Annotated in this window: 51 protein-coding genes (1 of these 51 cut by a window edge); 39 read left to right on the top strand and 12 right to left on the bottom strand. The window is 60.2% G+C overall.

The genetic code is table 11. The features are described from left to right. The 12 genes from ACM6J5_RS12205 to ACM6J5_RS12150 all read left to right on the top strand — a co-directional run. Positions 1–261 carry the 3' end of a protein-disulfide reductase DsbD gene (locus tag ACM6J5_RS12205; RefSeq protein WP_414928587.1) on the top strand. 1494 nt of this gene lie to the left of the window's left edge, so 261 of the gene's 1755 nt are visible here — the last part of the coding sequence; its start codon lies off the left edge, out of view; its stop codon occupies positions 259–261. Positions 262–393: 132 nt separating this feature from the next. Further along, positions 394–849 (top strand): type II 3-dehydroquinate dehydratase, encoded by a 456-nt coding sequence (gene aroQ / locus ACM6J5_RS12200; RefSeq protein ID WP_007971361.1) that lies wholly within the window; start codon positions 394–396, stop codon positions 847–849. Positions 850–873: 24 nt separating this feature from the next. Then, entirely contained in the window at positions 874–1338 is a 465-nt protein-coding gene (gene accB / locus ACM6J5_RS12195) for an acetyl-CoA carboxylase biotin carboxyl carrier protein (RefSeq protein ID WP_095944203.1), read from the top strand. Positions 1339–1355: 17 nt separating this feature from the next. Further along, the gene (accC, locus tag ACM6J5_RS12190; protein WP_056725293.1) at positions 1356–2714 is read left to right on the top strand and encodes an acetyl-CoA carboxylase biotin carboxylase subunit; all 1359 of its coding nucleotides are present in this window, start codon (positions 1356–1358) and stop codon (positions 2712–2714) included. A gap of 198 nt (positions 2715–2912) precedes the next feature. After that, entirely contained in the window at positions 2913–3791 is an 879-nt protein-coding gene (gene prmA / locus ACM6J5_RS12185) for a 50S ribosomal protein L11 methyltransferase (RefSeq protein WP_414928586.1), read from the top strand. A gap of 30 nt (positions 3792–3821) precedes the next feature. Continuing rightward, the gene (locus tag ACM6J5_RS12180) at positions 3822–5075 is read left to right on the top strand and encodes a DUF3426 domain-containing protein (RefSeq protein WP_414928585.1); all 1254 of its coding nucleotides are present in this window, start codon (positions 3822–3824) and stop codon (positions 5073–5075) included. Between the two features lie 184 nt (positions 5076–5259). Then, complete coding sequence (gene dusB / locus ACM6J5_RS12175) at positions 5260–6270, top strand: tRNA dihydrouridine synthase DusB (RefSeq protein WP_008016791.1); 1011 nt, start codon at positions 5260–5262, stop codon at positions 6268–6270. After that, positions 6267–6587, top strand: coding sequence for a DNA-binding transcriptional regulator Fis (gene fis, locus ACM6J5_RS12170; RefSeq protein WP_015093301.1), 321 nt, complete (start codon positions 6267–6269; stop codon positions 6585–6587). The genes dusB and fis overlap by 4 nt, the downstream gene beginning before the upstream one ends. Before the next feature lie 82 nt (positions 6588–6669). Continuing rightward, a complete protein-coding gene (gene purH / locus ACM6J5_RS12165; RefSeq protein WP_150673167.1) occupies positions 6670–8277 on the top strand; it encodes a bifunctional phosphoribosylaminoimidazolecarboxamide formyltransferase/IMP cyclohydrolase in 1608 nt (535 codons plus the stop codon). A gap of 189 nt (positions 8278–8466) precedes the next feature. After that, positions 8467–9762: a phosphoribosylamine--glycine ligase gene (gene purD, locus ACM6J5_RS12160; protein WP_414928584.1), complete on the top strand. Its 1296-nt coding sequence runs from the start codon at positions 8467–8469 to the stop codon at positions 9760–9762. A gap of 100 nt (positions 9763–9862) precedes the next feature. Then, positions 9863–12640 carry a response regulator gene (locus ACM6J5_RS12155; RefSeq protein WP_414928583.1) on the top strand — a complete coding sequence of 926 codons (2778 nt, stop codon included), beginning with the start codon at positions 9863–9865 and terminating at the stop codon, positions 12638–12640. A 65-nt stretch (positions 12641–12705) separates the two neighbouring features. Next, positions 12706–13302, top strand: coding sequence for a MarC family protein (locus tag ACM6J5_RS12150; protein ID WP_008053960.1), 597 nt, complete (start codon positions 12706–12708; stop codon positions 13300–13302). 185 nt (positions 13303–13487) lie between these two features. On the opposite strand, the gene ACM6J5_RS12145 is transcribed toward ACM6J5_RS12150, so the two are convergent. The 5 genes from ACM6J5_RS12145 to cobG form a co-directional block, all read right to left on the bottom strand. Next, positions 13488–14333: a hypothetical protein gene (locus ACM6J5_RS12145; RefSeq protein WP_414928582.1), complete on the bottom strand. Its 846-nt coding sequence runs from the start codon at positions 14331–14333 to the stop codon at positions 13488–13490. 184 nt (positions 14334–14517) lie between these two features. Further along, the gene (cobJ, locus tag ACM6J5_RS12140) at positions 14518–16227 is read right to left on the bottom strand and encodes a precorrin-3B C(17)-methyltransferase (protein ID WP_414928581.1); all 1710 of its coding nucleotides are present in this window, start codon (positions 16225–16227) and stop codon (positions 14518–14520) included. Continuing rightward, positions 16227–16958: a precorrin-2 C(20)-methyltransferase gene (locus ACM6J5_RS12135; RefSeq protein WP_095944240.1), complete on the bottom strand. Its 732-nt coding sequence runs from the start codon at positions 16956–16958 to the stop codon at positions 16227–16229. The genes cobJ and ACM6J5_RS12135 overlap by 1 nt, the downstream gene beginning before the upstream one ends. Continuing rightward, entirely contained in the window at positions 16958–17584 is a 627-nt protein-coding gene (locus tag ACM6J5_RS12130) for a precorrin-8X methylmutase (protein WP_095944211.1), read from the bottom strand. The genes ACM6J5_RS12135 and ACM6J5_RS12130 overlap by 1 nt, the downstream gene beginning before the upstream one ends. Further along, positions 17577–18884, bottom strand: a complete 1308-nt coding sequence (gene cobG / locus ACM6J5_RS12125) for a precorrin-3B synthase (RefSeq protein ID WP_414928600.1) — start codon at positions 18882–18884, stop codon at positions 17577–17579. Before cobG ends, ACM6J5_RS12130 begins: the two co-directional genes overlap by 8 nt. A gap of 300 nt (positions 18885–19184) precedes the next feature. Between cobG and ACM6J5_RS12120 the strand changes: the two genes are divergently transcribed. From ACM6J5_RS12120 to urtE, 18 genes are all read left to right on the top strand, one after another. Continuing rightward, positions 19185–19832, top strand: a complete 648-nt coding sequence (locus tag ACM6J5_RS12120) for a hypothetical protein (RefSeq protein ID WP_095944212.1) — start codon at positions 19185–19187, stop codon at positions 19830–19832. A gap of 137 nt (positions 19833–19969) precedes the next feature. Further along, positions 19970–21181, top strand: a complete 1212-nt coding sequence (gene cbiE / locus ACM6J5_RS12115) for a precorrin-6y C5,15-methyltransferase (decarboxylating) subunit CbiE (protein WP_150673170.1) — start codon at positions 19970–19972, stop codon at positions 21179–21181. Then, positions 21174–22271: a cobalt-precorrin-5B (C(1))-methyltransferase gene (locus ACM6J5_RS12110; protein ID WP_095944214.1), complete on the top strand. Its 1098-nt coding sequence runs from the start codon at positions 21174–21176 to the stop codon at positions 22269–22271. The genes cbiE and ACM6J5_RS12110 overlap by 8 nt, the downstream gene beginning before the upstream one ends. Continuing rightward, positions 22268–22990, top strand: a complete 723-nt coding sequence (locus ACM6J5_RS12105; RefSeq protein ID WP_414928580.1) for a cobalt-precorrin-6A reductase — start codon at positions 22268–22270, stop codon at positions 22988–22990. The genes ACM6J5_RS12110 and ACM6J5_RS12105 overlap by 4 nt, the downstream gene beginning before the upstream one ends. Before the next feature lie 404 nt (positions 22991–23394). Next, positions 23395–23793: a DUF2946 domain-containing protein gene (locus ACM6J5_RS12100; protein WP_414928579.1), complete on the top strand. Its 399-nt coding sequence runs from the start codon at positions 23395–23397 to the stop codon at positions 23791–23793. Positions 23794–23840: 47 nt separating this feature from the next. Then, the gene (locus ACM6J5_RS12095; protein ID WP_414928578.1) at positions 23841–24320 is read left to right on the top strand and encodes a copper chaperone PCu(A)C; all 480 of its coding nucleotides are present in this window, start codon (positions 23841–23843) and stop codon (positions 24318–24320) included. Between the two features lie 21 nt (positions 24321–24341). Further along, positions 24342–24833, top strand: a complete 492-nt coding sequence (locus tag ACM6J5_RS12090; protein ID WP_414928577.1) for a DUF2946 domain-containing protein — start codon at positions 24342–24344, stop codon at positions 24831–24833. Positions 24834–25025: 192 nt separating this feature from the next. Then, positions 25026–27140 carry a TonB-dependent copper receptor gene (locus ACM6J5_RS12085; RefSeq protein ID WP_414928576.1) on the top strand — a complete coding sequence of 705 codons (2115 nt, stop codon included), beginning with the start codon at positions 25026–25028 and terminating at the stop codon, positions 27138–27140. A 110-nt stretch (positions 27141–27250) separates the two neighbouring features. Further along, positions 27251–28630 (top strand): PepSY-associated TM helix domain-containing protein, encoded by a 1380-nt coding sequence (locus ACM6J5_RS12080; RefSeq protein WP_414928575.1) that lies wholly within the window; start codon positions 27251–27253, stop codon positions 28628–28630. A gap of 165 nt (positions 28631–28795) precedes the next feature. After that, a complete protein-coding gene (locus ACM6J5_RS12075) occupies positions 28796–29584 on the top strand; it encodes an ABC transporter ATP-binding protein (RefSeq protein WP_414928574.1) in 789 nt (262 codons plus the stop codon). Continuing rightward, complete coding sequence (locus ACM6J5_RS12070) at positions 29581–30540, top strand: ABC transporter substrate-binding protein (RefSeq protein WP_095944222.1); 960 nt, start codon at positions 29581–29583, stop codon at positions 30538–30540. The genes ACM6J5_RS12075 and ACM6J5_RS12070 overlap by 4 nt, the downstream gene beginning before the upstream one ends. After that, on the top strand, positions 30537–31547 hold the full coding sequence (locus ACM6J5_RS12065; protein ID WP_414928573.1) for a FecCD family ABC transporter permease: 1011 nt from the start codon (positions 30537–30539) through the stop codon (positions 31545–31547). Before ACM6J5_RS12070 ends, ACM6J5_RS12065 begins: the two co-directional genes overlap by 4 nt. 196 nt (positions 31548–31743) lie before the next feature. Further along, positions 31744–32166, top strand: a complete 423-nt coding sequence (locus ACM6J5_RS12060; protein ID WP_414928572.1) for a hypothetical protein — start codon at positions 31744–31746, stop codon at positions 32164–32166. A 267-nt stretch (positions 32167–32433) separates the two neighbouring features. After that, a complete protein-coding gene (gene urtA / locus ACM6J5_RS12055) occupies positions 32434–33699 on the top strand; it encodes an urea ABC transporter substrate-binding protein (RefSeq protein WP_090328640.1) in 1266 nt (421 codons plus the stop codon). Positions 33700–33857: 158 nt separating this feature from the next. Further along, on the top strand, positions 33858–35360 hold the full coding sequence (gene urtB, locus ACM6J5_RS12050; protein WP_414928571.1) for an urea ABC transporter permease subunit UrtB: 1503 nt from the start codon (positions 33858–33860) through the stop codon (positions 35358–35360). After that, positions 35360–36439, top strand: a complete 1080-nt coding sequence (gene urtC, locus ACM6J5_RS12045; protein WP_414928570.1) for an urea ABC transporter permease subunit UrtC — start codon at positions 35360–35362, stop codon at positions 36437–36439. Before urtB ends, urtC begins: the two co-directional genes overlap by 1 nt. Further along, the gene (gene urtD / locus ACM6J5_RS12040) at positions 36436–37305 is read left to right on the top strand and encodes an urea ABC transporter ATP-binding protein UrtD (protein WP_095944227.1); all 870 of its coding nucleotides are present in this window, start codon (positions 36436–36438) and stop codon (positions 37303–37305) included. Before urtC ends, urtD begins: the two co-directional genes overlap by 4 nt. Before the next feature lie 133 nt (positions 37306–37438). Beyond that, positions 37439–38137: an urea ABC transporter ATP-binding subunit UrtE gene (gene urtE / locus ACM6J5_RS12035; protein WP_414928569.1), complete on the top strand. Its 699-nt coding sequence runs from the start codon at positions 37439–37441 to the stop codon at positions 38135–38137. An 18-nt stretch (positions 38138–38155) separates the two neighbouring features. Here urtE and ACM6J5_RS12030 read toward each other — a convergent pair whose 3' ends face one another. Continuing rightward, on the bottom strand, positions 38156–39526 hold the full coding sequence (locus ACM6J5_RS12030; protein WP_414928568.1) for a DUF4329 domain-containing protein: 1371 nt from the start codon (positions 39524–39526) through the stop codon (positions 38156–38158). 249 nt (positions 39527–39775) lie between these two features. Here ACM6J5_RS12030 and ACM6J5_RS12025 point away from each other — a divergent pair, with 249 nt between their 5' ends. The 6 genes from ACM6J5_RS12025 (at position 39776) to ureC (ending at position 44213) form a co-directional block, all read left to right on the top strand. Beyond that, positions 39776–40615 carry an urease accessory protein UreD gene (locus ACM6J5_RS12025; RefSeq protein WP_150673183.1) on the top strand — a complete coding sequence of 280 codons (840 nt, stop codon included), beginning with the start codon at positions 39776–39778 and terminating at the stop codon, positions 40613–40615. 67 nt (positions 40616–40682) lie between these two features. Next, positions 40683–40985 (top strand): urease subunit gamma, encoded by a 303-nt coding sequence (locus ACM6J5_RS12020; RefSeq protein ID WP_095944230.1) that lies wholly within the window; start codon positions 40683–40685, stop codon positions 40983–40985. 9 nt (positions 40986–40994) lie between these two features. Next, positions 40995–41528 (top strand): GNAT family N-acetyltransferase, encoded by a 534-nt coding sequence (locus tag ACM6J5_RS12015; RefSeq protein WP_150673184.1) that lies wholly within the window; start codon positions 40995–40997, stop codon positions 41526–41528. A 6-nt stretch (positions 41529–41534) separates the two neighbouring features. Further along, positions 41535–42068: a GNAT family N-acetyltransferase gene (locus ACM6J5_RS12010; RefSeq protein WP_150673185.1), complete on the top strand. Its 534-nt coding sequence runs from the start codon at positions 41535–41537 to the stop codon at positions 42066–42068. Then, positions 42068–42373, top strand: coding sequence for an urease subunit beta (locus ACM6J5_RS12005; protein ID WP_102669228.1), 306 nt, complete (start codon positions 42068–42070; stop codon positions 42371–42373). Before ACM6J5_RS12010 ends, ACM6J5_RS12005 begins: the two co-directional genes overlap by 1 nt. A 139-nt stretch (positions 42374–42512) precedes the next feature. Further along, positions 42513–44213: an urease subunit alpha gene (gene ureC / locus ACM6J5_RS12000; RefSeq protein WP_095944234.1), complete on the top strand. Its 1701-nt coding sequence runs from the start codon at positions 42513–42515 to the stop codon at positions 44211–44213. Positions 44214–44279: 66 nt separating this feature from the next. Here ureC and ACM6J5_RS11995 read toward each other — a convergent pair whose 3' ends face one another. After that, positions 44280–49550 carry a dermonecrotic toxin domain-containing protein gene (locus tag ACM6J5_RS11995; protein WP_414928567.1) on the bottom strand — a complete coding sequence of 1757 codons (5271 nt, stop codon included), beginning with the start codon at positions 49548–49550 and terminating at the stop codon, positions 44280–44282. 246 nt (positions 49551–49796) lie between these two features. On the opposite strand from ACM6J5_RS11995, the gene ACM6J5_RS11990 reads away from it, so the two are divergent. After that, on the top strand, positions 49797–50924 hold the full coding sequence (locus ACM6J5_RS11990; protein ID WP_095944236.1) for a sensor histidine kinase: 1128 nt from the start codon (positions 49797–49799) through the stop codon (positions 50922–50924). A gap of 136 nt (positions 50925–51060) precedes the next feature. On the opposite strand, the gene ACM6J5_RS11985 is transcribed toward ACM6J5_RS11990, so the two are convergent. After that, positions 51061–51366: a chaperone modulator CbpM gene (locus ACM6J5_RS11985; RefSeq protein WP_414928566.1), complete on the bottom strand. Its 306-nt coding sequence runs from the start codon at positions 51364–51366 to the stop codon at positions 51061–51063. 27 nt (positions 51367–51393) lie between these two features. Continuing rightward, complete coding sequence (locus ACM6J5_RS11980; protein ID WP_095944238.1) at positions 51394–52344, bottom strand: DnaJ C-terminal domain-containing protein; 951 nt, start codon at positions 52342–52344, stop codon at positions 51394–51396. Positions 52345–52642: 298 nt separating this feature from the next. Here ACM6J5_RS11980 and ACM6J5_RS11975 point away from each other — a divergent pair, with 298 nt between their 5' ends. After that, the gene (locus ACM6J5_RS11975) at positions 52643–53917 is read left to right on the top strand and encodes an Hsp70 family protein (RefSeq protein ID WP_095944239.1); all 1275 of its coding nucleotides are present in this window, start codon (positions 52643–52645) and stop codon (positions 53915–53917) included. A 125-nt stretch (positions 53918–54042) separates the two neighbouring features. Here ACM6J5_RS11975 and ACM6J5_RS11970 read toward each other — a convergent pair whose 3' ends face one another. The 3 genes from ACM6J5_RS11970 to ACM6J5_RS11960 all read right to left on the bottom strand — a co-directional run bounded on the left by ACM6J5_RS11970 (position 54043) and on the right by ACM6J5_RS11960 (position 56460). Next, on the bottom strand, positions 54043–55056 hold the full coding sequence (locus ACM6J5_RS11970) for an AI-2E family transporter (protein WP_056725372.1): 1014 nt from the start codon (positions 55054–55056) through the stop codon (positions 54043–54045). Positions 55057–55292: 236 nt separating this feature from the next. Continuing rightward, positions 55293–55601, bottom strand: a complete 309-nt coding sequence (locus tag ACM6J5_RS11965) for a PsiF family protein (RefSeq protein WP_150673189.1) — start codon at positions 55599–55601, stop codon at positions 55293–55295. 64 nt (positions 55602–55665) lie between these two features. After that, positions 55666–56460 (bottom strand): AraC family transcriptional regulator, encoded by a 795-nt coding sequence (locus ACM6J5_RS11960; RefSeq protein ID WP_095944765.1) that lies wholly within the window; start codon positions 56458–56460, stop codon positions 55666–55668. 97 nt (positions 56461–56557) lie between these two features. On the opposite strand from ACM6J5_RS11960, the gene ACM6J5_RS11955 reads away from it, so the two are divergent. After that, complete coding sequence (locus tag ACM6J5_RS11955) at positions 56558–57445, top strand: DMT family transporter (protein WP_150673190.1); 888 nt, start codon at positions 56558–56560, stop codon at positions 57443–57445. Positions 57446–57499 lie beyond the last annotated feature (54 nt).

The raw sequence follows: 57499 nt of genomic DNA, 5'->3' as shown, positions 1-57499 counted from the left end.
AGCTGCAAAGTCATCGAACATGAGGTACTGGACGACCCTGTCGTTATCGAACGCCTCAAGGGTTACCGGTTGATCCGCTTCGATATCACCGCCAGCAATGCCGAGCAGCGCGCCCTGCTCGACCGTTACCAATTGTTCGGCCCCCCGGCCTTGATGTTTTTCGGCAAGGACGGTGTCGAACGCGCCGATGTGCGGGTGATTGGCGAGATCAATGCCAGGGACTTCGCCGAACGTGTTGCCAGGGCTAATGACCAAATTTAATCAAGCAGTCATATATTTCGCGCAAACATCGGTCATCGTGCTGGCTATTGCAGAGAACTGGACAGTCACAAAGGCTTTGCGGCATAGTCGCCGGGTTCTGACAACTGCTCACAGATAACATAGGAACCGCCGATGGCGACGTTACTCGTTCTGCACGGACCCAACCTGAACCTGCTCGGCACCCGTGAACCGGGCACCTACGGCGCCACGACGCTGGCGCAGATCAACCAGGACCTGGAACGCCGTGCCCGCGAAGCCGGTCACCATTTGCTGCACCTGCAAAGCAACGCCGAGTACGAATTGATCGACCGCATCCACGCTGCCCGCAGCGAAGGAGTGGACTTCATTTTGATCAACCCAGCAGCTTTTACACATACAAGTGTCGCATTACGTGACGCGCTGCTGGCGGTGAGCATCCCATTCATCGAAGTGCATTTGTCTAACGTGCACAAACGCGAACCTTTCCGCCATCACTCTTACTTCTCCGACGTAGCGGTGGGAGTGATCTGCGGCCTTGGCGCCAGCGGTTATCGACTGGCCCTGGAGGCCGCCCTGGAACAGCTTGAACAACAAGTTAACCGCCCCTGACCGACCCTTGGGAGTTGATGATTCATGGATATCCGTAAAGTTAAGAAACTGATCGAATTGCTGGAAGAGTCCGGCATCGACGAGCTCGAGATCAAGGAAGGCGAAGAGTCCGTACGCATCAGCCGCCATAGCAAGACCCCGGCTCAGCAGTACTACGCGCCGGCTCCAATGCATGCTCCGGCCCCCGCACCTGTCGCTGCCGCCGCTCCGGCTGCCGCTGCCGCACCTGCTGCCGCCGCCGCTCCGGCACTGAACGGCACCGTTGCCCGTTCGCCGATGGTCGGTACTTTCTATCGCAAATCTTCGCCAGCCTCGCCGTCCTTCGTGGAAGTCGGCCAGACCGTGAAGAAAGGCGACACCCTGTGCATCGTTGAAGCCATGAAGATGATGAACCACATCGAAGCTGAAACCAGCGGTGTGATCGAATCCATCCTCGTCGAAGACGGCCAGCCGGTTGAGTACGACCAACCGCTGTTCACCATCGTTTGAACCGCGGAGAGCCTTTGATGACTGCGAAGTTGGAAAAAGTTCTGATCGCCAACCGCGGTGAGATCGCCCTGCGGATCCTGCGCGCCTGCAAAGAAATGGGCATCAAGACCGTCGCCGTTTACTCCAAGGCTGACAAGGAACTGATGCACCTGGGGCTGGCAGACGAATCCGTCTGCATCGGTCCGGCATCGGCCGCCCACTCCTACCTGCACATTCCGGCAATCATTGCCGCAGCCGAAGTGACTGGCGCCACCGCCATTCACCCAGGTTACGGCTTCCTTGCGGAAAACGCCGACTTCGCCGAACAGGTCGAGAACTCCGGCTTCGCGTTCATTGGCCCGAAAGCTGAAACCATTCGCCTGATGGGCGACAAGGTATCGGCCAAGCACGCCATGATCGCGGCCGGCGTACCGACTGTACCGGGCTCTGACGGCCCGCTGCCGGAAGACGAAGAAACCGCTCTGCGCATTGGTCGCGAAGTCGGTTACCCGGTGATCATCAAGGCCGCTGGCGGCGGCGGTGGTCGCGGTATGCGCGTCGTGCATAAAGAAGAAGACCTGATCTCCTTCGCGAAACTGACCCGTACCGAAGCGGGCGCGGCCTTCGGCAACCCGATGGTCTATCTGGAAAAATTCCTGACCAACCCACGTCACGTGGAAGTCCAGGTACTTTCCGATGGCCAGGGCCAGGCTATCCATCTGGGCGACCGCGACTGCTCGCTGCAACGTCGTCACCAGAAGGTGCTTGAAGAAGCACCGGCACCGGGCATCGACGAGAACGCACGTGAGGAAGTACTCGCACGCTGCGTCAAGGCCTGCATCGACATCGGCTACCGTGGCGCGGGCACTTTCGAGTTCCTGTACGAAAACGGTCGTTTCTACTTCATCGAGATGAACACTCGTGTCCAGGTAGAGCACCCGGTTTCGGAAATGGTCACCGGTATCGACATCGTCAAGGAGATGCTCAGCATCGCCGCCGGCAACAAGCTGTCGTTCACCCAGGATGACGTGGTCATCCGCGGTCACGCGCTGGAGTGCCGGATCAACGCCGAAGACCCGAAAACCTTCATGCCGAGCCCGGGCACGGTCAAGCATTTCCATGCTCCAGGCGGCAACGGCGTTCGCGTCGACTCGCACCTGTACAGTGGTTATGCGGTTCCGCCGAACTACGATTCGTTGATCGGCAAGCTGATCACCTACGGCGCGACCCGCGACGAAGCCATGGCGCGCATGCGCAATGCGCTGGACGAGATCGTGGTCGACGGGATCAAGACCAACATCCCGCTGCACCGCGACCTGACCCGCGATGAAGGCTTCTGCAAAGGGGGCGTGAACATTCACTACCTCGAGCACAAGCTGGCTGGCGAGAAGCACTAAGCTTCGACCCCATCGACAAAGCCGCCTTCGGGCGGCTTTGTTGTATCTGGACATTTCATCTGACCGAACACCGCCCCCCCAGGGGCATGTACCGATGTACAGGGCAAGCCACTCCCACAAAACCTCTGCGCTCGCGTAAACTTGCGCCCTTCTCGCAGTCCGCCAGGCTGCAATCAATATTTTTCAAAGGTGCCCGCCATGCCTTGGCTGCAAGTACGCCTCGCCATCAGCCCAGAACAAGCCGAAACCTATGAAGACGCTTTCCTTGAAGTGGGCGCCGTATCGGTGACCTTCATGGACGCCGAAGATCAGCCGATCTTCGAGCCGGAACTCAACACCACGCCGCTGTGGTCCCACACGCACCTGCTGGCCCTGTTCGAAGGTGGCACCGAGCCAGGCCCGGTACTGGCCCATCTGGAACTGTTGACCGGCAGCCCGCTGCCCGAGCACCACAGCGAAGTGATTGAAGACCAGGACTGGGAACGCAGCTGGATGGACGGTTTCCGGCCAATGCAATTCGGCCAGCGCCTGTGGATCGTGCCAAGCTGGCACGCCGCACCGGAACCTGGCGCGGTGAATCTGCTGCTGGACCCGGGCCTGGCATTCGGCACCGGCACCCACCCGACCACCGCACTGTGCCTGGAATGGCTCGACGGTCAGGACCTGAAGGACTGCAACGTGCTGGACTTCGGTTGCGGCTCGGGGATTCTGGCAATTGCCGCCCTGCTGCTGGGCGCCAGGGAAGCCGTCGGTACCGATATCGACGTGCAGGCACTGGAAGCCTCCCGCGACAACGCCGGGCGCAACGGTATCGCCGATGAGCTGTTTCCACTGTATCTGCCGCAAGACCTGCCGCAGGTGCAGGCCGACGTGCTGGTGGCCAACATTCTCGCCGGCCCGCTGGTTTCCCTGGCGCCGCAATTGTCCGGTCTGGTCAAGTCGGGCGGTCGCCTGGCGCTGTCGGGCATCCTCGCCGAACAGGGTGACGAAGTCGCTGCCGCCTACGCCAAGGACTTCGATCTGGACCCGATCGCCAATCGCGATGGCTGGGTGCGCATCACAGGCCGTCGGCGTTAGAATGAGCGTCTGCATAATCCGGATCGCCGCATGACCGATAGCTTCGTCACCCAGTGCCCGCATTGCCAAACCAGCTTCCGCGTCAGCCATGCCCAGTTGAGCGTGGCTCGCGGGGTGGTTCGTTGCGGCTCCTGCCTGCAGGTGTTCAATGCCGCCAGGCAGCTGCTTGAGCAGGCAGGCAAGGAAGCACCGGTCGCGATGCCGCTCCCGCCTGCGCAGCCCGAGGAGCCCCTTGAACCAACACAGCCGCGCGCCATCAGCCAAAAGCAATGGAGCGCTACGGAGCTGGACCTGGACAGCCTCGACCTCGACGAAGAGCTCGCTCGGCTCGAACAGCGGGAAATCCAGCCGACCACCGAACTCGGTCGCCATCGCGAGGACTCGCTGAGCGCCCGTCGCGACAGCAACGAGCATGATGACAACGAGCCGTGGTCCGACAGCCTGTTCAGTGAGTCGGCGGCCGACCGTGCGCTACTCGACGAACCGCTCGACAGCCTTGAAACGCCAGAGCCGATGGACGAACTGAGCAAGGCCTCGCGCACTGAACCTTCGCTGTCCCTGGAGCCGGTTGATCTCGACGACGAACCGCAACCACCCCATTTGCGATTACACGACCCTCTCGATGCGCCACTGAACCACGAGCGCCTGTCGACCGCCGACGAGAGCGAAATCGACGACAACCTGCCCTCGATCGAACCCCTGCGCAAGCGACGCGAACGCAGCGAGCCGGGCGTGCGCGCCGAAATGTTGCAAGACCTGACCGACGACCCACTGCAACTGGACTGGCAAAAACGCCGCTCGCCCTGGGGCCGACGGCTGTTCTGGTTGCTGCTGGTGCTGATTGCCGCTGGCGCCCTCGCCGGCCAGTACATCGCCTACCATTTCGACGAGCTGGCGCGACAGGATCAATATCGCCCGTGGTTCCAGCAACTGTGCCCGCAAATCGGTTGCACCGTGCCCTCCAAAGTCGACATCGCGAAGATCAAAAGCAGCAACCTGGTGGTGCGCAGCCACCCCGAGTTCAATGGCGCCCTGGTGGTCGATGCGATCATCTATAACCGCGCGCCCTTCTCCCAGCCCTTCCCGTTGCTGGAACTGCGCTTCGCCGACCTCAATGGCCACCTGATCGCCAGCCGTCGCTTCAAGCCAGGCGAGTACCTCAATGGCGATCTCGAAGGTATGGCGGAGATGCCTCCGCAAACGCCGATCCACATCGCCCTGGACATTCTCGACCCAGGTGCCAAGGCCGTGAACTACAGTCTGAGCTTTCACTCTCCGGAGTGAAACGCTTCATTGCTCCCGGATTAACGTCGGCTTTCTGACTGCTCCTGGCCAACCAAACCACGAGTAATAACAGAATAACTGTTCAGAATTTGTTCAATTCAGCCTTTATCCAGTCATCGAGAGCGGGTATCATGCCAACCCTTTTTCGAACTCTCATGATCCGGCCCCACAACAGGGAAGTCCTATGTCGGCGGTACGCATCGGCCCATACACATTACATAACAGCTTGATTCTCGCCCCCATGGCGGGCGTCACCGACCAGCCCTTTCGTCAGCTGTGCAAGCGCTTGGGCGCGGGACTGGTCGTCTCGGAAATGGTCACCAGCGACATGAGTTTGTGGAACACCCGCAAGTCGCGCATGCGCATGATCCACGAAGGTGATCCCGAGCCACGCTCGGTACAGATCGCCGGTGGGGACGCGCAGATGCTGGCGGACGCCGCCCGTGCCAACGTTGAAATGGGCGCGCAGATCATTGATATCAACATGGGCTGTCCGGCAAAAAAAGTCTGCAACAAGGCTGCCGGTTCCGCACTGTTGAAGGATGAACCCCTGGTCACCGAGATCCTGCAGGCCGTCGTGGCTGCGGTCGATGTGCCGGTTACCCTGAAGATCCGGACCGGTTGGGACCGGGACAACAAGAATGGCCTTACGGTGGCGAAGATCGCCGAGCAGGCAGGCATAACGGCGTTGGCGGTGCATGGCCGCACCCGTGCCGACCTGTACACCGGTGAAGCCGAGTACGACACCATTGCCGCAATCAAGCAGGCTGTGTCGATTCCGGTCTTCGCCAATGGCGATATTGATTCGCCGGAAAAAGCCCGGTACGTGCTCGACGCGACCGGTGCCGATGGCCTGTTGATTGGCCGGGCTGCCCAAGGGCGGCCATGGATTTTTCGCGAGATCGACCATTTCCTGCGTACCGGCGAGAAACTCCCGGCGCTGGAACTGATCGAGGTGGAACGCATTCTGCTAGAGCATCTGGCCGCCCTGCACGCCTTCTATGGCGATGTCATGGGTGTGCGCATTGCTCGAAAGCATGTGGGCTGGTATCTCGCAACCCTGCCGGGCGCCAGGGAGTTTCGCGCCCACTTCAATCGTTTGGATGGTACGGATACACAATGCGCCAACGTTCGGGCGTTTTTCGCCGAGCGTTACAAGAGCCTGACAGGGGACGGAGAGTGGGTGGCCGCATGACGATGATGACCGAGACTTTAGTGAGTGGAACAACACCCGTGAGCGACAACGTGAATTTGAAACAGCACCTCAATACGCCAAGCGAAGAAGGCCAGACCCTTCGCGGGAGTGTCGAGAAGGCGCTGCACAATTATTTCGCCCACCTTGAGGGCGCTGCCGTCACGGATGTGTACAACCTGGTGCTCTCCGAAGTCGAGGCTCCCCTGCTCGAGTGCGTGATGAACTACGTCAAGGGCAACCAGACCAAGGCCAGCGAGATGCTCGGACTGAACCGGGGCACGCTGCGCAAGAAACTCAAGCAGTACGACTTGCTGTAAGCATTCAATCAAACCAGAAAGGCGCCCGCGTAAAACCGGTCGCCTTTTTTGCTGACTTCCTTTGCTTTTGATGGAAATTGAGATGACCGACCAGACTACCCGCCTGCCGATCCGCCGCGCCTTGATCAGCGTTTCCGACAAGACCGGGATCCTCGAATTCGCCAAGGAGCTTGAAGCCCTGGGCGTCGAGATCCTCTCCACCGGCGGGACGTTCAAGCTGCTGCGGGACAACGGCGTTGCCGCAGTGGAAGTCGCGGATTACACAGGTTTTGCCGAAATGATGGACGGCCGGGTGAAGACCCTGCACCCGAAAATCCACGGCGGGATCCTCGGTCGTCGCGGTATCGACGACGCTATCATGAACGAGCACGGCATCAAGCCGATCGACCTGGTAGCGGTCAACCTGTACCCGTTCGAAGCCACCATCAACAAGCCAGGCTGCGACCTCCCGACCGCCATCGAGAACATCGACATCGGCGGCCCGACCATGGTTCGTTCGGCAGCGAAAAACCATAAAGACGTAGCGATCGTGGTGAACGCCAGCGATTACGCCAACGTACTGGAAAACCTGAAAGCCGGCGGCCTGACCTACGCACAGCGTTTCGACCTGATGCTCAAGGCCTTCGAACACACTGCCGCCTACGACGGCATGATCGCCAACTACATGGGCACCGTGAACCAGGCTGCCGAGACACTGAGCACGGAAGGTCGCAGCGAGTTCCCGCGCACCTTCAACAGCCAGTTCATCAAGGCCCAGGAAATGCGCTACGGCGAGAACCCGCACCAGAGCGCGGCGTTCTACGTTGAGGCCAAGCCTGCTGAAGTCGGCATCGCCACCGCGACCCAACTGCAGGGCAAAGAACTGTCGTACAACAACGTGGCCGACACCGACGCTGCGCTGGAATGCGTGAAGAGCTTCGTCAAGCCTGCTTGCGTGATCGTCAAGCACGCCAACCCGTGCGGCGTGGCCGTCAGCCCTGATGCCGAAGGCGGTATCCGTCAGGCCTATGAACTGGCCTACGCTACCGACACCGAGTCGGCGTTCGGCGGCATCATCGCCTTCAACCGTGAACTGGATGCCGAGACCGCCAAGGCGATCGTCGAACGTCAGTTCGTTGAAGTGATCATCGCCCCAAGCGTGAGCGAAGAAGCCCGTGCCATCGTTGCGGCCAAAGCCAATGTGCGTCTGTTGGCGTGCGGCGAGTGGTCGGCTGACCGCGCTGCGGCCTGGGACTACAAGCGTGTCAACGGTGGCCTGCTGGTACAGAGCCGCGACATCGGCATGATCGGTGCCGATGACCTGAAGGTCGTGACCAAACGCGCTCCGACCGAACAGGAAATCCACGACCTGATCTTCGCCTGGAAAGTCGCCAAGTACGTGAAGTCCAACGCTATCGTCTACGCCAAGAACCGTCAGACCATCGGTGTCGGCGCCGGCCAGATGAGCCGCGTGAACTCCGCGCGTATCGCCGCGATCAAGGCCGAACATGCCGGCTTGCAGGTAGCCGGTTCGGTGATGGCTTCCGACGCTTTCTTCCCGTTCCGCGACGGTCTGGACAATGCGGCCAAGGCGGGCGTGACTGCCGTGATCCAACCAGGCGGCTCGATGCGTGATGCTGAAGTGATTGCTGCTGCCGATGAAGCTGGCATCGCGATGGTGTTCACCGGCATGCGCCACTTCCGTCACTAATACGGCAACGGTCGCACTGACGCCGGCATCTGCTGCGTTGGAGCCCACCTCGATGATGCTCATTGCCAAAAGGCAACTCCGCTCATCGAGGTGGGCTCCGCCTTGCATCTACCGGCGTCATTGCAACCTCCTAGGGCGTAAAGCGCTTTAGGTTCTAAAACAGAATTAGCGTCATCCGAGGTTTTTGAAATGAATGTTTTGATCATTGGCAGCGGTGGCCGTGAACACGCCCTGGCCTGGAAAGTGGCTCAGGATCCGCGCGTGCAGAAAGTGTTCGTGGCACCGGGCAACGCCGGTACCGCCATCGAAGCAAAATGCGAGAACGTCGCCATCGACGTACTGGCGCTTGAGCAACTGGCAGACTTTGCCGAGAAAAACGTTTCCCTGACCATCGTTGGCCCTGAAGTGCCGCTGGTGGCCGGTGTTGTGGACCTGTTCCGCAGCCGTGGCCTGGACTGCTTCGGCCCGACCGCTGGCGCCGCACAGCTGGAAGGTTCGAAAGCCTTCACCAAGGACTTCCTGGCGCGCCACAAGATCCCGACTGCCGACTACCAGAACTTCACCGAAATCGAGCCGGCCCTGGCTTACCTGCGTGAAAAAGGCGCTCCGATCGTGATCAAGGCCGATGGCCTGGCCGCCGGTAAAGGCGTGATCGTCGCCATGACCCTGGCCGAAGCCGAAGACGCCGTGCGCGACATGCTGGCGGGCAACGCCTTTGGCGATGCGGGTTCGCGCGTGGTCATCGAAGAGTTCCTGGACGGCGAAGAAGCCAGTTTCATCGTGATGGTCGACGGCAAGAATGTGCTGCCGATGGCCACCAGCCAGGACCACAAACGCGTCGGCGACGGCGACACCGGTCCGAACACCGGCGGCATGGGTGCTTACTCCCCCGCGCCAGTGGTCACCGCCGAAGTGCACAAGCGTGTCATGGACCTGGTGATCTGGCCGACCGTGCGCGGCATGGCCGAGGAAGGCAACGTCTACACTGGTTTCCTGTATGCCGGCCTGATGATCGACAAGGCTGGTAACCCAAAAGTCATCGAATTCAACTGCCGCTTCGGCGACCCTGAGACCCAACCGGTGATGCTGCGCCTGCAGTCGAGCCTGGTGCTGCTGGTCGAGGCCGCCCTGGCCCAGGCGCTGGACAAGGTAGAAGCACAATGGGATCCACGCCCGAGCGTTGGTATCGTGCTGGCCGCAGGCGGCTATCCTGGTGACTACGCCAAAGGCGTGACCATCAATGGCCTGGATGCAGCGGCTGCACTGGAAGGCAAAGTCTTCCACGCCGGCACCGCGCTCAAGGACGGCCAAGTCGTAACGGCCGGTGGTCGGGTGCTTTGCGCCACGGCCATGGGTACCAGTGTCGACGCTGCACAGCAGCAGGCCTACAAGCTGGCGGCATCGATTGACTGGGAAGGCTGTTTCTATCGCAAGGACATTGGCTACCGTGCCATTGCCCGCGAGCGTGGCGAAAATCAGGAATAAGGCAAACACCGCGCCAGGCAATGAACACCGTTTATTGCCTGGCTATTCCGGCGCCGCGCATCGTTATATTCTGGCATCAACCTAACGAAGGGATTTCGCCGTGCGCTGGCTCAGGATTGCCATAAGCTTGACCGTCACTTTGCTGACCTTGCTCTGCATGCTACCGGCCCAGGCCGCGCAAGGCAGTGGCTGGGCGGTATTGCTCGACGAACAGGGCGACCTGCAACTGAGCGACATCCGTTCCGCGCGCTACACCAATCAATTCAGCCCTATCGAACTCGACCGCATTACCGCGGCCGAACCCGATGGCGCGCTATGGTTGCGATTCAGGCTTGCACCGGGTAAGCACGAACAGTTGCTGCGCGTGTTCGCGCCTGACTTGCGCCAGTTCAACATGTACGTACTGGACGGCGACAAGCTGATCGATCAATCCAGCACGGGCAACGAACGCCCCCAATCCGAGCGACCACTGCCCAGCAACGACTTCATGCTGGCCCTGCCGCAAAGCGACACCCCTCTCGACGTATACCTGCGACTGGCCTCCGACCACCAGTTACGGCCCTATATCACCCTGCAATCGGCGATCCTCTCGGCCGCCAACCAGAACCAGACGCTGATCTATGGTCTGCTGTTCGGTTGCATCGCCATGCTGATCCTGCACAACCTCATCCGCTACGCCTACACCCGCTCGCGCAGCGCCCTCTGGTTGGCGGCGTGCGAAGGTTTGTTGATGCTCAGCCTGCTGTTGTTGCTGAACCTCGCCGGCCCCTGGCTGCCGGACTGGCATGCACTGCAAACGCCAGGGGCTTACCTGGCATTGATAATGACCGCGCCCTGCGGCCTGATGCTTGCCTATCGCTTCTTCGCCCCGCTCGGGCCGCATCCGCTGAACCGATTGCTGCTTGGCGAGGTCCTGCTCATCACCGCGTGCGGGCTGATGCTGCTGTTCGTCAATACCTTGCCGCTGAACTTCATCACCTACGGCCTGGTGGCGTTGGCGGGCCTGACCATGCTGTTCATCAGCGCCTATCACTGGCAAAAAGGTTATCGCCCGGCTCGCCTCTTCGTGGCGGCCATGGTGGTGTTCAACCTCGGGACACTGGTCATCCTGCCCGCCCTGTTGGGGCTGACCCTGGTCGAACCCAATGGCCTGATCACTACCTTGCTGGTGTTCATCTGCATCAGCGGCCTGTTGATGAGCATTGCGTTGAGCGAGCGCCAGCGCCGCATCACCGAAGACCGCTTCAGCATCAGTCGTGACCTGGCGGCCAGCAACGCAGAGATCAACGCCAAGGCCGAGTTCCTGGCGAAGATCAGCCATGAGATCCGGACCCCGATGAATGGTGTCCTCGGCATGACCGAGCTGTTGCTGGGTACACCGCTTTCGGTCAAGCAACGCGACTATGTACAGACGATCCACAGCGCCGGTAACGAACTGCTGACGCTGATCAACGAAATTCTCGACATCTCCAAACTCGAGTCCGGACAGATCGAACTGGACGATGTGCAGTTCGACCTCAACGCACTGATCGAAGACTGCCTGAGTATCTTCCGCGCCAAGGCCGAGCAGCAAAATGTCGAGTTGATCAGCTTCATCCAGCCGCAAGTGCCGCGAGTGATCAGCGGTGACCCGACACGCTTGCGCCAGACGCTGTTGAGCCTGCTTGAAAACGCCCTGAAAAAAACCGATGAAGGCGAAATCCTGATCGTCGTGGCGCTCGACGAACGCAACACCAAACCACGCCTGCGTATCGCCGTGCAGGACAGCGGCGAGCCCATGGACGCCGAAGAACGCGACGCCCTGATGCACGCCGAACTGCACAGCCGGCATTTTCTTTCGGCCACCCGGCTGGGCGGCAACCTGGGGCTGGTGATTGCCCGCCAACTGATCCGCCTGATGCAGGGGGAATTCGGGATCAAGAGCGGCAACAACCAGGGCAGCACCCTGTGGCTGACCCTGCCACTGGACCCGGATCGCCTGGAACACCCGACCTCCGACCTCGACGGCCCGCTGCAAGGTGCGCGGGTATTGGTGGTGGACGACAATGAGACCTGTCGCAAGGTCCTGGTGCAACAATGCAGCGCCTGGGGCCTGAATGTCAGCGCCGCGCCTTCCGGCAAGGAAGCGCTGGCCCTGTTGCGTACCAAGGCTCATTTGCGTGATTACTTCGATGTGGTCCTGCTGGATCAGAACATGCCCGGCATGACCGGCATGCAACTGGCGGCCAAGATCAAGGAAGACCCGAGCCTGAACCATGACATCCTGCTGATCATGCTCACCGGCATCAGCAACGCACCGAGCAAGATCATCGCGCGCAACTCCGGGATCAAGCGCATCCTCGCCAAGCCGGTTGCCGGCTACACCCTAAAAACCACCCTGGCCGACGAACTGACCCAGCGCAACAAAGGGCTCGTCGCGACCCAGCCCGTACCAATCGGCCCGACGCTGCCGGTCAAGGTCCCTTGCGACTTCCGCATTCTGGTGGCTGAAGACAACAGCATCTCGACCAAGGTGATCCGCGGCATGCTGAGCAAGCTCAACCTGCAACCGGATACCGCCTGCAATGGCGAAGAAGCCCTGCAGGCGATGAAAGCCCAGCGTTACGACCTGGTGCTGATGGATTGCGAAATGCCGATCCTCGACGGCTTCTCGGCCACCCAGCAATTGCGCGCATGGGAAGTCGGTAACCAGCGGGCTCGCACCCCTGTGGTGGCGTTGACCGCCCATATCCTTGCCGAACACAAAGAGCGCGCGCGCCAGGCCGGCATGGACGGACACATGGCCAAGCCGGTGGAGCTGTCGCAGTTGCGCGAACTGATCGAGCACTGGGTCGCCCAGCGTGACCTGCAGAATCGCACGACAACCCAAACGTCCTGAGCCGACAGACTCCGCAACCCCTGATAGACTCCCACTCGACTTTTCTTGCCAGTGAGCCCGGCACCATGCTCCATGTGTTGTTCAGCGTTTATCTGAAGATGCTGGTGCTCTACAGCCCATTCTTCGTATTGTCCTGCTTCATCAGCCTGACCCGTGGTTATTCGCGCAAGGAACAGCGTCGGCTGGCCTGGAAAGTAGCGGTTGCCACCCTGGTCTCCAGTGTGCTGCTGTACCTGTTCGGCCGAGTAATTTTCAGTGTTTTCGGCATTACCGTGGACGCATTCCGCATTGGCGCCGGCAGTGTGCTGTTCATTTCGGCGCTGGGCATGGCACAAGGCAAATCGGCGGTACAGACCGACAACGTGCAGCAGGATGTCACCATCGTTCCACTGACCATCCCGCTGACAGTCGGTCCCGGCACCATCGGCGCCTTGCTGGTGATGGGCGTGAGCCAGCCGCACTGGGACGACAAGCTCACGGCCATTGTCAGCATTGCCCTGGCCAGTTTTACCGTGGGCGTGGTGCTGTTTTTGTCCGGTCGTATCGAACGCATTCTCGGCGACCAGGGGTTGCAGATTGTCAGCCGATTGATGGGGTTGTTCGTGTGTGCACTGGCGGCTCAGATCATCTTCACCGGGGTGAAGGGGTACTTGGTGCCTTGAACACAAAGCGCTCCGGTTCAGGCAAGTCGTGGGGCCAGTGGACTCGAAACATCCACGCACCTCACCACTGCACGATGCCTGCATCGCACTCCTTGCAACAGCCAATGATGCAAACCGGGCAGCCCCTCTCCCTCTGTTTCAAACAGGCCAGAGACCATCAGCCTCTGACCCTGGCTTAGTTGAGTTCAATGCCTGCGTCGCGGAAATCTTTTAGCCAACACTTCTTTTCGATTCTGCGCCAGGATAAATTCGACATCCTCTTTTACTTCAGCGTAAGCAGAAGGATTAAAAGCGAGAAAGTTGGAGCCCTGATAAATATCGAGACTTGCAATTTTCAAATCCAAAAACAAAACACCAGCACCCACTTGATCCCCAACATGATTAACGGACGAAAACGAAACCAAAACCAATCCGTTCTTCGTTTGCTCGCAAGGCAGCAAGGCCAGTTTTACACCCTTGGCCTTGGTCACTTCATAGTTGAAAACCTTGATTGTTTCAGGTTCTTTTTCCAATGCTGACAACGTGCTGTCCGCAACGGCACCTAGCACGGTTGCACCTGGAATGGCATTTTTTGCCGCTTCAACGCCTGCCTGGATAATAGTGGTGACAACATTTTTCATTGTCCCGCTGCCAGTCCTTTTCTTGTATTCGATACTCGCGTTGATGGGAACAGAACACCCCATATCCTCCATACACTGGAGAAAGGCCCGGTGCCAGGCGGCAGGGCTATGACTATCTTTAGTTTCGCGATCGGCCTCCAACTTCGAAAACTTTATGAGGTTTTCGATAATCGTCATATTTTCAAGCGAAATATTATCGCCATAACCAATCAGCGCATTACCCAAAACCAAAGCATCCAAGTCCTTGGTAGGGCTAGACTCGTTCAATGCCTTGGGTGAACTCGACGCAGTGGTCGACGTTAATGCTTCTACACGAGGGACACTATTCAACAATGACTTCGACCTGGCAAGACGCGCCTTCCCAATATCGGTGCATTGTTTGTGAGTGATAAAACCTTCCGCAATATCCATATCGAGCAACTCCTTTAAATTCGTTTAAGCCTCCAATAGAGACAAAACGAATCTAAACCACCCCAACCCCGCTATCAAACCCGATTAAATGTCGATATATGTAAGCGACCATAAAGTCTTACAAACACGCAGCCATTGTCGAGCAATCCAGCTCGAGCAACGCTGCACTGAACCGTCATATCACTTAGTTAATATCAATTAATTTATCACCATAACTACGCGGTGTATAAACCCACGACATTCCTTGCGAACGATGAAACACACGAGTCGTGGATGAGCCAATCAACACCATGGTCCGCATGTCGACCTGGTCTGGAGTCAATTGAGAGAGCGTCGTCACCCGTAATGTTTGCCCCGGACGTCCGACATCACGCCCAAGCACGACTGGCGTTTGAGGTGCGCGATGTTGGGCGACGATCTCCAGCGCACGTCCCAGTTGCCAAGGCCGGGAACGCGAGATCGGATTGTAGAACGCCATTGCCAGATCAGCTTGCGCAGCCAGATCCAGACGTTTTTCAATGATCGACCATGGCTTGAGGTTATCCGACAGCGACAGTACACAGAAGTCATGCCCCAGCGGCGCACCGGCCTGAGCCGCTGTTGCCAGCGAGGCGGAAACCCCCGGCAAAATCTCGAGATCGACGTTGTGCCAATGGACGTCGGTGGATTCGTGCAGCGCCTCCAGCACCGCCGCCGCCATGGCGAAAACACCTGGATCGCCTGATGAAACCACCACCACCGAACGCCCTTGGGCCGCCAGCTCGAAAGCGTGTCGGGCGCGCTGCATCTCTTCACGGTTGTCGGTGCAATGCAGCACCTGATCGTCGCGAAACGGCCCGGCCATGCGCACGTAGGTTTCGTAACCCAATACATCGTTGGCGCGGGCCAGTTCAGCCTTCACGGCCGGCACCATCAGTTCAGCAGCGCCCGGCCCGAGGCCGATCACCGCCAGCCGTCCACGTGGGCGGCCGATTTGCAACGGGTCCAGCGGATGCTCTGCCACCGCAATGGCAACAGTGTCGCTATCAAGCATGGAAACGGGCTGGCCAATGGCGGTACTCAGACGTTCGCCAAGCACCATCTCAGCCTGGGCAAAGCGCAACGGCACACCCAATTCAAGCGCCGCTTCGCGCAACCCCGGGCTGGCCATTTCGATGTCGGCAGCCAAAAGACAAGCCAGCGACTGCACGGCAATTTTTGCCTGATGCAATGCGTCGCGCACCGCCTGCGCGATGCTCTCCACGCCGGCATCCACAGCGACCACCACATTGCGCGGGTAGATCAACAATTCGTTGGCCGCGGGAGCCCGTTCGGCATGACTGACGTGCACCGCCAATCGAGCCTGCGCATCTTCGGGCAACTGCGCCTGCACCAGCCACGGGGCTTCACCCTCAATGCGCACCGTTTCGCCGGCCAACAGATCGGAGACAAAACGCTTGCCCAGCTCCAGATCACCAAGGGCATAACCGCTGGGCGGGTTGAGCAGGCAGGTGCCGAAACGCAACTCGCCGCTGGTGGTAATCGCCGCGGCGACTTCCAGCGAGGCGGCAATCTCCCGGGCCATCACATTCACTCCGCCAAGACCACCCAGCAGTGGAACCACGGCGCTGCCGTCTTCGGCCACCGCCAATACCGGTGGTTCAACGCCTTTTTCGAGCAACAAGGGCGCCAGGGTGCGGATCACGATCCCGGCCGCGCACAGGGCAATGATCGGCGTGCCCTGTTGATAAAGCTCGCGCAAGGTCGCGCCGAATTCGTGATAGGCCCGATCCGCGCCTTCGACCCGTTCGGCCAGGCCATGGATCAGGGCTTCGGGGTACACCTGCTGAATGCTGCGTGCGGTAGCGAGGCTGCCATTGCCGAGAATGACAATCGCCGGAACTGGACGAGTCATCAGCCTTGCCACCTTTCACCGGGAACGATGATCAACGAGAAGTACGGCGAGGACATCGGCTCGACCTGATCCAGCGGCACGATCTTCTGATTGGCCATGGTCGCGCGCTCGACGTACAACGCGCGTTCGGCCAGGCCGAGTTCTTCCAGCACCTGGCGAACCTTGGGAAAGTTGCGCCCCAGTTTCATGATGACGGCCGCATCGGCATCGGCCAGGCGACGCTTGAGTTCGTCGTGCGGCAACACACCGGACAACACCGACAGACTCTGATTGCGATACACCAGCGGCGCACCGAGCACCGAGGCCCCGCCGAGCATCGAGCACACGCCCGGCACGACTTCAGCCTGATAACGCTCGGCAAGCCGGTCGTGCAAGTACATGTAGGAGCCGTAGAAGAACGGATCGCCCTCGCAGATCACTGCCACATCACGGCCCGCATCAAGATGCATCGCCAGCTCTGTGGCGGCGTCATCATAGAAGTCGCTGATCACTTGCTCGTAGGACAGAGGTGCCGGCAAAGCTTCGGTGGTCACCGGGTACACCAGCGGCAACAGGTTCTGTGCTTCCTGCAGATGCGCCTCGATGATACCGAAGGCGTTGCCTTTCTTGCCCTTGGCCACGAAGTACGCCACCACCGGGGATTCGCGCAGCAAACGCAGGGCCTTGACGGTAATCAGTTCCGGATCACCGGGGCCGACACCGAGGCCGATCAAACGTCCAGGTTGCTGCATCATTCGATCTCCGTAGCGAGGGCATTGACGGCAGCGGCAGCCATGGCGCTACCGCCCAGGCGTCCCTGCATAATGACAAAAGGCACGCCACGGCTGTCGGCCGCCAGCGCGGCCTTGGATTCGGCTGCGCCGACGAAGCCCACTGGAAAACCGAGGATCAGTGCCGGTTTCGGCGCACCGGCGTCGAGCATTTCCAGCAGGTAAAACAGTGCCGTCGGGGCGTTGCCGATGACCACCACGCTGCCTTCCAGGTGCGGACGCCACAGTTCCAGCGCAGCGGCTGAACGGGTATTACCCAATTCACGGGCCAGTTCCGGAACGCTCTCGTCGCGCAAGGTGCAGATCACCGGATTGTTCGCCGGCAACCGCGCGCGGGTAACGCCTTCGGAAACCATCCGCGCATCGCACAGAATCGGCGCGCCAGCCGCCAGCGCATCACGCCCGGCCTTGCCCGCCCCTTCGGAAAACTGCAGGCCATCGATGGCCTCGACCATGCCGCAGGCGTGAATGACACGAACCGCGAGTTTCTCCAGATCGTCCGGGATTCGGTCGAGGTTGGCCTCGGCGCGAATGATCGCGAAGGAGTTGCGATAGATCTCCTGACCGTCGCGGATGTAATCAAGCATCAAGGGCGCTCCGTGAGCGGGCGTCGAGCAGGGCCGCGACCGCTTCAATAGTAAGATTGCGTGCGTGCAGTGCGCCGAAACCCGGCTGCGCTGCATCGCGAAAATAGAGATCGTAGTGACCGTGGGCGACGGCCTGTAATGTGACGGGCGCTGTATGCGCGGCGGCGCAGGAACGCGGGCAACCGCTCAGGTGTATGGTCTGTGCCGGTCCATGGCGGTGCAGCAGCGCGGCCAGTTGCAAGGCATCGCCCTTGGTCTCGGCCAACCCCTTGGCGCAACCGTTGGAACCGGTACAGGCGATCAACCGGGACAACGGCTGACCGGCTTCACACGCCAAGCCCAAGCGTTGCAAACGCCCCATGACTTCGGCGGCATTGTTCGTGCGGACATTAGGCAACAGCAGACTTTGCCAGGGTGTGAAGCGCAGACTGGCATCACCGAACTCCCGTGACAGTTGCGCCACGCCCCGCAGCATCGCCGGATCGAGCCGCCCCAGTGGCGGCACGGCCCCCACATAGACAACTCCGGGCTCGGCCTGGGGATGCGCACCCAAGTGCAAATCACTGGAGCCCGCAACCCGCTGCCAACCGACAACGGCTTGCAGCGGCACTCGCTCGGCCAGTCGAAGCTGCATGCCCTCGATCGGGTACTCGGCCAGCAAATGACGCATCCGTGTCTGCTCGGGGCGCGCCAGTTCAAGGAACAACTCAAGGACCGCGACCACCAGCGCGTGCCCGTCCGCCAGTGCAACCGAACCGACGGGGCTGTCCGTCGGGCATCCCGCCAGACCGAATGCCAGCCGTTGTTCACTGCCCTGGTGAAACGCCGAGAGCCACAGGTCATGGGGATGCTCGAGCATCGCCAGGTCTTCGCCGCCATCGAGTTGCACGGCGAACTTGGCACTCAGGTCGTGGAAAGCTTCGTGGCTTTGCAGTGTGGCGAGGATCTGCCCGGCCAGCGGGCGGGTGTCAAGCAGCATGCGCCGATCGATTCCGGCGCCGGGGCTGAGCATCAGGTTGCGCACATCGTCGCCGGCCGCCGTGCGTGGCCCCAAACCGGCGGCCAGCAAGCAGTCGATCAATACCACTCGCTCGTTGCCAATGCCGCGGATCTGCAGGTTGGCCCGGTTGGTCGCCTCGATCGCTCCGCTGGCGTAACGCTCAGCGGCATCGGCCACAGCGATTGCCTGTTGCGCACGGATGGCGCCACCGTCGAGTTTGATCCGGCAAATACCACCGTCCAATGCCTGGACGACACGCAACAACCCGGGACAGGCGGAAGGGCGCAAGCGGTTGGGTATCTGACGTGACTTCACAGGACGACCGGTACAAGACGAAGGACAGCATTATGCCTGCTTTGTCCGGCCTGATGAAAAACCCTGGCAGGTTGACGACGAAAAGCGTGATCCCGGGCCCAGGCTTTTCGCTTCAAGCCTGGACCGCCATCCCGGGTTCTAGTTGAACAATCAGCGAAAAACGCTAACAGCAAGAATCAATTCAACCAACCCGAATTATTTAAACCATACACCAACTCTTGTACTTTTCACCGCAGCCCGAAGAAAAATAACAGCAAAAAAACCAGCTACACCAAAGGAGAAAAAATGAACATTGAAAAACCGAATGGAATACTGACTGCCCACAATCTTATTTCATGCACCGAAGAACTTTCACTGCAAGATTACGACGACTTCACCCATTGCACACAGATAGCCACCCAGTCCGCAGACATGGTCGGCAGTCGTTTCGCCGACTCGACAACCTGGCTGAATGAATACGTTACGACGTTGAATTTTTTCGGTTGGTCTGTCTATCAGGATGCCATCTATACCCGCACTCAACACTCTGTTTCGAAAAGCATTGCCGAGTTTCTGGTGCAAAGCGCTCAAACCATGCCGGATCGCCGACAAGGGAACGCCATGATTGACACGCTCGACGCATTGAAACCCAACCAGCCGGCGCTTTATTCACTGGACCAACAAAGTTCCCTGGGAGAGCGTTTTCAAGTAATACCCACACGCTACGATTCAAAAGGCTTTCTTGAAATCGCAGTTTTTAATCTTGAGTTAGTGATTACAGTCAAAAAAAGTGGCTTTCTATTCTTCAACATGGAAGACCACGCCGCAAAAATCATCCAGCAACGCGTTTATCTTAAACTGGACAAAAACATACTCGACAGCAAAAGATCGCTCATGGAACGCAAGCGGCTCGAAATCAGAATGAAGAGATTCGACCTGAAAAAGAGCCATTAACTGGATAAGCCCCGACCACTTTTCAGACACTGGCGACAGGCGAATACAACCCACACCGCGCTATGATGCACAACCGCACAGGTCGACACGGACCGACAGCGTGATGATTTGGCTTCGATTGATAGAAGAGGAACAGCATGACCCCCTGGCTGACAGTGGTAGGCATCGGAGAGGAAGGCTTCAAGGGGCTTGGCAAAAATGCCCGTCACGCTCTGCTGAACGCTACTCGGATCATTGGCGGCCAACGTCAACTGGACTTGTTGCCGGCCTGCATCCGCGGTGCGCGGCAACTGTGGCCCAGTCCTTTCTCCCTTGACCCGGTTTTGACGAAACAGGGGGAACCCGTTTGCGTCCTGGCCAGCGGAGATCCGATGTTTTTCGGGGTAGGAGCCAGTCTCTCCCGACATTTATCCAGTGATGAAATGCGAATTCTACCCGCCCCGTCCTCCTGCTCACTGGCCGCTGCGCGTATGGGTTGGCCCTTGCAGGAGGTGGTCACCCTTTCGGTGGTGGCCCGGCCTGTCGCCGCACTCAATGCCCACCTGTCCAGCGGCGTGCGCTTGCTGGCATTGAGCAACGACGGCCGCAGCCCCGCCGCCATCGCCGCACTGCTGCGTGAGCGTGGTTTCGGTCCGAGCCGGATAACCGTGCTCGAACATTTGGGCGGTGAAACCGAACGACATGTCCACGGTATCGCCAGCGACTGGAGCGATCCGCCGATCGCCGACCTGAACCTGATCGCCATCGAGTGCATCGCCGAACCGAACACGTTGCACCTGTCGCGACTGGCCGGCCTGCCAGACTCGGCCTTCCAGCACGACGGCCAACTGACCAAACGCGATGTACGCGCCATCACCCTCGCCCGCCTGGCTCCGGTGCCCGGTGAATTGTTGTGGGATGTCGGCGCCGGCAGCGGCTCGATCGGCATCGAATGGATGCGCGCTCACCCCGGTTGCCGCGCACTGGCCATCGAGGCAGATACGGGTCGACAAGCGTTGATCGAACACAACCGTGATGCCCTCGGCGTTCCCGGCCTGCAACTGGTTCGCGGCAGCGCGCCGCAAGCATTGGCCGGGCTGGAGCGGCCGGATGCGATTTTCATCGGCGGCGGTGTCACCCGCGAGGGTGTACTCGATACCTGCTGGGCCGAACTCAAACCCGGTGGCCGGCTGATCGCCAACGCAGTCACCCTGCAAAGTGAAATGACCCTGATGGCCTGGCGCGAGCAACATGGCGGGGAGTTGACCCGCATTCATATCGCCCAGGCACAGCCGCTGGGCGACTTCGACACCTGGCGCCAGGCCTTGCCGATTACCTTGCTGGATGTGACGAAACCCTTCGATGCGTGACGAAACCGCCGAACAACCCGCCCCCCTGCGCAGCGGCCTGACCACCGGCAGCTGCGCCACGGCTACCAGTCTCGCCGCCGCGCGCCTGCTGCTGGCTGGCACGGCGGCCGATGCGGTGGAAATCGTATTGCCCAAGGGCAAACAGGTGCCGATGCGCCTGGAATTCTGCCGCCTCACCGAGGACGGCGCCGAAGCGGGAACCCTCAAGGACGCAGGTGACGATCCGGACGTGACCCACGGTGCCCTGCTCTATTCCCAGGTGCGTCTGAGCAGCGAACCGGGGACGCGCTTCAAGGCCGGACTTGGCGTAGGCACCGTGACCCGGCCCGGGCTGGTGCTGGGCGTCGGCGAACCCGCGATCAATCCGGTGCCACGCAAAATGATCAGCGAACACCTGGCTCGACTGGCCGACGAACTCGGCTACAGCGGCGGTTTCGAGGTCACGGTCAATGTCGAGAACGGCGAGACACTGGCACTCAAAACCATGAACCCGCGCCTGGGCATTCTTGGCGGCTTGTCGATCCTCGGCACCAGCGGCATCGTCCGGCCGTTTTCCTGTGCTGCCTACATCGCCTCGATCCACCAGGGCATCGACGTGGCGAAAACCAACGGTTACCTGCACATCGCCGCCTGCACCGGCAACGCCAGCGAAGACACCATGCGCCGGGTCTACAACCTGCCGGAAATCGCCCTGATCGAAATGGGCGACTTCGTTGGCGCCGTGCTCAAGCACCTGCGCAAAGTACCGGTGGATAAACTCAGCCTGTGCGGTGGTTTCGGCAAGATCAGCAAACTGGCGGCCGGGCACATGGATTTGCACAGTCGCCATTCGAGCATTGACCTGCCGCAACTGGCGCTATGGGCGGCGCAGGTCGGCGCCGATGCGGCGTTGCAGCAGAGCATCCGCGAAGCCAACACCAGCCAGCAGGCACTGGCCATGGCCGCCGCGGCCGGGATCGCCCTGGGTGATGCAGTCTGTCAGCATGCTCTGGACTTTGCCCGCAGCGTGGTGCCGGCGCAGGTTCAGGTGGAAGTCTTCGCCATCGATCGCCAGGGCGGAATCGTTGGCCATGCCGGAGCATTTCAATGAAGCGCATCCTGTTGCTCGGCGGCGTGACCGAAGCCATGGCCATTGCCCGCACGCTGGGACCGCAGCATATCTACAGCCTGGCCGGTGTCGGTCGGGTGCCGACCGATCTGCATTGCCAGGTGCGCGTCGGCGGCTACGGCGGCGCCGAGGGTCTGGCGCAATTCATTGGCGATGAAGGTATCGACCTGCTGCTCGATGCCACCCATCCCTACGCCGCCCAAATCAGCCAGAACGCCGCGACCGCCGCGCGCTTGAGTGGCATTCCCTGCTGGGCGCTACGGCGTCCTGCCTGGCAAGCCCAGGCGGGTGATGACTGGCGCGAAGTCAGTGACTGGCCCGAACTGATCGAAGCCCTGAAGCCCTTCCGTCGACCGCTGTTCACCCTCGGTCGCGAGCCCCTGCGACACCTTGACGAAATTCCCGCGGAGCAATTCTGGACCCTGCGCGCACTGGACGTGTATCCGGGCAACGAGCGCTGCGAAGTGATCGGCGCACGGGGGCCCTTCCTGATCGACGATGAACGTGAGTTGTTCGAACGGCGAAATATCGATGTGCTGATCAGCAAGAACAGCGGCAGCACCGCTACTGAGCCGAAGCTGGAAGTGGCGCGGGAGCGCAGGGTGCCGGTGCTGGTGTTGAAACGGCCGGTGTTGCCTGAGGTAGATCGGGAGTTTCCGGCAGTGGCCGAAGTGCTACGAGCAATAGCGGAGCGGTTATAAACCTGACTTTTGCGAACGCCCCAAGGACGCCTTCGCGGGCAAGCCCGCGAAGGCGTCCTGTCTGGCGACACAGAGGCGCGAACCTACAGATCAACAAGACTGTTACGCACAACTTAATCCAGCAAGGAGGAAGATTCGGGAGATGGATTTTTTGTTCGATTGGCGTTCAGAGACGTCAACCACACCATCCGTGCACGTATCCAAAGTGATCCGACATTTGCCCAAGCATTCCGAATCGAAGTCGCTACACTCTTTCATAACGGCGAACCAGAAATTGCTCAACGCATGTTGGACCTGTTGATTCAGGCGCTGCGACACCAAACCGCACGCCGCCTTTTTACTTATCGGCCCTGATCAGGCTAAATAGCCCGCGCCTGATCGCCCACCCAAACGGATTTTGTCCCATGTCCCGACAACGGCTCGCAATTGCCTGGATAGCCTGCTTCGCAGTGCTGTTCAACATGCTCGCCATGCCGATGTCCGGAGCGATGGCGCAAACGGCGAAGTCAGCTGCCGAACAGTTGTTGTGGGGCAGTTTCTGCAGCTCCAGCGGCACCAGGATGGTGGCGATTTCCATCGGGGATCTTGAACAGAAAGCCCCGCAAAACGACGTTCATTCCAACATGCAGCATTGCTGGTGCTGTTCCGGTTCTGCGCCATTGGTGGCGCTGCCGGGGCATTCGCCACAGCTGTATTTTGCGCACTTCGAATCCAACCGAAGCCTGCCCGATACCTCGCTCGAAAGCCCGTCACCGCGCCAGCAATGGCCGAGTCTCAACCCCCGTGCGTCCCCTCTGGTGTGATTCTTTCTCGCAATTGACTGCGTTTTAAATCGTTCCGGAGAACTGCCATGTTGAACAAACTCATCGTTCTGGCTGCGTTGCTGCTGCCTGCCTGCTTTGCCAATGCCCACGAATACAAGGTCGGCGCACTGGAAATCGCTCATCCGTGGTCCCAGGAGTTGCCACCCAATGCGCCCACTGTTGCGGCGTATTTCGTGATCAACAATGAAGGCAAGACCGCCGACCGCCTGCTCAGCGTCGACACCCCCATAGCGGGCGAAGCGCAATTGCATGAGCACGTGATGCAAGGCGACATGATGAAAATGCAGCACGTACCGAGCGTGGAAGTGCCCGCCGGAGGCGAGGTCACTTTCGCACCCATGGCCTATCACGTGATGTTGCTGGGCCTCAAGGACCGCAGCCTGCTCACTGACGGCAAGCGCTTCCCCATGACGCTGCACTTCGAGAAGTCCGGTGACGTGACGGTCGAAGTCGCGGTGCAGCAGCAGGCGCCGGACGCCATGCAAGCGCACGTGCACAAGCCGTAATCGCCTGAGCTGAAAACGCCCATGCGCCCGCTTAGCGCCAGGTCATCCAGGTCATCCAGGTCATCCAGGTCATCCAGGTCATCCAGGTCACGCGATCAGACATTGAGCCTGACACGCGGCAGCTGGATCAGCCTGTTCGCCATGTTGATGATCTTTATCGGTCCGCTGATTTCCCAGTCGATGCCGATGGATTCGCGCGCCATGTCGATGACCATGCCTGTTGGCATGAGCATGGACATGAACATGGATATGTCGGCGATGGAGCATGCCGACCATGCCACGCAAGCCACCGCCGAGCATTGCCCGCCGGCCCCCGGCCACCATGTGCTGTGGGAGAAATGCGGCTATTGCAGCCTGCTGTTCAATTGCCCGGCACTGACCGGTGGCGTGTCTTTCGCCAACTTCGTCATCCCGCCCGTCAACACCTTCACCACCCCCTCCCCACGCTTGGGCCATGCCCGGCAATCCTTCTTCCCCGGCGCCCGCACCCGCGCCCCGCCCGTCGTCGCGTAAACACTCACTTCTGATTTCACACGGCCCGCAAGACAGCCAAAGCAACCTGTGGGAGCGAGCTTGCTCGCGAAGAGGGAGTGTCAGTCAACGTTGATGTCGTCTGGCACACCGCTTTCGCGAGCAAGCCCGCTCCCACAGGGACAGCCTCAGACTGCCGGCCGTGTCGTTTACGACTGTTCGATGGAAATTGTCATGTCCAGGTTTTCCGCTGTCCCGTGCTTGAGCCCTGCCCAAGCCTCTTATGCCCTGAACGAATCCCGTGTTCGTTTCAGGCACGCCACCGCCATCCTGTGCGGTGCCTTGCTGGCGCCTTCTGCGCTGGCCGATGATCATGCCGATCACAGTGAAGAACTGAGCCCGACGGTGATTACCGCCGTTGCGCCCAGCTCGCCCTTGACCATCGTCACCAACCCCAAGGACCCGCGCCAACCGGTGCCGGCCAGCGACGGCGCCGATTATCTGAAGACCATCCCCGGCTTTGCCATGGTGCGCAATGGCGGCACCAACGGTGACCCGGTGCTGCGCGGCATGTTCGGCTCGCGGCTGAACATCCTCACCAACGGCGGCATGATGCTCGGTGCCTGCCCGGGCCGCATGGACGCCCCGACCTCCTACATCTCGCCGGAAACCTACGACAAGCTCACCGTGATCAAAGGCCCACAAACCGTGCTGTGGGGCCCGGGCTCTTCGGCCGGGACCATTCTGTTCGACCGCGAGCCGGAACACTTCGGCGAGCTCGGTACGCGGGTCAACGCCAGCGTACTGGCCGGCTCCTACGGTCGCTTCGACAAACTGGTGGACGCTGCCGCCGGCGGTGAGTCGGGTTATGTGCGGGTCATCGGCAACACCGCGCACTCCGACGACTACCAGGACGGCAACAACGATACCGTGGCGTCGCGCTATGACAAATGGAATGGCGACATGGCCGTCGGCTGGACGCCGAATACCGACACCTTGCTGGAACTGACCGCCGGCCGTGGCGATGGTGAAGCCCGCTACGCCGGGCGCGGCATGGACGGTTCGCAGTTCCTGCGCGAAAGCCTCGGCCTGCGCTTCGAGCAGTCCAACATCGGCGAGGTGCTGGATAAGGTCGAGGCGCAGGTCTACTACAACTACGCCGACCACGTGATGGACAACTACACCCTGCGCACACCGTCCGGCACCGGGATGATGGCCGGGCCCATGGCTTCCAACGTCGACCGCCGCACCCTCGGCGCACGGGTCAAGGGCACCTGGCGCTGGGCCGACGTACAACTGATCAGCGGCATCGACGCGCAGACCAACGAGCATCGCCAGCGTGGCGCCATGGGTGTCGACACCTACAAGGACCTGCCGTACACCAAGGATGCCGACTTCCATAACTACGGCGTGTTCGGCGAACTGACCTGGTACGCCGACCGTGACCGCCTGATCAGCGGCGCACGCCTGGACCGTGCCTCGGCCAAGGATTTTCGGCAGACCATCGGCTCGGGCATGATGACCCGCCCGAATCCGACCGCCGACGACACCCGCGCCGATACCCTGCCCAGCGGTTTCATCCGCTACGAGCATGACCTGGCCGACAGCCCGACCACCTTGTATGCAGGCATAGGTCACACCCAGCGATTCCCGGATTACTGGGAGCTGTTTTCACCCAAGTCCGGCCCCGCCGGTTCGGTGAATGCCTTCGATTCGATCAAGCCGGAAAAAACCACCCAGCTCGATTTCGGCCTGCAGTACAAGACCGAAGACCTCGAAGCCTGGGCCTCGGCTTACGTCGGGCAAGTGCGCGATTACATCCTGTTCAACTACACCCCGACGATGATGGGTACGACCTCACAAGCCGAAAACATCGACGCGCGAATCATGGGCGGCGAACTGGGCGCCTTTTACAACCTTACCGACAACTGGAAAGCCGACGCGACCCTGGCCTACGCCTGGGGCAAGAACAGCAGCGATGGCAGTGCATTGCCGCAAATGCCGCCGCTGGATGCCCGTTTCGGCCTGACCTACAGCGAAGAAAACTGGAGCGCCGGCGCACTGTGGAGAGTGGTTGCCGCGCAAAACCGCATCGACCAGAACAAGGGCAACGTGGTCGGCAAGGATTTCGGCAAGACGCCGGGCTTCGGCGTGTTTTCCCTCAACGGTGCCTATCGGATCAACAGCAACTGGAAGGTCAGCAGCGGCGTCGACAACCTGTTCGGCAAAGCTTACGCCGAGCACTTGAACCTGGCCGGCAACGCCGGTTTCGGCTACCCGGCCAATGACCCGCAAGCCATCAAGGAACCGGGGCGAACGCTCTGGACCAAGGTGGATATGAGTTTCTAAAAGCTTCGCGAGCAAGCTCGCTCCTACAGGGAGGCGAGCCTGCTCGCGATCGGTTGCAAGGCAACCGCCAATCAAACAACTAAAAGATCCAGCCAAGTGGAGCACGCGTGATGAAACAGCCCAAAGTGAATTTCTACAACCTGGCGTGGCGCTGGCATTTCTATGCCGGATTGTTCGTTGCGCCATTCATGGTGATGCTGGCCCTGACCGGCACCATTTACCTGTTCAAACCGCAACTCGACTCGCTGATGTACAGCAGCCTGCTCAACGTTCCGGCCGGTCATCACACAGTGCCGGCCGACGACCTGCTCAAGCGCGTGGAAGACGCGTACCCGCAAGCCACGATCAAGCAGTACCTGCCACCGGTCAGCGCTGAACGTAGCGCGCAGTTTGTCGTGCTCAATGGCGGCAACGAACTGAATGTGTTCGTCGATCCGTACCACGGTGACATCCTCGGCGAGCAAGACGCCAAGAAAAACCTGCAAGCCATTGCCCGCGCGATTCACGGCGAGCTGATGATCGGCACCGTCGGCGATCGGCTGATCGAACTGGCCGCCGGTTGGGGCGTGGTGCTGGTGGTGTCCGGCATCTTCTTGTGGTGGCCACGCGGTCAGGCGGCAGGCATTTTGTGGCCGCGCCTGAACAGTCGTGGGCGCGTATTGTGGCGTGACCTGCACGCGGTCACCGGGTTCTGGGGCGCGTCCCTGCTGCTGGTGATGCTGCTGAGCGGCATGACCTGGACCGGCTTCTGGGGCAAGCAGTACGCCGAAGTGTGGAACGTGTTCCCGGCCGCCATGTGGGATGACGTGCCGAAGTCCGACGTCGAGGCTCGCAGCCTCAACACCGCCACCCGTCAGACCGTGCCATGGGCCATGGAAAACACGCCGATGCCGATGTCCGGCGACCATGCCGAGCACATGGCCCACGACGGTGCAGCGGCCGGTCCTGCCTCGCCGACCATCCGCCTGCAGGATGTACAAAACATCGCCAGAGAGCGCAAGGTCGAACCGGGTTACAGCATCACCCTGCCGACCAATGCAACCGGTGTTTTCACCATTGCGCTGTTCGCCGACGACCCGCGCAATGACGCCACGCTGCACATCGATCAGTACACCGGCAAGGTCCTGGCCGATGTACGTTTCGAGCAATACGGCAGCGTCGCCCGCGCCACGGAAATCGGCGTGATGCTGCACGAAGGCAAGATGTTCGGCGCCTTCAACCAGATTGTCGTGTTGCTGATCTGCCTGATGATTTTGCTCAGCGCGGTCAGCGGTGTGGTGATCTGGTGGAAACGCCGTCCGCAAGGAAAACTCGGCGTGCCGCCGCTGCGCCACGACCTGCCGAAATGGAAAACCGCGATGGTGATCATGTTCGCCCTGGCGCTGGCCTTCCCGTTGGTGGGTGCTTCGCTGGTGGCGGTTTGGGTGCTCGACCGTGTGCTGCTGTCACGCTTCGCCCGGCAGACTGTGAGCGCCTCATCTTCATCATGAAACAGGCGAGATGCGCGGGATCGATAGCACTGTAGACTTCCCGCACTTTTCGTCGCTGCCCTATCGCGAGCAGGCTCGCTCCCACATTTGACCGTGTTCCAATGTGGGAGCGAGCCTGCTCGCGATGGCGTCATCCGCCGCTCCAGAAACTTCAAGAACAACTGCATGACCTCGCTGAACCTCACAAAACTCACCTGGTCTCCACTGGGTCACGGCCATTGCCATCACCAATTCCAGCTGCGTGACGCCTCGCTACACGTGGCCGCCGGTGAGTTCGTCGGGCTGATCGGCCCCAACGGCAGCGGCAAGACCAGCCTGTTGCGCTGTGCCTGGCGCTTCAGTAAACCGGAAAGCGGCGAGGTCAGGCTCGATCACCGGAACGTCTGGAAGCAATCCTCGCGCTGGTGTGCGCAACGCATCGCCGTGGTGCTGCAGGAGTTCCCTGAAGCCTTCGACCTGACCGTCGAGGAAGTCGTCGCCATGGGCCGCACGCCGCACAAAGGCTTGTTCGATGGCGACACCCTTGAAGACCGCGACCTGATCAATCAGGCCCTGGAGTCCGTCGGCCTCAAGGGCTTCGAAGACCACGGGTTCGTCACGCTCTCCGGTGGTGAAAAACAGCGAGTCATCCTCGCCCGCGCCCTGGCCCAGCAACCACAATTGCTGATCCTCGACGAGCCGACCAACCACCTTGATCCGCGTTATCAGCTTGAGCTTTTGAAGCTGGTCACGCGCTTGAACATCGGCACCCTGGCGAGCATCCACGACCTCAATCTGGCGGCGGCTTTTTGTGATCGGCTGTACGTGATCGACCACGGCCGCATCGTCGCCAGCGGCACGCCGAAAGAAGTCCTGACGACTGCGCTACTGCGCAATGTGTTCGGCGTCGAAGCGCTGATCGATGAACATCCGCTGCACGGCTACCCACGAATCACCTGGATAACCCAACCATGACTTTGCGTTCCCTGCTGCGCTCCTGCCTCTCTCTCGTGATGTTGCTGGGCAGCGCCCAGGCATTGGCCGAAGCCACCCATTACCCGCTGACAATCAAAAGCTGCAACCGCGAAGTGACTTTCAAGCAGGCACCACAACACGCCCTCAGCCACGACATCAACATGACTCAGATGATGCTCGCCCTCGGCCTCAAACCACGGATGGCCGGTTACAGCGGCATCAGTGGCTGGAAGGCCGTGACACCCGAGATGCAGGGTATTCTCGAAGGCCTGCCGGAACTGGCGGCCAAGTACCCGTCGGTGGAAACCCTGCTCAATGCCAACGTCGATTTCTTCTTCGCCGGCTGGGACTACGGCATGCGTATCGGCGGCGATCTCACGCCACAAACCCTGCAACCGCTGGGCATCAATGTGTACGAGCTGAGCGAATCCTGCGCCTTCGTGATGAAACGCCCCCCGGCCAGTCTCGAAGACACCTACAACGATCTGCGCAACCTCGGCAGAATCTTCGACGTGCAGGACCGCGCCAATGCCCTGATCGCCGACATGCAGGCGCAAGTGGCGAATATTCGCAAAGACCTGCCCGCGGAAAAACCGCGGGTCTTCCTGTACGACAGCGGCGAAGACCGGGCCATGACCTCGGGGCGTCTGGGCATGCCGCAAGCACTGATCGACGCCGCTGGCGGACGCAATGTCCTGGAGGATGTCGACGCGAGCTGGACCCGGGTCAATTGGGAAACCGTGGTCGAGCGCAACCCCCAGGTGATCGTGATCGTCGACTACAGCGAAATCACTGCCGAACAGAAGATTCAATTCCTGCTGAGCAACAAGGCCCTGCAATCGGTGGACGCGATCAAGCACCAGCGCTTCATCGTCATCCCTTACGTGCAGGCCACGCCGGGGATCGATAACGTGCTGGCGGTCGCCACCCTGGCCATGGGTTTCCACGGCGAATGATCAACCGTCGCTACGCCCTGTTGCTGATCGCCCTCGGTACCCTGTTGCTGGTGTCGTGCGTGGTGTCCCTGGGTTTCGGCCCGGCACGGGTGCCGCTGGATGTGGTGTGGCGCATCCTGTTGCACAAACTGTTCGGTTTCGGTGTGCCGGACTGGAACCCTGGACAAGAGCATATCGTCTGGCTGATCCGCGTCCCGCGCATGCTGCTCGGCGCGTTGGTGGGCGCCGGCCTGGCGTTGATCGGCGCCGTGCTGCAAGCGGTGACGCGCAACCCGTTGGCTGACCCGCATTTACTTGGCGCCACGTCCGGCGCGACGTTAGGCGCGGTGATCGTGGTGCTGCATGTCGGTGAGATCGTTGGCCTGCTGACCTTGCCCATCGCGGCATTTATCGGTGCATTGCTGAGCATGCTGGTGGTGCTGATGATCGCCAATCGCCACGGCCGCCTCGACAGTGATCGCTTGTTGTTGTGCGGCGTGGCGGTGTCGTTCGTGATGATGGCGATAGCCAATTTGCTGCTGTTCATGGGCGACCATCGAGCCAGTTCGGCGGTGATGTTCTGGATGCTCGGCGGGCTCGGGTTGGCACGCTGGGAGCTGCTGACGGTGCCGACAGCCAGTGTGTTGCTCGGGCTGGCGTTGCTGCTGGGCATGGCGCGACCGCTGAATGCGCTGATGGCCGGCGAGCAGACAGCAGTGACCCTGGGCCTGAATGCACGCACCGTGCGCCTGCGAGTGTTTCTGATTGCGTCATTGATGACCGGAGTGCTGGTATCGATCAGCGGCTCGATCGGTTTTGTCGGGCTGATGGTACCGCACATTGCGCGGCGTCTGGTCGGCGCTCAACACCGAAGATTGCTGCCGGTGTGCGTATTGCTCGGCAGCGTGTTTCTGGTCTGGGTCGACGTCGCCGCCCGGACATTGATCGCCCCCGAAGACTTGCCCATCGGTGTTGCCACTGCTGCAATTGGCGGGTTGTTCTTCATCGGCTTGATGCGACGTCGTTAATGTCACATTTAATTAAAAAGTTTCAAACTACATTTACGCTTGGAAAAACTCCGTATTAAGTTAGCGCTTAACAAGTTCTCCATCACGCTCATACTCCGCACTCGCGAGCTCAACTATAAAACCCTCGCGCACTTCAATGACGATTATTCCTACAGCTTAATCGCCACAACTCTTACAAGAGCGGAAAGAGGTAAACATGTTCAAGAAGTTCATCGCATCCATTGCACTTGTTTCAGCGCCCGCATGGGCAGTGCAACCACCCTTTACTGGCGTTGACTACAGTGGTCGGTATCAATGCACTGGAATGGACAGCCATATCGGTCCGTTCGAAGGTGTTGTCGAGATGAAGCTCAATGCCGAACAGAGTACCGGAGAACACGGCGCCTACGGTTTTACGCTGACGTTGCTCGACAACTCCCGGTATGACGGATTTGCTGCCGCCAACTTGAGTTCCCTGGCGATTTATTTTGCCCATACGGATCCGTCGCTCAAGGATTACGGCATCGGAATTGCGAAAATTGCTACAACCCCTGACGGGAAAACTTCATTCACCAAGTACTACTACGGCCCGGAATACGAAGGTGGCGGGCATGGTTTTGAAACCTGCATCAAAAGCTGATTTGTTGCACCGCTGACCTTGTGGGAGCGGGCTTGCTCGCTCCCACAGTCGGTTTTTGTTGCTCACATAATCTTCGCCCCAATCTGGCGCAACTCTTCGCACCAACGCGCCAGACGCGATCCCTCATGGTGCGCCATCAAACCGTTCAACCGCTCTAAAACGACATTTCCCTGCCTTTTGCCGACCGGGCACAGCCCTTGCAAAACACCCCTTCAGTAGTCCGCATCTGCCAACCAAGAAAACTCATAAGTTCATGGAGATCGCACAATGAAGCGTCGCAGTTTGATCAAGGCTTTCACACTCTCGGCAAGCATCGCCGCGATGGGCATGACCTGGACTGTCCAGGCCGCCGAGACCATCAAGGTCGGTATTCTGCATTCGTTGTCCGGCACCATGGCGATCTCCGAAACGTCGCTCAAAGACATGGCGCTGATGACCATCGACGAGATCAACGCCAAGGGCGGCGTGAACGGCAAGATGCTCGAGCCGGTAGTGGTCGACCCGGCCTCGAACTGGCCGCTGTTCGCCGAGAAGGGTCGTCAGTTGCTGACCCAGGACAAGGTCGCGGTGGTGTTCGGTTGCTGGACTTCCGTGTCGCGCAAATCGGTACTGCCGGTGTTCGAAGAACTCAACGGCCTGCTGTTCTACCCGGTGCAATACGAAGGCGAAGAGATGTCGCCAAACGTGTTCTACACCGGCGCGGCGCCGAACCAGCAGGCGATCCCTGCCGTTGAATACCTGATGAGCGAAGAAGGCGGCAGCGCCAAGCGCTACTTCCTGCTCGGCACCGACTACGTGTACCCGCGCACCACCAACAAGATTCTGCGTTCGTTCCTTCACTCCAAGGGCGTGGCCGACAAGGACATCGAAGAGGTCTACACCCCGTTCGGTCACAGCGACTATCAAACCATCGTCGCCAACATCAAGAAGTTCTCGGCCGGTGGAAAGACGGCGGTTATCTCCACCGTCAACGGCGACTCCAACGTGCCTTTCTACAAAGAACTGGCGAACCAGGGCCTGAAAGCCACCGACGTTCCGGTCGTGGCGTTCTCGGTCGGCGAAGAAGAACTGCGCGGCATCGACACCAAGCCACTGGTGGGCAACCTGGCGGCGTGGAACTACTTCGAATCGGTCGAGAACCCGGTGAACAAGAAGTTCGTCGATGACTGGAAGGCCTACGCGAAGAAACACAACCTGCCAGGCGCCGACAAGGCAGTGACCAACGACCCGATGGAGGCCACTTATGTCGGCATCCACATGTGGGCGCAAGCGGCGGAAAAAGCCAAATCCACCGACGTCGACAAAGTCCGCGAAGCCTTGGCCGGCCAGACCTTTGCTGCGCCGTCCGGTTACACGCTGACCATGGACAAGACCAATCACCACCTGCACAAACCGGTGATGATCGGCGAGATCCAGGCTGACGGTCAGTTCAACGTGGTGTGGCAGACCGAAGGGCCGATCCGCGCCCAGCCGTGGAGCCCGTTCATCCCGGGCAACGACAAGAAGCCGGAGTATGCGGTGAAGAGCAACTGAGCCACTGGGTGTCGGGCCCAAGCATTCGGGCCTGACACAAATCCCTGTGGGAGCGAGCCTGCTCGCGATGACGGCGGCACATTCAACATTTCTGTGACTGAACAACCGCTATCGCGAGCAGGCTCGCTCCCACAATGTCCGCGTCAAGGCGACTATCTATGCCCACCGCCCTTTATCGTCTCATCTTCGCCATCGCATTTTTACTGCCGATGGCCACTCACGCCGGCGACGCCGAAGACTTCGTCGCCGCCAATCCCGTGCAGCAAGCCAGGCTGCTGGAAACCTGGGCGGCGCAGCCTGATCCGGCCCGTATCGAGCTGATCAACGCCCTGCAACAAGGCGAATTGACCGTCGACGGCCAGCCGAAAACCCTGCGTCTGAACAACCGCCTGCGGGGTCTGATCGACACCGCGTTGGCCAGTCATCAATTGCTCGCCGCCGACGCCAAACTCCGTCTGAGCGCTGCGCAGCAACTACAGAAAAGTGCCAAGCCGGCACAGTTGAAATTCCTCGACCAACAACTGGAGGGCGAAAAGGACGAAGGCGTTCACGCCGCACTGAGCCTGGCTCTGGCCAACCTGCAACTGGTGGATGGCGACCCGGCTGTACGGCTGGCCGCTGTGCGCTTGCTCGGCGAAACCGGCGACCCGCTGGCCCGCACCCGCCTCGAAGGCTTGCTCGAACCTGGCGTTGAAGCCGATGCCAATGTACGCACGGCGGCCGAAACCAGCCTGGCTCAAGTCAAGCGCAAACTGCTGGTCGGCGAAATGCTCGGCCAGGCATTCAGCGGTATGTCACTTGGATCGATTCTGCTGCTCGCCGCCCTGGGGCTTGCAATCACCTTCGGCCTGCTCGGCGTGATCAACATGGCCCACGGCGAGATGCTGATGCTCGGCGCCTACTCGACCTATGTGGTGCAACTGATGTTCCAGCGCTTCGCGCCGCAGGCCATCGAGTTCTATCCGCTGATCGCGCTGCCGGTGGCGTTTTTCGTCACCGCGGCTATCGGCATGGCGCTGGAGCGCACGGTAATTCGCCACCTCTACGGCCGTCCACTGGAAACCCTGCTCGCCACCTGGGGCATCAGCCTGATGCTGATTCAACTGGTTCGCCTGGTGTTCGGCGCACAGAACGTCGAAGTGGCCAACCCGGCCTGGCTGTCGGGTGGGATTCAGGTGCTGCCTAACCTCGTGCTGCCGTACAACCGCATCGTCATCATTGCCTTTGCCCTGTTTGTGGTGGTGCTGACCTGGCTGCTGCTGAACAGGACGCGCCTGGGCCTGAATGTTCGCGCCGTGACGCAGAACCGCAACATGGCGGCTTGCTGCGGAGTACCCACCGGGCGCGTAGACATGCTCGCCTTCGGCCTCGGCTCGGGCATTGCCGGCCTCGGTGGCGTGGCCCTGAGCCAGATCGGCAACGTCGGCCCGGATCTCGGCCAGAGCTACATCATCGACTCGTTCCTGGTGGTGGTGCTCGGCGGTGTCGGTCAGCTGGCCGGTAGCGTGCTGGCGGCGTTTGGCCTGGGGATCGCCAACAAGATTCTCGAACCGCAGATCGGTGCCGTGCTCGGCAAAATCCTCATCCTCGCGTTGATCATTCTGTTCATCCAGAAACGTCCGCAAGGCCTCTTCGCACTCAAAGGACGGGTGATCGACTGATGAACCAGCCCCTGCTCGTTACCGCGACCCAAAAAGCCGGCCCCAGAGTCTCGATTGCCGTCGGTGCGGTGATCCTCGTTCTACTGCTGGCGCTACCGCTGCTGTCGCTGATATCGCCGGACAGCACGCTGCACGTTTCGGCCTACACACTGACGCTGGTGGGCAAGATACTTTGCTACGCCATCGTCGCCCTGGCGCTCGATCTGGTGTGGGGTTACGCCGGCCTGCTGTCCCTCGGCCACGGCCTGTTCTTCGCCCTCGGTGGCTATGCCATGGGCATGTACCTGATGCGCCAGGCCTCGGGAGATGGCTTGCCGGCGTTCATGACCTTCCTGTCGTGGAGCGAAATGCCGTGGTTCTGGACTGGCACCAGCAGTTTCCTCTGGACCCTGTGCCTGGTGGTTTTGGCGCCGGGGTTGCTGGCCTTGGTGTTCGGCTTTTTCGCCTTCCGTTCGCGGATCAAGGGCGTGTACTTTTCGATCATGACCCAGGCCCTGACCTTCGCCGGCATGCTGCTGTTCTTCCGCAACGAAACCGGATTCGGCGGCAACAACGGCTTCACCAACTTCCACACGATTCTTGGCTTTGGCATCACTGAACCGGGCACCCGCGCGGTGCTGTTTTTCGCCACGGTGCTGTTGCTGGTGGCGAGCCTGTTTATCGGCTGGCGCCTGGCGCAAAGCAAGTTCGGACGTGTACTGACCGCGCTGCGCGATGCGGAAAATCGTCTGATGTTCTGCGGCTACGATCCGCGCGGCTTCAAGTTGTTCGTGTGGGTTTTGAGTGCGGTGTTGTGCGGCCTGGCCGGTGCGCTGTACGTGCCGCAAGTGGGGATCATCAACCCGAGCGAGATGTCGCCGACCAACTCCATCGAAGCAGCAGTATGGGTAGCACTGGGCGGGCGCGGGACGTTGATCGGCCCGTTGCTCGGTGCCGGCGTGGTCAACGGTATGAAGAGCTGGTTCACCGTGGCATTCCCCGAGTACTGGCTGTTCTTCCTCGGCGCGCTGTTCATTGTCGTGACCCTGTATTTGCCCAAAGGCGTGATCGGCCTGTTGAAGAAAAGAGGTGAGCAATGAGAGTTACTGCAACGGCTGAATTCATGCTCGAACCGGCGTTCTTCCCCGTGGAACCGAACAAGGATGCCGGCAGCAGCCGCGATGCCATTGGCCTCGGTCAACGGGTCGGACCTGGCCTGAACACCCGCCACGGCACCATCCTGACCCTGGAAGACATCAGTGTCAGCTTCGACGGCTTCCGCGCGCTGAACGAACTGAACCTGTACATCGGCGTCGGCGAACTGCGCTGCATCATCGGCCCCAACGGCGCGGGCAAGACCACGCTGATGGACGTGATCACCGGCAAGACCCGTCCCAGCCACGGCAAGGCCTGGTTCGGCGAAACCCTGGACCTGACGCAAATGAGCGAAGTTCAGATCGCCCAGGCCGGTATCGGCCGCAAGTTCCAGAAACCGACGGTGTTCGAAGCCTTGAGCGTGTTCGAGAACCTGGAACTGGCGCAGAAGACCGACAAGTCGGTATGGGCCAGTTTGCGCGCTCGCTTGAATGGCGAACAAAAGGACCGCATCGCCGAAGTGCTGGAGACCATTCGCCTGACCTCGTCGGTCAATCGCCCGGCCGGCCTGCTGTCCCACGGTCAGAAGCAGTTTCTGGAGATCGGCATGTTGCTGATGCAGGACCCGCAATTGCTGCTGCTCGATGAACCGGTGGCGGGCATGACCGACGCCGAAACCGAATTCACCGCCGAGCTGTTCAAGAGTCTGGCCGGCAAGCACTCGCTGATGGTGGTGGAGCACGACATGGGCTTCGTCGGCTCGATTGCCGACCACGTCACGGTGTTGCATCAGGGCAGCGTGCTGGCCGAAGGGTCGCTGGAACAGGTGCAGGACAACGAGCGGGTGATCGAGGTTTATCTCGGTCGTTAAGCCTGCAAATACATCCCTCTGTAGGAGCGAGCCTGCTCGCGAAAGCGGTGCATCAGTCACCAACGATGTTGAGTGTGCCGACGCCATCGCGAGCAAGCTCGCTCCCACAGGGGGATCTGAGGAGTATTTGAGAATGTTGCAAGTCGAAAAACTGCACCAGTACTACGGCGGAAGCCACATCCTGCGCGGTCTGACGTTTGACGTGAAGGTCGGCGAAGTCACCTGCTTGCTCGGCCGTAACGGCGTGGGCAAGACCACCCTGCTCAAATGCCTGATGGGCTTGTTGCCAGCCAAGGAAGGCGCAGTGAATTGGGAAGGCAAGCCGATCACCGCCTTCAAGCCGCACCAGCGTGTGCACGCCGGGATCGCCTACGTGCCGCAGGGCCGGGAAATCTTCGGCCGCCTGACCGTGGAAGAAAACCTGCTGATGGGCCTGTCGCGCTTTCCCGGCAGTGAAGCGAAGGAAGTGCCGGCGTTCATCTACGAGCTGTTCCCGGTGCTGCTGCAAATGAAGCAGCGCCGGGGTGGCGACTTGTCCGGTGGCCAGCAACAACAACTGGCCATCGGCCGCGCGCTGGCCAGCCGCCCTCGCCTGCTGATCCTCGACGAACCCACCGAAGGCATCCAGCCGTCGGTGATCAAGGAGATCGGTGCCGTGATCAAAAAACTCGCGGCCCGGGGCGACATGGCCATTCTACTGGTCGAACAGTTCTACGATTTCGCCGCCGAACTGGCCGACCAATATCTGGTGATGTCCCGGGGTGAAATCGTGCAACAGGGTCGCGGTGAAAACATGGAAACCGAGGGCGTGCGTGGGCTGGTTACGATCTGAGCAGTGAACTGTCAGCGCTCATTCAGAATCCGTGGTGATGCGGTTTGCCCCTGCATAGGGCAGCCATTTAGAACCCACCACGCCGCCAACATCCCAGAGCGGGCTGCTTTTTTCGACCGTCAGTACGCCCGTTACTGCAACACTCAAGACAAAATCCTTAGCGCTCAGATGTCCACCCAACAAGAGCTTATCGATGTTGACGCCCATCGCCCCTTCGGTCTTGATAACCCAGGCTTCGGCTTCAGAAAACGTGCTGTGGTACTTCAGCAATGCACCGTCCGGGGTCTGGCGGAACACCGAATAACCCACGGAGGAGTCAACCAAACCTGACTCCCGAGCCTGCTGAACACTGAATACCAATGACTGGGGTGAGAAAAACTGCTGATACAAGTCAGCCTCTTTTTCCGGTAGTGGCGTCGCCAGCGACTCTGGCCCCAGATACATACCTGCCAACGTCTGATTGTCTGGTAACCGAAAACTGCCTGGAATGGCAGGAAATACCTGCTCGATTGCCAACAGTCCATCAGGTCGATTGAGCGGCAATGTCGCGATGTATTCGTCACGGTCGCGACGCTTGAGGATAAAACCCACACGCTGATGTCCCGCTGTCGCTGGCACACGATTCAAGGCATCGTTCAACGCCGAGGCCGGGTCTTCAAAAACACCCGTAAAAAACGGCTGGAGTTTGGGAGGCCCGGGTATGACCGGTTGGTAGGGAGTCCATTCAGCAGTGATCGGGCCACGCAGCCCACCCCACAGGGTGCCTGGCTCCAGGACACGCATGTGACCGATGACCGCGATCCTTCTGACCATGTCTTCGGGTCTGTGGCCCATTCGGAATACAGGACTGTAGGCTGAGTCCGGTGGATTAATGGAATAAGCCACCAGAGAACCGGAAAGATCTGAAACATAACTATGTTTAAAAAAGTCCCGGTGATTGAACGCACCATGGACATCTGGCATCGAAGGCAGCGCGTTGAACAACTTGACCTGATCAGAGTTGAAGGTTGGATTCGCCTTGGCAATACTCTTGTAAATGTCCGGATGACTATGCCATTTGCCAACGCAAAGGTATCCGGCTGGATGGCTGATCGTCTGGGTCTGCCGGTCGTAGTTCAGCAAACGCTCCATATCAAACGAAGTTGCCTCACCCTGGATAGGTGTTGTCGCGACAAACTTGCCATCCGGGCGCTGCAAAATGAGTGCACCGTACTCTCTGTCGTTCAGACGCTCATGTTGGTGAACCCAATACGCAGCATCGTCTTCGCAAATGAAGGGAGGGCTGACAGGTGGCAGCACCGGCGCGGCCTTGGCGGGTTGCTCAAGTGGTAGCGTTGCAAGTTGCTCAAGCATTTTTCGAGCATTTTCACGATCTGTATCGGTGGTCATCAATAAACTCCAAGACGTTCAGTCGCCCCGCAGAAGGAGGGAGCGGACGCTTGGATGCTGAGTTCTTTGGAAGCACGGATGGCGGTACATATGTATGCCTAAAAGGTGGTTAAGCACCAATTTGTTGCTCGGCATTTCATAGTGCGCCCCTTGTTGGTGCGCAAGCCCCAGCAATAGTTGCCTCCTGCCCGGGATACCTTGCGGCACAGCCTTTGCAACATCCTGACAACTTCCGGATAAGCACTGACTATGACTCTTCCCGCATCTGGTGCCTTGTTTACCCCCAGTTGGCACGCCGAACTGGAGCTGGGCTACGCTCGATTCGACAACACCACTCGCCCGGTCCAGCGCCGACACAAAGGTCCGTTGCGGGTGCAAAAACACCTGTATGCCGAAGGGCCAGAAGTCTGCCAGCACATCATCGTCCACCCACCCGGCGGCATTGCCGGCGGTGATCGGCTGGACATCTCGGCCAGTGTCGAGCGCGATGCCTGGGCACAAATCACCAGCCCCGGCGCGGCCAAGTGGTATCGCGCCGCCGGCCCCGCCTATCAGCGGCTGGACTTGCGTGTGGCGGCCGGTGCGACACTGGAGTGGCTGCCCCAGGAGACGATCATTTTCAGCGCGGCCCAGGCGGAACTCAGTACCTCTATTGACCTTGAAGGCGATGCCCGCTTGTTCTATTGGGACGTGGTTGCATTGGGTCGACCCGCCAGCGGCGAGCGCTTCGATCTCGGGCACTTCCAGGCGCAACTGGATATCCGCCGCGACGGCCAGTTGCTCTGGCATGAACGCCAGCGCATTGTCGGGGCGGACGGTTTGCTGGAGTCGCCCATCGGGCTCGATGGGCAACCGGTGTTTGCTACGTTGCTGGTGACGGGTGAGATCGACAGCGAACTGCTGGAGCGTTGCCGTTCGCTGCCCAACGAAGTGCGCGGGGATCTGACCCAACTGCCGGGGTTGCTGGTTGCACGGTGCCTGGCCAGTGAAGCGTTGTTGGCGCGGGGGTGGTTGATTGATTTGTGGCGATTGCTTAGGCCTGCGTTGCTTGGCCGCGATGCAATACCTCCAAGAATATGGAACACCTGAATTGCTTTTCTGTGGGATTTGTATTCACAGATCCAACACCTTTAACTGCCGAATACGGATTGCAACAATGGACCTGACCCCACGCGAAAAAGACAAGCTGCTGATCTTCACCGCCGGCCTGGTGGCCGAGCGGCGTTTGGCTCGCGGTGTGAAACTCAATTACCCGGAGGCCATGGCCTACATTTCCGCAGCCCTGCTTGAAGGCGCTCGCGACGGCCGGACCGTGGCCGATCTGATGCACCTGGGCACCACCCTGCTGACCCGCGAACAAGTGATGCAAGGCATCCCGGAAATGATCCCGGAAATTCAGGTCGAGGCCACGTTCCCCGACGGCACCAAACTGGTCACCGTCCACCAACCCATCGCCTGAGGCCGTGCCATGACTTACCACATCCGCGATGCCGTGCCTGCCGATCTGCCAGCCATCCGCGACATCTACAACGACGCGGTACTCAACACCACGGCGATCTGGAACGAGCAAGCGGTCGACCTCGACAACCGCCAGGCCTGGTTCAACGCCCGGCAATCCCAGGCTTATCCGATTCTGGTGATTGTCGATGCCGACAACACGGTGCTCGGGTACGCCTCGTTCGGCGACTGGAGACCCTTCGACGGTTTCCGACACACCGTCGAGCACTCGGTCTATGTGCGCAGCGACCAGCGCGGCAACGGCCTCGGTCCACAACTGATGGAAGCGCTGATCGAACGCGCCAAAGGCTGCGGCAAGCACGTGATGGTCGCCGCCATCGAAAGCGGTAACGCCGCTTCCATTCGCTTGCATGAGCGCATCGGCTTTATCACCACCGGACAAATGCCTCAGGTCGGCACCAAGTTCGGCCGCTGGCTGGACCTGACCTTCATGCAACTGACCCTCAATCCTGGCGCGCAACCACCCGCCGTCAACAAGGAGTGATCGCCCATGAACCCCGCCCAACTGCGACGCGTCAACGTCGAAAGCTTTGCGCATTACCGCCAGGGCCTGATCGACCTGCTGCTCGATGCCGTCGGCTATGGCGCCAGTGTCGGCTTCATGGCTGACCTCGATGCGACCCAGGCTCACGCTTATTTCGATGAGGTCCAGGACAGCCTGAACAAGGGCAATGTGTTGCTATGGGTGGTGGTCAAGGACGAGCAGGTGCAGGCCAGCGTGCAACTGAGTCTGTGCCAGAAAGCCAACGGCCTGAACCGTGCCGAAGTGCAGAAGCTGCTGGTGCGCGAACATGCGCGGCGTCGTGGTCTGGGCCAACAACTGATGAGTGCCCTGGAGGCGGCCGCCCTGCAGCACAAGCGCGGCATGCTTTACCTCGACACCGAAGCCGGCTCGCCCGCCGAGGACTTCTACCAATCACTGGGCTATACCCGCGCCGGTGAAATTCCCGACTACGCCTGCGATCCGAGCGGCCGCTACAAGCCGACCGCCCTGTACTACAAGATTCTCCAAGGAGCCCATTGATGATTCCCGGTGAATACCAGATCCAGCCCGGCGAGATCGAACTCAACGTCGGTCGGCGCACCCTCAGCCTGAAGGTGGCCAACAGCGGCGACCGGCCGATCCAGGTCGGCTCGCACTACCACTTTTTCGAAACCAACGACGCGCTGACGTTCGACCGCGCCGCCAGCCGCGGCATGCGTCTGAACATCCCCGCTGGCACGGCGGTGCGCTTCGAGCCGGGGCAGAGCCGCGAGGTGGAGTTGGTGGATTTGGCGGGGCATCGTCGGGTGTTCGGCTTTGCCGGGCGGATCATGGGTGACCTCTGATTAATGCGTTGTCAGCACCGACCCCATCGCGAGCAGGCTCGTTCCCACATTGGAATGCGGTCAACTGTGGGAGCGAGCCTGCTCGCGATTGTGAGCGCAGCGAACGATTTCAAATTCAATTGAATTTCAAGGCGAACGAATGAAGATTTCCCGTCAAGCCTACGCCGACATGTTCGGCCCCACTGTCGGTGACAAGGTGCGCCTGGCCGATACCGAGTTGTGGATTGAAGTGGAACAGGACTTCACCACCTACGGCGAAGAAGTGAAATTCGGTGGCGGCAAAGTCATCCGTGACGGCCAGGGTCAGAGCCAATTACTGGCCGCCGAGGTGGTCGACACCCTGATCACCAACGCGCTGATCATCGACCACTGGGGCATCGTCAAGGCGGACGTCGGTCTCAAGGACGGGCGCATCGCCGCGATCGGCAAGGCCGGTAACCCGGACATCCAGCCCAACGTCAACATCGCCATTGGCGCCAGCACCGAAGTCATCGCCGGCGAAGGCATGATCCTCACCGCCGGCGGCATCGACACCCACATCCACTTCATCTGCCCACAGCAGATCGAAGAGGCGCTGATGAGCGGCGTCACCACCATGATCGGCGGCGGCACCGGACCGGCAACCGGCACCAATGCGACCACATGCACCTCCGGTCCGTGGCACCTGGCGCGCATGCTCCAGGCCGCCGACGCGTTCCCGATGAACATCGGCCTGACCGGCAAGGGTAACGCCAGCCTGCCGGAGCCTTTGATCGAACAGGTCAAGGCCGGTGCCATCGGCCTCAAGTTGCATGAGGACTGGGGCACCACACCGGCGAGCATCGACAACTGCCTGAGCGTGGCCGACCGGTTCGATGTGCAGGTGGCCATCCACACCGACACCCTCAACGAATCCGGTTTCGTCGAAACCACTCTCGCCGCCTTCAAGGGCCGCACCATCCACACCTACCACACCGAAGGTGCCGGTGGCGGTCATGCGCCGGACATCATCAAGGCCTGCGGCTTTGCCAATGTGCTGCCGAGCTCGACCAATCCGACCCGACCGTTCACCCGCAACACCATCGACGAACACCTCGACATGCTGATGGTCTGCCATCACCTCGACCCGAGCATTGCCGAAGACGTAGCGTTCGCCGAAAGTCGCATCCGCCGCGAGACGATTGCCGCCGAAGACATCCTCCATGATCTCGGCGCGTTCTCGATGATCAGCTCCGACAGTCAGGCCATGGGCCGGGTCGGCGAAGTCATCACCCGCACCTGGCAGACCGCCGACAAGATGAAAAAACAGCGCGGGCCGCTGCCCGGCGATGGTGAGGGCAACGACAACTTCCGCGCCAAGCGCTACATCGCCAAATACACCATCAACCCGGCGATCACCCACGGCATCAGCCATGAAGTGGGCTCGGTGGAAGTAGGCAAATGGGCGGATCTGGTGCTCTGGCGCCCGGCATTTTTTGGCGTGAAGCCGACGCTGATTCTCAAGGGTGGTGCCATTGCGGCCAGCCTTATGGGTGACGCCAACGCCTCGATTCCGACACCACAACCGGTGCACTACCGACCGATGTTCGCCAGCTTCGGCGGCTCGTTGCACGCCACCAGCATGACCTTCATCAGCCAGGCCGCACAAGATGCAGGCTTGCCCGAAGCCCTGGGTTTGAAGAAGAAAATCGCCGTGGTCAAAGGCTGCCGTGACGTGCAGAAAACCGACCTGATCCACAACGACTACCTGCCGAATATCGACGTTGATTCGCAGACCTATCAGGTCAAGGCCGACGGTGTGCTGCTATGGTGTGAACCAGCGCAAACCTTGCCGATGGCCCAGCGTTATTTCCTGTTCTGAATCGGTAACCGCATGACAGACAAAGGCCTCATACACAGCGTGTAGAGGCCTCTGTTTTTTGCATGGTTACTGGCCGGATTCAATCCGTAGCCGATCTAGCTTGGCCCGATTCATCGCGTCCCGTGTCAGTTTTTTCAGCAACTGCGTAATCTGCAGATCGATGTCTTCCAGGGCTTGAACATATTCCTCATCAGTCATCAGCCGGCCATCGGCAAAGTCACTTTCACTTTTGCCCAACTCGCTGCACAGCCCCTTGATTTCCGCCTCCACCGCAGTCTTTTCCTCGGTGGTGAGCCGCGTACCTTCGGCCCTGCGCTGCAACGCATCCTGCAAGTCGATGGTGGCGTCAATCTGGCGTTTCAAGCCATTCAATTCCTCGCGGTAAGTCGACTCCAGCCAGGTTTTCCAGAGCGGTTGCTCGAAGATCCGGTCGATCAGCAGATCACCCTCCTCCAGCGCCTTGATCCGCTGGAATGCTGCCTCGATCATCTCTTGGCTGACCTCGGCCAGGCTGCGGAACTGCATACCCCGCGCCTGCCATGGCAAATCCAGGCGCTCGGCCAGGTCGGTCATGTAGGCCAGGTGCACTTCCACTTCATCGATAGTGCCGGTCACTTCGCCACCCGCGTCGTTTCGGCGGAACCGCTCTCCCCTCGCCAACCGCTCAGACACCCGCTGACGGGCAATGGCACCGAGCCCATCGAGCCGGGACTTGCCCAGGGCCAGCTCCAACAACTGCGTTTCGATCAGGTCCGCACGCTCCAGGGCGTAGGCTTCGTTGACCAACACCTGCACGCCCATGGCATTGAACAGTTGCGTACCGCCATCCACGCATTCGGTGGGGGTTGCTGCCTCATCGAACAGTTTAATTCGCAGTTCACTGTCGCGGGCCATGGCTTCGAGCATGCGCCAGACCTTGGCCGTCAGTTCTGACTGATAGGTGCCGCCAGCCTTGAAGTCGGCGGATTCGGTCAGCTTGCGGATTTCATTGAAGAATGGCTCCGAGTCGAATTCATCCTCGAGCTCGTCCCAGATTTTCAGTTTTTCCGGCAACTGCTGCTGGGAAATACCCGCGTCCCACTCGGCACTGTCGAGCATACCTCGCGGTGGATAGAGACGTTCCGGGTCCATGCCGACCGACTCGATGTAAGACTTCAGGATGTCGAGATTTTCCGATGAGATCCAGTGCGGCTCACGGCTGATCACCGTGCGTGCCAGCAACTCGGCGCGAAACGATCCGGGTGCCACCTCGGGTATCCTGCTGATCGGGTTGAAGCGCAAATCAAGATAGAAAGCGCGATGTCGCGACTGGGAAAACAGCCCGACAGGCCAGGTATCCAGACCGGTGCCGTCGAGCAAGAGGAACTGCAAGTGTGGCATTCGGCTGATGTCCGGAACCAGGCCCAACGGGTTTTTGCGCAACCCCAGGGACCTGAGGCGGGTCAGCTTCTTCAGGAGATCCACTGCCACCGCATCCAGCACAATATTGTTGTCGCTGAGGGACAGGTCCGTCAGATGACTCATGTCACCGAGCCTTGCTGGAACGGCCGTCAGCAGATTGTCCTGCAAGTTGAGATAACGCACCTGGCGGAAGGAATCGAGAAAGGGCATGTGCTCGGCACCGAGCCTGCAACTGCGCATGGTCAGGCTGGTGACGTGACTGAATTCGACATCCAGCCTGGGCAGCGTCTCCAGATGCCGGCTCAAGTGAGAAATGTTGTCGAGCACCAAGGCTTGAGGCCGCAATATTCCCGCAACCTGCACCCCTTCCGGTCCGGTTCGCTGCAAGCACTGCCTGAGCGCCGTGTAAAACTTGTCCCGCGAAACCCATTCCGCAACGCCCGCCGGAGAGAACCGAAAGGAGGCCGTCGGTGAGTTCATCCAGCGTTGCATGGTCCGGTTGAATTGATTGAACGCGTTCTCCCGCGCGGTCAGGTTAGCCTCCACCGATCCGCCGTTCTGGCTGAACGCCGTCAGTCGCGCTTCAATCTCTTCATCCGTAAAGCTCGGATGCAGCGCACGCAGGCGATGTCGATAGCCCCGCCCCTGCGGCACTTGCCGTGCGTATCCGGGCATACCGCCACGCAGGCGCATGACCTTCGGGTCGTAGGCCGGTTTGAAATTCGGGTTGTCCCGCAGGATCGGCTCAAATACATAACGATCCAATGGACGGGCCTTAATTGCCTGCTCAAGTCGCGTCGCTTCGTCGATGCCAAATCCCAGGGCGGTTCGTTGCGTGTCGGGCAAGGCGTGCAGCACCGCGACATAAAGATTGTCCTTGCCGTGCAGATGTTGATCGCTGTCGTCCCTCGCTTCGTATTTGCCATCCTCATCCAGGATCAGCACTTTGCGGATCGGCGCGTCGACGGGGCCGAGACTGTCGGTCAGCGTTCCTTCGAATGAATATTCACGAATCTCCAGTCGCAGGTCCGCCGGCCAGCCCGGCAGGGCTGCCAGTGAATGCAGCTCCAGGCGCGCAGTATCGGCGTTGTGCAAGGTGTCGAGGTACAGGCCTTCATAGGCCCGCGTTACCCGCAATCGCTCGGCGGCCTTCCGGGCTTGTTCAGCCAGGCGCAGCGGCACGCGTTTTTTTTCGTTCAGGTGTTGCACGTCAGAGGGATGCGCTTCACCCAGCAGTTCTTGCGCCTGGCTTATCGAGATATCTGCAAAGTCGCCCTTGAGCAGGTTTACCAACGAATCGTCCGAACGGGTCCGTCGCTTGTACAACAGGTCGAACAGCTGGCTTTTACGCTGACTCACCTGCCCCGCCCATTGATCGCGCAGTGCTTCGGTACGCTTCTGCGCATCACCTGCAAACCATTCGCCAAGCATCTCACGAAGCGCTTGCTCGTCAAGGAAACCCACCACGCGCTCTGGCAGTTCCCCCGCCAGCAGGTCAGACCAGGTCATCCGCAGCGTATTGGCTGGTGACGCCTCGGCATAGCCGTCCTTGATCGCCGCGCCTGTCAGCCCCGGCCCCTGAAAGACTTCAATGGCCTTGTCGCCGGGCCAGCCACCCATTTCGGTCATGGATCGCACAGCGTAATCGGCCCATTCCTCGCCGATCCGTTTGGCCAGAATCTGCTCTGCGCAGGCTTGTGCATCGGCATGAGCCTTGAAGCGTTCGAGGGTATCGGCCAACAGTGCGGGAGGAGTCTCCTGTTCGACGTGAAGCCGGCGCAGCACATTTTCGTGCACGCCACTGGCGGTCAGAATCTGCTCCAGGGTTTCATCGGAGAGTCCATCCACAGAAGCGCCCAGGCGCCTGAGTATTTGCCCCTTGTCCCATTCGAGCGGCTGATCGAGTTCAGTCTTCCAGCTGCCGGCGCCGTTGTGCTCCAAAAGCGGCTGATACGCATCGGTGCGAGTCGGGTGTTGCAGCCGATGCTGGCCAGTGCCCGGGTCTTGCTTGACTGCGTAGCATTTGTCATCGAGCCGCAGCAGGTCCTGATCCTGATGACGGTACAGCCCTGTGTCACCGGCCATCGCCCCATCGGGCAATGCGACAGGTTGTTCATAGGGACCGAGGTCAGGGCTCCACAAACGCTCCTTGCCGCCAACCTCCACCGGCTTGAGGCCTTCGACAAACGGTGAAACCTTGATCGGCGTGACACCCGCGCCCGGTAGCACGTGTCCGGCACCCATGAGCGCGAGTTGCGCGAAGTTGATCAAGACCCCGTTGAAGTAGGCAGAGGCTTCTTCTTTGTCACCCTTGCTCCAGTCCTCGATGCCTTCGACCACCTCGGCGAGCATTTGCGCGACCATGATGCCGAGCATGGCTTCGCCCAACCCGGGTACCAGCATCGCGGCAAAATTGAAAACGTTCCAACCGATCGACAGGTAACTGGTCAGGCGCTTGAAGCGTGCGTTGGCATCCTCGTCATCGGTCGGGACGGCAATCAGTCGGGCATCGGCGATGGCCTTGTCGCGGCGTGCCAAAAACAGTGCATCCCAAAGATCCCCCGCAATCTGATTGGTGAGGGGTTCTGCATCGGGATTTTCGACTGCCGTTTCACGCCACCACGGCCCCATGTCGAGCGGTTCGCGCTCATGCCAGGTGACGGTCGTGAGACGTTCGTTGACCCGGGTGAAAAACGCCCCTTTGTCAAACTGCGCGACGAAACGGCTGAAAAAGGACTGGTAGTCGGTATTTCTCAGCTGGCCCAACAGCGCCTTCATGAACGCAGTCACCGAAGGATATTCCTTCAGGGGATGATCAGGATCATCCGGCACATAGGCGATCAATGGTCCGGACAAACGGCTTTGCTGAAAAATGTCGTCCCGACGCAGCAGCTCTTCGCTCAGGCCCTGCGAGCCATTGGCAAAGAACGCCTGCAACAATTTGAACTGGTCATATTCCTTCCCCGGCAGAACAGGGATACGGCGAGACCAGTCAATCCAGAACCGTAACAGGGCGGGCGTCAAACCATCGATTTCGCTTTTTATCTGCGAGGGCTCGATGACCGCGCTGAACAGCACGATGCCCGTCAACCGAAAGCCCATCAGCGACAAACGATGGCAATGCAACGGTTGCTCGTACAACGAGACGTCGGCATGGCTGTCACGCATCTTTCTCAACTGGCCGTAGGCATGACTGGTGATGTCGCCCTTCAACAGGGCAATCAGTGCCGCTACATCGAAGGCGGCCTTTTCACTGGCCACCGAGTCCTGTTGCAAAGTTCGCTGTGCCTGGGGGGTATCGGGCAACAGGACGGACTTGATGTGCCGTTGGTATTGGCTACCGATGTCCAGGCTTCGACACAACGCTGCAAATGCCGGGAGGGTGATGGCCGGCTCCAGGCTGAGGTTGCCCTTGCTGTCCTTGCGGTAAATGCCGGAGCTATTACGCACTTCGCCCTCGCCGGTTTCGTCCTCTTCAAAGTTGTGCAGCGCCGCTTCCAGCAACGTGGATTGGCGAACACGACTGGCCCCGGTGTCGATGCCGAAAATGAACTTGCTCGGCACTTCAAGGTGTACGGTGAGCTCGTTGAAGTTCTCGACCGTGGTGAACTTCGACTGCAAAGCCGTTTTGAGCAGCGGTTCGGCGAAGGCATTGATGTCATGCTTCAACTCGCCCTGGGTCTGATCCAGCACGCCTTGCAAACGCCAGCGCTCATCCATCAACTGCTTGAGGTATTGACGGTCGATCTCCCGCGCGCCGCTATACCACTCGGGCATTTGCGGCTTGAGCGCCAGCAGGGACTTCAATCTCTCCACCGGCGCATTTTTGATGGCGCCGGGGATCACGTCTTTTGCACGACGGTAATGTATCCCGTGACTATCGATGGACACTCCGTCCGGTATTTTCTGTGAGTTGCTTCCATGCAAATCAGACACTTTTGAATCACCTTGATGACAGGAAAAGAACCACCAGCTTATTCACCTGCACCTGAAACAAAAGTCCAAATAGCTGCTTGGATGGCCTCTGAAAAGGCTCCGGGGTATCGAAATTCAGGGAGCCAAAAACACATATCTACCGCCATTGGCACGTCCGCCCGTGCCACTGCATGAGCGGTCGTGCTTTTTCCGGCAAAGGGACTACTATTCGACTCGCTGTCCCCGATTCATGAACAGGTAATCGCCATGCGTCTTTCCGAATTCATCGTGTTACACGTTGATCGCATCGTCGATGAATGGGAGCTGTTCGCCAAAACCATCACCCCGGCCGCCGAAACCATGGACCGCGTCGCCTTGCGCGACCATGCCCGGTCGATCCTGCAGGCTGCGGCCCGGGACATGTGCAAACCCCAGACACCTGCCGAGCAGGCAGCCAAGGCGCGCGGCGAAGGACCGGAGAAAACTCCCAGCCTCGACGAGGCAGGCGCCAGCCACGGCGAGCTGCGCCATACCGTGGGTTTTGATCTGGTGCAGATGACCAGCGAATTCCGTCACTTGCGCGCCTGTGTCATCCGCCTGTGGGTCAACAGCCTGCAATCGCCTGATCTGGCCTACTTCCAGGACATGATCCGTTTCAACGAAGCCATCGACGAGGCCCTGGCCGAGTCCACGGCCACTTATGCCGAGCAGGTCAATCGATCCCGGGACATTTTTCTGGCGATCCTCGGCCATGACCTGCGCGCGCCCCTGCAGGCGGTGAGCATGTCCACCGAACTACTGCTGCGCAAAGCCGCGCTCGAAGGTGATGCGCTCAAGTGCGCGGTCAATATCTTGCGCAGTACCGGGCACCTGGCGGTGATGGTCGGAGACTTGCTGGAACTGGTGCGCAGCCGCCTGGGCAAGCGCCTGCCGATCGAGCCGGCGCCCATGGACCTGGCCGAAGCGGCGCGTGAAGCGATTGCCCGGGCCTGCGCCAGTCAACCGGAATGCAATCCGACCCTGGATGTCCAGGGTGACACCCGCGGCAACTGGGACCCGCGCCGGCTCGATCAGATGCTGCAAAACCTGATCGGCAATGCCTTGCAGCATGGCTCAAGCAAACGTGACGTGACGCTGCGCCTCAGAGGCGAGGCTGACAGCGTCCGGCTGACGGTGCACAACGACGGAGCCCCGATCCCCTGCGATGCGATCCCGACGATTTTCGATCCGCTGGTGCGCAGTGCCAGCGAAGAACTCGGCGAGCCTACTACCAGCCTCGGGTTGGGGTTGTTTATCGTCAAGGAGGTGGTTGATGCCCATCAGGGGACGATTGAAGTCAGTTCCCGTGAGATAGATGGCACGACGTTTACCGTGGTGTTGCCAAGGAAGGTGTGATGCCGCAATACCGCGTTATCGTTCTTTCGCGAGCGGGCTCGCTCCCACAGGGGATTTTGATCACGACACAAACCAATGTGGGAGCGAGCCTGCTCGCGAAGAGGCCCTATCGGGCAATACAAAACCACCAGAACATCTATTCGACCACCAACCGCCCCAACCGCTGCTTCAACATCCGGTTCTCCGCCCGCAGTTGCTGAACTTCTTCGAGCAGGTCCAGCGCCAGGGCGACGCCTTCCCATTCCAGATCCAGGTCGCGCCGCAGCTTGGCGGCGCGCTTGGCCAGGGTCAGCTCGTAGTCGTTGAAAACCCAGTCCTTGGGCTGAGCGCCCTGAGGTTCGAGGATGCCGTGCTCGACGATTTCGATCACGTAGACGGCCGACAACTCGGTCGCCTCACAGAATTCCGCCATGTCCAGTTGAACGTTCAGGGGACTGCTCATAGTCAGTGACTCCTTGGTTCTAAGGGATCAAAAATGCTCTCGCGGGTCGAACGCGGCTTTTTTCGCCAGCTCCTGCCACAGGGCCTTGATGTCATCGTCGGTTTTCTTCGGCATCACGGCTTTCAGTTGCACGAACAGGTACCCGCGCTCACCGGCCTTGTTCATCAGGCCATGGCCCTTGGCGCGCATGCGCTGGCCGTTCTGGCTGCCGGCCGGGACCTTGAGGTTGATCTTGCCGGTCAGGGTCGGCACGGCGACTTCAGCCCCCAGCGCCAGTTCCCACGGTGCCAGTGGCAAAGTGATGATCAGGTTCTCGCCTTCGACATCGAATTTCGGGTGCGGTGCAAAACGGATCGTCAGGTACAGGTCGCCATTGGCCCCGCCACCCACGCCCGGAGCGCCCTGCCCCTTGAGGCGAATGCGCTCGCCGTCGCTTACGCCGGCCGGGATCTTTACGTTCAGGCTTTTGCTGGTGTTGCTCACATGCTGGCCGGCCGCGTTGTACTGCGGCACCTGGAAGGTGACCTTCTTCGACTCGGTCGACAGTGTTTCCTCGAGAAAAACCCCAAGCTCCATTTCCACGTCCTGCCCTCGACGTCCGGTACTGCGACGCGATTGTCCACCACCACTGAAACCAGGCCCACGGTTGCCGAAGATCGAACTGAAGAAGTCCGAAAAATCGCCCGTGTCCTGACCGCCACCACCGAAACCGCCACCACGGCTTTGCCAGCCCGGTGGTCCCTGAAAGGGTTGGCCGTGCTGGCCATAGCGGCGCAAGTCATCGTATTCGGCGCGCTTGTCGGCGCTTTTCAGTGCCTCATAGGCTTCAGAAGCATCCTTGAACTTCGCCTCGGCATCCTTTTCCTTGCTGACGTCGGGGTGGTATTTGCGCGCCAGCTTGCGATAGGCAGCCTTGATCGCCTTGTCGTCCGCGGTCGGCTCCACACCGAGAATCTTGTAATAGTCTTTGAAGTCCATCGAGGGAATCACCATCCGTTATCAGAATCGCGCCACAGGCCACAGCATGCGCTTGTTTGCAGCCATTGGTTTGACCGATCTCAAGTTTGTGACCGGGCGGCGCGGCAGAAGTTTATCGGCAGCAGGCGGGGCTTCTTGCGAGCAATCCCGCGGCTGTCCGGTTGATGCAGGGTAGTTTGGGGGGGATACCCCATCTTTCAAGGCATTGTCCACGAAGAATTAGCAGATAACCGGCCTTCGAATCTGGCGCGCTCTGACATACACTGCGCGGCCGTTTTTTAACCGGAACCTGAAAGACATGAACAACGCATCTCCAGCCCGTGCCTTGGGTATCGACTTTGGCACGTCCAACTCCACTGTCGGCTGGCTGCGCCCCGGCGTGGAAACGCTGATCGCGCTGGAGGACGACAAGATCACCCTGCCGTCGGTGGTCTTCTTCAATATCGAAGAACGTCGCCCGGTGTACGGCCGGCTGGCGCTGCACGAGTACCTGGAAGGCTACGAAGGCCGCCTGATGCGCTCGCTCAAGAGCCTGCTGGGTTCCAAGCTGATCAAGCACGACACCAGCGTCCTGGGCACGGCGATGCCGTTCAAGGACCTGCTCGGGCTGTTCATCGGCCAGCTCAAGAGCCGCGCCGAAGCGTCCGCCGGTCGGGAGTTCGAAGAAGTGGTGCTGGGTCGGCCGGTGTTTTTTGTCGACGATGACCCGATGGCCGACAAGGAAGCCGAAGACACCCTGGTCGACGTGGCGCGCAAGATCGGCTTCAAGGAAGTCTCGTTCCAGTACGAGCCGATTGCCGCTGCGTTCGACTACGAGTCGACCATCGAGAAAGAAGAGCTGGTACTGATCGTCGACATCGGCGGTGGTACCTCCGACTTCTCCCTGGTGCGCCTGTCGCCGGAGCGTCGGGGCGTGGACAACCGCCACGAGGACATCCTCGCCACCGGCGGTGTGCACATCGGCGGAACCGACTTCGACAAACAGCTCAGCCTGCAAGGCCTGATGCCGCTGTTCGGCTACGGCAGCCGCATGAAGAGCGGCGCCTACATGCCGACCAGTCACCACATGAACCTGGCGACCTGGCACACCATCAACTCGGTGTACTCGCAGAAGTCGCAACTGGCCCTGGGCAGCATGCGCTACGACATCGAGGACACCGGCGGTATCGACCGCCTGTTCAAGCTGATCGAACAGCGCGCCGGGCACTGGCTGGCCATGGAAGTGGAAGAAACCAAGATCCAGCTGACCCACGCCGACAATCGCCACGTGCCGCTTGATCGTATTGAAGCGGGCCTGAGCGTGGACTTGAGCCGCGCACTGTTCGAGTCGGCCATCGACAGCCTGCTGGAGCGGGTGCGCAACAGCGTCACCCAACTGCTGGCAGACGCCGATGTGCGGGTCGACCAGGTCGATACGGTGTTCTTCACCGGTGGTTCGAGCGGGATTCCGGCGCTGCGCAACAGTGTTTCGGCGATGCTGCCGAATGCGCGGCATGTGGAAGGGAACATCTTTGGCAGTATCGGCAGCGGTCTGGCGATTGAGGCGGCCAAGCGTTACGGCTCTATGGACTGATCCGAAAACTGTGGTGAGCCCTTCGCGAGCAGGCTCGCTCCCACAATGGACCTGAGTTCACAGGACTAATGTGGGAGCGAGCCTGCTCGCGAAGGGGCCAGCTCACGCAATAAAGATCCAGCGGATCAAACCATCCCCACCTGCTTCAACTCACTCTTCAGGTACGCATAGTAAATCGGCCCCGCCACCACCCCCGGCAGGCCGAACGCGGCCTCGAACACCAGCATCGCCAGCAGCAACTCCCACGACTTGGCACTGATCTGCCCGCCGACGATGCGCGCGTTGAGGAAGTATTCGAGCTTGTGGATAACAATCAGGTAACCCAGCGCCGCCACAGCGACCCAGATCGACAACGACAAACCGACGATGGTGATCAGGGTGTTCGACATCAGGTTGCCGATCACCGGCAGCAGGCCGAGCAGGAACGTCAGCACGATCAGGGTTTTGGTCAGTGGCAGCTTGATACCGAACATCGGCAGGATCACCGCCAGGAAAATCCCGGTGAAGACGGTGTTGAGCAGAGAGATCTTGATCTGGGCGAACACGATGTTGCGAAACGCCTGGACCAGCAGGTGCAGACGCTCGAACAGCGCCGCCGCCAGCGGTTTGCGCTTGGTCAGGTCCGGCACGCGCTGCAAGGCAATGATCGCACCCAGCACCATGCCGATCAGCAAGGTCACGAACATGTGCGCCGCGTCCTTGCCCACCAGTTGCAAATCGCTGAGGTGTTTGCTGACCCACTCGCCAATCGCCACGCGGAACTCCGCGGCGCTGGCCGGCAGATAGGCGTCGATGAACGGCGGCAGTTGCCCGCGTGCACGGTCGACCACCCCCATGAACTTGTCGAGGGAAGCGCCGGGGTTTTCCGCCTCGTGCAGCAGGAAGCTGAAGGCACCGGCGAAGATCAGCGACAGCACGCTGACAATCAGAGTCCCCAGCAACGCCACCGCCAGCCAGCGCGCGCGCCGGCCTTCGATTAGCCGTTGCAGTTGCGGGGTGAGCATGTTGACCAGTTCGAACACCAGCAGCCCGGCGAGCAGGCTGGGCAGCAACCGCAGCGGCAGGACCAGCAGCAGCCCGCCGAAAATGATGACCCAGCTGATGACCAGCAAGACTTGACGCTGAGAAAACGTTGGCATACAGCCTCAAAAACAAACGGCATAAAAAGGATTGGCAGTCTGCCAGCGATCCGGTGCCAGCACTAGAGATTGTGTGGGGCGACCTTGGTCGGGGTTCAGGTTCTTTTGCAGTGCCCCGACCGACCTCATCGCGAGCGGGCTCGCTCCCACATTTGTCCAGTGCACTCAGTCCCACTGTGGGAGCGAGCCTGCTCGCGATGAGGCCCTCGCAGCTGCCACATCAATCGGCTCAATGTTTATTTTTTCTTCAGGCAATCACTCATGAACGCCTTGCGCTCATCACCCTTCAAGGCTTTGGTGGCAGCGTCGGCGTTGCAGGTTTTCATTTTTTCCTGCTGTGGGGTCAGGACCTTGCCGGCATCGTTTGCCACCGGTGCGGCCTTCAGGCAGGTGCTCATGAAGGCTTTGCGCTCGTCGCCCTTGAGGCTTTTGGCCGTGGCATCGGCGTTGCAGGTAGTCATCTTTTCCTGTTGGGCTGTGGCGGCGAAGCCTTGGGAACAGAGCAGCAAACCGATCATCAACAAAGGGACACGCATCATCTTCATGGAGTTTTCTCCTGGTCGCCACACCGAGGGGCGCGGCCTTGTTCTGAAGTGTAGACAACCCCTGTTACACCTTCCTGTTCTCCAGATGGCTGCGGCGATACTGCTCCGGCGTACATCCGGCCTGGCGCTGGAACATCGCGATAAACGCCGAGCCGGTGCTGTAGCCCATGTCGAAGGCGATTTCCTGAATGCTGCGCGGGCTATCCAGCGCTTCGATCGCCGCCAGAAAACGCAGGCGCTGGCGCCACTCACCGAAACTCATGCCCAGTTCCCGCACGAACTGCCGCGCCAGGGTGCGCTCGCTGACATGGATGCGTGCAGCCCACTCCGACAGGGGCCGGTTATCCCCAGGCTCGGCCTGCAACGCTTCGAGGATTCCGAGCAACCCGGGGCTGCTGGCATAGGGCAGGTAGCACTCGTGCACCGGAGCCTGTTGCAACTGGTCCACCAATACCTGGGCCAGACGCCGGTCGGCGGCCTGCTCGGGGATCTTCACGTCCCGGGCGGCGAAGTCCTTGAGGATCGCCTTGAGGATGTCGCTGATGGCCAGGGTGCAGGCCCGCGACGGCAAGTCGGCACAGACCTTGGGTGCCAGGCACACGGCGCGGTAGTTGACCGGTTGGTGGCTGTAGAAACTGTGCTCGATCTGCGGCGGCACCCACACCGCGTATTGCGGTGGCGACATGAAACGGCTGCCCTCGACGTCCATGTGCAGCACGCCATGGGCTGCGTATTCCAGCGTCCCCCAGGGATGTCGATGGGGCGCGGCGTATTCGTGGGCGTCGAAATCGGCGTAGCGGAAGTACACCGCCGACGGCAGTTCGCTGAAATCCAGCAGGTCGATGTGTTTACTGCTCATGCTGTCCGTCATCAAGGGCCGGTTGTCTGGATCGAAGTATAGGCTTGCATCCAGACAAGCGGATAATTGCCCTTCATTAACGTTCTGGTTTTTCCCGATGCAATACGCTTACCCCCTGCTGGCCATTTTTATCTGGGCCGGCAACACCGTGATCACCAAAATGTCGGCCGGGGCGATCTTCCCCGCCGAGATCGGTTTCTACCGCTGGCTGCTGGCCGGGTTGCTGTTCACGCCTTTCATGCTCAAACCGGTGCTCGCCCATTGGCCGCTGATCCGCCCGAAACTGGGCAAGATCTTTGTCCTCGGTGTTCTCGGCATGGCGGTCTATCAAAGCCTGGCGTACTTCGCCGCGAGCCTGACTTCGGCCACCAACATGGGCATCATCCTGTCGCTGATGCCGCTGATGTCGCTCGCCATGGCGATCATCAGCCTCGGCCAGCGCCTGACCATGGGCGCCCTGGCCGGAGCAGTGCTGTCGTTCGCCGGTGTCCTGGTAGTGGTGTCGTCCGGCAGCCTTGGCGCATTGCTCGAACACGGGGTCAACCTGGGCGACGCGATGATGCTGATCGCCACCCTGGCCTACGCGGTCTACAGCACCCTGTTGAAAAAGTGGCAACTGAAACTGCCGCCGCTGGTGCTCCTGTATCTGCAGGTGCTGGTGGCCGTGGTGGTACTGTTTCCGTTGTTCATCGCCTCACCAAAAGTCGGCCCGACCCTGCAGAACATTCCGCTGGTGCTGTACGCCTGCCTGCTGGCTTCGATGGTCGCGCCGCTGGCGTGGATGCAAGCCGTGGTGCGTTTGGGGCCGAGCCGGACCACGCAGTTTTTCAATTTGCTGCCGCTGATTACCGCCTTGATTGCGGCGGTGGTACTGCATGAGCAACTGGCGCTGTACCACCTGGTGGGCGGGGTGTTGACCTTGGGCGGGGTGATTGTTTCCGAGCGTTGGACGACGGTGTTGGGTCGCAAGGTCAGTGTTGCCTGATCTGACGCCATCGCGAGCAGGCTCGCTCCCACAGGTGTTGTGTCGACCCCACCG

The organism is Pseudomonas sp. IT-P74 (assembly GCF_949768175.1).
Classification (GTDB): Bacteria; Pseudomonadota; Gammaproteobacteria; order Pseudomonadales; family Pseudomonadaceae; genus Aquipseudomonas.
The sequence above is the reverse complement of the archived record's forward strand: the minus strand, read 5'-3'. Positions and strand labels throughout refer to the sequence as shown.

What these genes read in the sequence shown, in the direction of transcription:
- ACM6J5_RS12005 (WP_102669228.1), top strand. Translation starts at nt 42,068, where the DNA reads ATGATTCCCGGTGAATACCAGATCCAGCCCGGCGAGATCGAACTCAAC.
- ACM6J5_RS12065 (WP_414928573.1), top strand. Translation starts at nt 30,537, where the DNA reads ATGATCAACCGTCGCTACGCCCTGTTGCTGATCGCCCTCGGTACCCTG.
- cobJ (WP_414928581.1), bottom strand. Translation starts at nt 16,227, where the DNA reads ATGACTCGTCCAGTTCCGGCGATTGTCATTCTCGGCAATGGCAGCCTC.
- ACM6J5_RS12060 (WP_414928572.1), top strand. Translation starts at nt 31,744, where the DNA reads ATGTTCAAGAAGTTCATCGCATCCATTGCACTTGTTTCAGCGCCCGCA.
- ACM6J5_RS12180 (WP_414928585.1), top strand. Translation starts at nt 3,822, where the DNA reads ATGACCGATAGCTTCGTCACCCAGTGCCCGCATTGCCAAACCAGCTTC.
- ACM6J5_RS12020 (WP_095944230.1), top strand. Translation starts at nt 40,683, where the DNA reads ATGGACCTGACCCCACGCGAAAAAGACAAGCTGCTGATCTTCACCGCC.
- ACM6J5_RS12015 (WP_150673184.1), top strand. Translation starts at nt 40,995, where the DNA reads ATGACTTACCACATCCGCGATGCCGTGCCTGCCGATCTGCCAGCCATC.
- urtB (WP_414928571.1), top strand. Translation starts at nt 33,858, where the DNA reads ATGCCCACCGCCCTTTATCGTCTCATCTTCGCCATCGCATTTTTACTG.
- urtC (WP_414928570.1), top strand. Translation starts at nt 35,360, where the DNA reads ATGAACCAGCCCCTGCTCGTTACCGCGACCCAAAAAGCCGGCCCCAGA.
- ACM6J5_RS12150 (WP_008053960.1), top strand. Translation starts at nt 12,706, where the DNA reads ATGCTCCATGTGTTGTTCAGCGTTTATCTGAAGATGCTGGTGCTCTAC.
- ACM6J5_RS12085 (WP_414928576.1), top strand. Translation starts at nt 25,026, where the DNA reads ATGTCCAGGTTTTCCGCTGTCCCGTGCTTGAGCCCTGCCCAAGCCTCT.
- ACM6J5_RS12135 (WP_095944240.1), bottom strand. Translation starts at nt 16,958, where the DNA reads ATGCAGCAACCTGGACGTTTGATCGGCCTCGGTGTCGGCCCCGGTGAT.
- ACM6J5_RS12130 (WP_095944211.1), bottom strand. Translation starts at nt 17,584, where the DNA reads ATGCTTGATTACATCCGCGACGGTCAGGAGATCTATCGCAACTCCTTC.
- aroQ (WP_007971361.1), top strand. Translation starts at nt 394, where the DNA reads ATGGCGACGTTACTCGTTCTGCACGGACCCAACCTGAACCTGCTCGGC.
- urtD (WP_095944227.1), top strand. Translation starts at nt 36,436, where the DNA reads ATGAGAGTTACTGCAACGGCTGAATTCATGCTCGAACCGGCGTTCTTC.
- urtE (WP_414928569.1), top strand. Translation starts at nt 37,439, where the DNA reads ATGTTGCAAGTCGAAAAACTGCACCAGTACTACGGCGGAAGCCACATC.
- ACM6J5_RS12080 (WP_414928575.1), top strand. Translation starts at nt 27,251, where the DNA reads ATGAAACAGCCCAAAGTGAATTTCTACAACCTGGCGTGGCGCTGGCAT.
- urtA (WP_090328640.1), top strand. Translation starts at nt 32,434, where the DNA reads ATGAAGCGTCGCAGTTTGATCAAGGCTTTCACACTCTCGGCAAGCATC.
- ACM6J5_RS12110 (WP_095944214.1), top strand. Translation starts at nt 21,174, where the DNA reads ATGCGTGACGAAACCGCCGAACAACCCGCCCCCCTGCGCAGCGGCCTG.
- ACM6J5_RS11975 (WP_095944239.1), top strand. Translation starts at nt 52,643, where the DNA reads ATGAACAACGCATCTCCAGCCCGTGCCTTGGGTATCGACTTTGGCACG.
- ACM6J5_RS11970 (WP_056725372.1), bottom strand. Translation starts at nt 55,056, where the DNA reads ATGCCAACGTTTTCTCAGCGTCAAGTCTTGCTGGTCATCAGCTGGGTC.
- ACM6J5_RS12105 (WP_414928580.1), top strand. Translation starts at nt 22,268, where the DNA reads ATGAAGCGCATCCTGTTGCTCGGCGGCGTGACCGAAGCCATGGCCATT.
- ACM6J5_RS12100 (WP_414928579.1), top strand. Translation starts at nt 23,395, where the DNA reads ATGTCCCGACAACGGCTCGCAATTGCCTGGATAGCCTGCTTCGCAGTG.
- ACM6J5_RS12095 (WP_414928578.1), top strand. Translation starts at nt 23,841, where the DNA reads ATGTTGAACAAACTCATCGTTCTGGCTGCGTTGCTGCTGCCTGCCTGC.
- ACM6J5_RS12145 (WP_414928582.1), bottom strand. Translation starts at nt 14,333, where the DNA reads ATGGATATTGCGGAAGGTTTTATCACTCACAAACAATGCACCGATATT.
- ACM6J5_RS11985 (WP_414928566.1), bottom strand. Translation starts at nt 51,366, where the DNA reads ATGAGCAGTCCCCTGAACGTTCAACTGGACATGGCGGAATTCTGTGAG.
- prmA (WP_414928586.1), top strand. Translation starts at nt 2,913, where the DNA reads ATGCCTTGGCTGCAAGTACGCCTCGCCATCAGCCCAGAACAAGCCGAA.
- ACM6J5_RS12010 (WP_150673185.1), top strand. Translation starts at nt 41,535, where the DNA reads ATGAACCCCGCCCAACTGCGACGCGTCAACGTCGAAAGCTTTGCGCAT.
- dusB (WP_008016791.1), top strand. Translation starts at nt 5,260, where the DNA reads ATGTCGGCGGTACGCATCGGCCCATACACATTACATAACAGCTTGATT.
- ACM6J5_RS12120 (WP_095944212.1), top strand. Translation starts at nt 19,185, where the DNA reads ATGAACATTGAAAAACCGAATGGAATACTGACTGCCCACAATCTTATT.
- ACM6J5_RS12030 (WP_414928568.1), bottom strand. Translation starts at nt 39,526, where the DNA reads ATGACCACCGATACAGATCGTGAAAATGCTCGAAAAATGCTTGAGCAA.
- ACM6J5_RS12025 (WP_150673183.1), top strand. Translation starts at nt 39,776, where the DNA reads ATGACTCTTCCCGCATCTGGTGCCTTGTTTACCCCCAGTTGGCACGCC.
- ACM6J5_RS12090 (WP_414928577.1), top strand. Translation starts at nt 24,342, where the DNA reads ATGCGCCCGCTTAGCGCCAGGTCATCCAGGTCATCCAGGTCATCCAGG.
- ureC (WP_095944234.1), top strand. Translation starts at nt 42,513, where the DNA reads ATGAAGATTTCCCGTCAAGCCTACGCCGACATGTTCGGCCCCACTGTC.
- fis (WP_015093301.1), top strand. Translation starts at nt 6,267, where the DNA reads ATGACGATGATGACCGAGACTTTAGTGAGTGGAACAACACCCGTGAGC.
- ACM6J5_RS11990 (WP_095944236.1), top strand. Translation starts at nt 49,797, where the DNA reads ATGCGTCTTTCCGAATTCATCGTGTTACACGTTGATCGCATCGTCGAT.
- purD (WP_414928584.1), top strand. Translation starts at nt 8,467, where the DNA reads ATGAATGTTTTGATCATTGGCAGCGGTGGCCGTGAACACGCCCTGGCC.
- accB (WP_095944203.1), top strand. Translation starts at nt 874, where the DNA reads ATGGATATCCGTAAAGTTAAGAAACTGATCGAATTGCTGGAAGAGTCC.
- ACM6J5_RS11980 (WP_095944238.1), bottom strand. Translation starts at nt 52,344, where the DNA reads ATGGACTTCAAAGACTATTACAAGATTCTCGGTGTGGAGCCGACCGCG.
- ACM6J5_RS12075 (WP_414928574.1), top strand. Translation starts at nt 28,796, where the DNA reads ATGACCTCGCTGAACCTCACAAAACTCACCTGGTCTCCACTGGGTCAC.
- purH (WP_150673167.1), top strand. Translation starts at nt 6,670, where the DNA reads ATGACCGACCAGACTACCCGCCTGCCGATCCGCCGCGCCTTGATCAGC.
- ACM6J5_RS12070 (WP_095944222.1), top strand. Translation starts at nt 29,581, where the DNA reads ATGACTTTGCGTTCCCTGCTGCGCTCCTGCCTCTCTCTCGTGATGTTG.
- ACM6J5_RS11965 (WP_150673189.1), bottom strand. Translation starts at nt 55,601, where the DNA reads ATGAAGATGATGCGTGTCCCTTTGTTGATGATCGGTTTGCTGCTCTGT.
- ACM6J5_RS11960 (WP_095944765.1), bottom strand. Translation starts at nt 56,460, where the DNA reads ATGAGCAGTAAACACATCGACCTGCTGGATTTCAGCGAACTGCCGTCG.
- accC (WP_056725293.1), top strand. Translation starts at nt 1,356, where the DNA reads ATGACTGCGAAGTTGGAAAAAGTTCTGATCGCCAACCGCGGTGAGATC.
- ACM6J5_RS11955 (WP_150673190.1), top strand. Translation starts at nt 56,558, where the DNA reads ATGCAATACGCTTACCCCCTGCTGGCCATTTTTATCTGGGCCGGCAAC.
- cbiE (WP_150673170.1), top strand. Translation starts at nt 19,970, where the DNA reads ATGACCCCCTGGCTGACAGTGGTAGGCATCGGAGAGGAAGGCTTCAAG.